Annotated in this window: 39 protein-coding genes, 1 rRNA gene and 1 other RNA gene (1 of these 41 cut by a window edge); 7 read left to right on the top strand and 34 right to left on the bottom strand. The window is 29.9% G+C overall.

Annotated elements, in window-relative coordinates:
* The 8 genes from T483_RS0110480 to T483_RS0110445 all read right to left on the bottom strand — a co-directional run.
* A 16S ribosomal RNA gene (locus tag T483_RS0110480) occupies window positions 1-140 on the bottom strand; the annotation flags it as partial.
* A gap of 491 nt (window positions 141-631) precedes the next feature.
* Entirely contained in the window at window positions 632-1,573 is a 942-nt protein-coding gene (locus T483_RS0110475) for a GNAT family N-acetyltransferase (RefSeq protein ID WP_026886813.1), read from the bottom strand.
* Between the two features lie 612 nt (window positions 1,574-2,185).
* Entirely contained in the window at window positions 2,186-3,007 is an 822-nt protein-coding gene (gene manZ, locus T483_RS0110470; RefSeq protein ID WP_026886812.1) for a PTS mannose transporter subunit IID, read from the bottom strand.
* A 21-nt stretch (window positions 3,008-3,028) separates the two neighbouring features.
* Complete coding sequence (locus T483_RS0110465; RefSeq protein WP_012061062.1) at window positions 3,029-3,820, bottom strand: PTS mannose/fructose/sorbose transporter subunit IIC; 792 nt, start codon at window positions 3,818-3,820, stop codon at window positions 3,029-3,031.
* A 149-nt stretch (window positions 3,821-3,969) separates the two neighbouring features.
* Entirely contained in the window at window positions 3,970-4,461 is a 492-nt protein-coding gene (locus T483_RS0110460) for a mannose/fructose/sorbose PTS transporter subunit IIB (RefSeq protein ID WP_023976850.1), read from the bottom strand.
* A 74-nt stretch (window positions 4,462-4,535) separates the two neighbouring features.
* Window positions 4,536-4,958 carry a mannose/fructose/sorbose PTS transporter subunit IIA gene (locus T483_RS0110455; protein WP_026886811.1) on the bottom strand — a complete coding sequence of 141 codons (423 nt, stop codon included), beginning with the start codon at window positions 4,956-4,958 and terminating at the stop codon, window positions 4,536-4,538.
* Window positions 4,959-5,172: 214 nt separating this feature from the next.
* Window positions 5,173-7,971: a sigma 54-interacting transcriptional regulator gene (locus T483_RS0110450; RefSeq protein ID WP_026886810.1), complete on the bottom strand. Its 2,799-nt coding sequence runs from the start codon at window positions 7,969-7,971 to the stop codon at window positions 5,173-5,175.
* 179 nt (window positions 7,972-8,150) lie between these two features.
* A complete protein-coding gene (locus tag T483_RS0110445; protein WP_012061066.1) occupies window positions 8,151-8,912 on the bottom strand; it encodes a tRNA threonylcarbamoyladenosine dehydratase in 762 nt (253 codons plus the stop codon).
* 430 nt (window positions 8,913-9,342) lie between these two features.
* Here T483_RS0110445 and T483_RS0110440 point away from each other — a divergent pair, with 430 nt between their 5' ends.
* On the top strand, window positions 9,343-10,035 hold the full coding sequence (locus T483_RS0110440) for a 5'-methylthioadenosine/adenosylhomocysteine nucleosidase (RefSeq protein WP_026886809.1): 693 nt from the start codon (window positions 9,343-9,345) through the stop codon (window positions 10,033-10,035).
* A 113-nt stretch (window positions 10,036-10,148) separates the two neighbouring features.
* On the opposite strand, the gene T483_RS0110435 is transcribed toward T483_RS0110440, so the two are convergent.
* The 4 genes from T483_RS0110435 to T483_RS0110420 all read right to left on the bottom strand — a co-directional run bounded on the left by T483_RS0110435 (window position 10,149) and on the right by T483_RS0110420 (window position 15,439).
* Window positions 10,149-12,152 (bottom strand): methyl-accepting chemotaxis protein, encoded by a 2,004-nt coding sequence (locus T483_RS0110435; RefSeq protein WP_026886808.1) that lies wholly within the window; start codon window positions 12,150-12,152, stop codon window positions 10,149-10,151.
* Between the two features lie 244 nt (window positions 12,153-12,396).
* Window positions 12,397-13,218 (bottom strand): nitroreductase family protein, encoded by an 822-nt coding sequence (locus T483_RS0110430; RefSeq protein ID WP_026886807.1) that lies wholly within the window; start codon window positions 13,216-13,218, stop codon window positions 12,397-12,399.
* A gap of 80 nt (window positions 13,219-13,298) precedes the next feature.
* Complete coding sequence (locus T483_RS0110425) at window positions 13,299-13,892, bottom strand: TetR/AcrR family transcriptional regulator (RefSeq protein ID WP_035790090.1); 594 nt, start codon at window positions 13,890-13,892, stop codon at window positions 13,299-13,301.
* A gap of 206 nt (window positions 13,893-14,098) precedes the next feature.
* The gene (locus T483_RS0110420; protein WP_026886805.1) at window positions 14,099-15,439 is read right to left on the bottom strand and encodes a potassium channel family protein; all 1,341 of its coding nucleotides are present in this window, start codon (window positions 15,437-15,439) and stop codon (window positions 14,099-14,101) included.
* Window positions 15,440-15,599: 160 nt separating this feature from the next.
* Here T483_RS0110420 and T483_RS0110415 point away from each other — a divergent pair, with 160 nt between their 5' ends.
* The 3 genes from T483_RS0110415 (at window position 15,600) to T483_RS0110405 (ending at window position 18,943) form a co-directional block, all read left to right on the top strand.
* Window positions 15,600-16,523, top strand: a complete 924-nt coding sequence (locus tag T483_RS0110415; protein ID WP_026886804.1) for a DUF2935 domain-containing protein — start codon at window positions 15,600-15,602, stop codon at window positions 16,521-16,523.
* A gap of 763 nt (window positions 16,524-17,286) precedes the next feature.
* Window positions 17,287-17,718, top strand: a complete 432-nt coding sequence (locus tag T483_RS0110410; RefSeq protein WP_026886803.1) for a MarR family winged helix-turn-helix transcriptional regulator — start codon at window positions 17,287-17,289, stop codon at window positions 17,716-17,718.
* A gap of 19 nt (window positions 17,719-17,737) precedes the next feature.
* Entirely contained in the window at window positions 17,738-18,943 is a 1,206-nt protein-coding gene (locus tag T483_RS0110405; protein WP_026886802.1) for an MFS transporter, read from the top strand.
* Window positions 18,944-19,699: 756 nt separating this feature from the next.
* Here T483_RS0110405 and T483_RS0110400 read toward each other — a convergent pair.
* The 16 genes from T483_RS0110400 to dnaX form a co-directional block, all read right to left on the bottom strand.
* Window positions 19,700-20,956: a DUF1015 domain-containing protein gene (locus tag T483_RS0110400; RefSeq protein ID WP_026886801.1), complete on the bottom strand. Its 1,257-nt coding sequence runs from the start codon at window positions 20,954-20,956 to the stop codon at window positions 19,700-19,702.
* A gap of 17 nt (window positions 20,957-20,973) precedes the next feature.
* Window positions 20,974-21,882: a D-2-hydroxyacid dehydrogenase gene (locus tag T483_RS0110395; RefSeq protein WP_026886800.1), complete on the bottom strand. Its 909-nt coding sequence runs from the start codon at window positions 21,880-21,882 to the stop codon at window positions 20,974-20,976.
* Window positions 21,883-22,592: 710 nt separating this feature from the next.
* Window positions 22,593-24,248: a peptide ABC transporter substrate-binding protein gene (locus tag T483_RS0110390; RefSeq protein WP_026886799.1), complete on the bottom strand. Its 1,656-nt coding sequence runs from the start codon at window positions 24,246-24,248 to the stop codon at window positions 22,593-22,595.
* 156 nt (window positions 24,249-24,404) lie between these two features.
* Window positions 24,405-25,388: an ABC transporter ATP-binding protein gene (locus T483_RS0110385; RefSeq protein ID WP_026886798.1), complete on the bottom strand. Its 984-nt coding sequence runs from the start codon at window positions 25,386-25,388 to the stop codon at window positions 24,405-24,407.
* Window positions 25,388-26,395, bottom strand: a complete 1,008-nt coding sequence (locus T483_RS0110380) for an ABC transporter ATP-binding protein (RefSeq protein WP_026886797.1) — start codon at window positions 26,393-26,395, stop codon at window positions 25,388-25,390. The genes T483_RS0110385 and T483_RS0110380 overlap by 1 nt, the downstream gene beginning before the upstream one ends.
* Before the next feature lie 15 nt (window positions 26,396-26,410).
* Window positions 26,411-27,358 (bottom strand): ABC transporter permease, encoded by a 948-nt coding sequence (locus T483_RS0110375; RefSeq protein ID WP_026886796.1) that lies wholly within the window; start codon window positions 27,356-27,358, stop codon window positions 26,411-26,413.
* 17 nt (window positions 27,359-27,375) lie between these two features.
* Window positions 27,376-28,302: an ABC transporter permease gene (locus T483_RS0110370; RefSeq protein WP_026886795.1), complete on the bottom strand. Its 927-nt coding sequence runs from the start codon at window positions 28,300-28,302 to the stop codon at window positions 27,376-27,378.
* A gap of 752 nt (window positions 28,303-29,054) precedes the next feature.
* Window positions 29,055-29,180 (bottom strand): hypothetical protein, encoded by a 126-nt coding sequence (locus T483_RS32100; protein WP_242841833.1) that lies wholly within the window; start codon window positions 29,178-29,180, stop codon window positions 29,055-29,057.
* Window positions 29,181-29,405: 225 nt separating this feature from the next.
* Complete coding sequence (locus tag T483_RS31575) at window positions 29,406-29,582, bottom strand: hypothetical protein (RefSeq protein WP_012061094.1); 177 nt, start codon at window positions 29,580-29,582, stop codon at window positions 29,406-29,408.
* 260 nt (window positions 29,583-29,842) lie between these two features.
* Window positions 29,843-31,873 carry a M13-type metalloendopeptidase gene (locus tag T483_RS0110360; protein ID WP_026886794.1) on the bottom strand — a complete coding sequence of 677 codons (2,031 nt, stop codon included), beginning with the start codon at window positions 31,871-31,873 and terminating at the stop codon, window positions 29,843-29,845.
* Window positions 31,874-32,016: 143 nt separating this feature from the next.
* On the bottom strand, window positions 32,017-33,303 hold the full coding sequence (locus tag T483_RS0110355) for a CHAP domain-containing protein (RefSeq protein ID WP_026886793.1): 1,287 nt from the start codon (window positions 33,301-33,303) through the stop codon (window positions 32,017-32,019).
* Window positions 33,304-33,645: 342 nt separating this feature from the next.
* Window positions 33,646-33,915 carry a pro-sigmaK processing inhibitor BofA family protein gene (locus T483_RS0110350; protein WP_026886792.1) on the bottom strand — a complete coding sequence of 90 codons (270 nt, stop codon included), beginning with the start codon at window positions 33,913-33,915 and terminating at the stop codon, window positions 33,646-33,648.
* A 20-nt stretch (window positions 33,916-33,935) separates the two neighbouring features.
* On the bottom strand, window positions 33,936-34,214 hold the full coding sequence (locus T483_RS0110345) for a DUF2508 family protein (protein WP_026886791.1): 279 nt from the start codon (window positions 34,212-34,214) through the stop codon (window positions 33,936-33,938).
* A gap of 364 nt (window positions 34,215-34,578) precedes the next feature.
* Window positions 34,579-35,175 carry a recombination mediator RecR gene (gene recR, locus T483_RS0110340; protein ID WP_026886790.1) on the bottom strand — a complete coding sequence of 199 codons (597 nt, stop codon included), beginning with the start codon at window positions 35,173-35,175 and terminating at the stop codon, window positions 34,579-34,581.
* Between the two features lie 108 nt (window positions 35,176-35,283).
* Window positions 35,284-35,625 (bottom strand): YbaB/EbfC family nucleoid-associated protein, encoded by a 342-nt coding sequence (locus tag T483_RS0110335; RefSeq protein WP_026886789.1) that lies wholly within the window; start codon window positions 35,623-35,625, stop codon window positions 35,284-35,286.
* 85 nt (window positions 35,626-35,710) lie between these two features.
* Complete coding sequence (dnaX, locus tag T483_RS0110330; protein ID WP_026886788.1) at window positions 35,711-37,357, bottom strand: DNA polymerase III subunit gamma/tau; 1,647 nt, start codon at window positions 37,355-37,357, stop codon at window positions 35,711-35,713.
* A 300-nt stretch (window positions 37,358-37,657) separates the two neighbouring features.
* Here dnaX and T483_RS0110325 point away from each other — a divergent pair, with 300 nt between their 5' ends.
* The 3 genes from T483_RS0110325 to T483_RS0110315 all read left to right on the top strand — a co-directional run bounded on the left by T483_RS0110325 (window position 37,658) and on the right by T483_RS0110315 (window position 40,007).
* Window positions 37,658-38,449 (top strand): thymidylate synthase, encoded by a 792-nt coding sequence (locus T483_RS0110325; protein WP_026886787.1) that lies wholly within the window; start codon window positions 37,658-37,660, stop codon window positions 38,447-38,449.
* A 55-nt stretch (window positions 38,450-38,504) separates the two neighbouring features.
* Window positions 38,505-38,996, top strand: coding sequence for a dihydrofolate reductase (locus tag T483_RS0110320; RefSeq protein ID WP_026886786.1), 492 nt, complete (start codon window positions 38,505-38,507; stop codon window positions 38,994-38,996).
* A 126-nt stretch (window positions 38,997-39,122) separates the two neighbouring features.
* Window positions 39,123-40,007: a fumarylacetoacetate hydrolase family protein gene (locus T483_RS0110315; protein ID WP_026886785.1), complete on the top strand. Its 885-nt coding sequence runs from the start codon at window positions 39,123-39,125 to the stop codon at window positions 40,005-40,007.
* Between the two features lie 148 nt (window positions 40,008-40,155).
* Here the strand turns inward: T483_RS0110315 and ffs are convergent.
* From ffs to T483_RS0110285, 6 genes are all read right to left on the bottom strand, one after another.
* An RNA gene (gene ffs, locus T483_RS30445) (signal recognition particle sRNA large type) lies at window positions 40,156-40,422 on the bottom strand.
* Between the two features lie 306 nt (window positions 40,423-40,728).
* The gene (locus T483_RS0110305) at window positions 40,729-41,997 is read right to left on the bottom strand and encodes a S41 family peptidase (RefSeq protein WP_026886784.1); all 1,269 of its coding nucleotides are present in this window, start codon (window positions 41,995-41,997) and stop codon (window positions 40,729-40,731) included.
* 87 nt (window positions 41,998-42,084) lie between these two features.
* The gene (locus T483_RS0110300) at window positions 42,085-42,813 is read right to left on the bottom strand and encodes an ABC transporter permease (protein WP_026886783.1); all 729 of its coding nucleotides are present in this window, start codon (window positions 42,811-42,813) and stop codon (window positions 42,085-42,087) included.
* Between the two features lie 16 nt (window positions 42,814-42,829).
* Complete coding sequence (locus T483_RS0110295; RefSeq protein WP_026886782.1) at window positions 42,830-43,591, bottom strand: ABC transporter permease; 762 nt, start codon at window positions 43,589-43,591, stop codon at window positions 42,830-42,832.
* Window positions 43,592-43,660: 69 nt separating this feature from the next.
* A complete protein-coding gene (locus T483_RS0110290) occupies window positions 43,661-44,572 on the bottom strand; it encodes an ABC transporter ATP-binding protein (protein WP_026886781.1) in 912 nt (303 codons plus the stop codon).
* Window positions 44,573-44,978: 406 nt separating this feature from the next.
* Window positions 44,979-45,302, bottom strand: partial view of a ferritin family protein gene (locus T483_RS0110285; protein ID WP_026886780.1) — the 3' portion only. Its footprint extends 228 nt past the window's final position; 324 of the gene's 552 nt are visible here — the last part of the coding sequence; its start codon lies off the right edge, out of view; its stop codon occupies window positions 44,979-44,981.

The following is a 45,302-nucleotide window of genomic DNA, read 5'->3' as shown; positions in this document are numbered from 1 at the left end:
CCCCTCTATGAGGCAGGTTACCCACGTGTTACTCACCCGTCCGCCGCTAATCCGTTCCCGAAGGAACTTCATCGCTCGACTTGCATGTGTTAAGCACGCCGCCAGCGTTCGTCCTGAGCCAGGATCAAACTCTCAATTAAAAGTTTAATCTTAGCTTACTCAAATAAAAATTGCTGGTTTACTTAAATGTATTTATATCATTCTGTTCAATTTTCAAAGACCAATTTTCTTTCTTACAACTACTGTTGTAATGTTTTGTTGTTATCTGTCGTTTCTGACAGATAACTCAGTATATCATCGCTTTCGAAGCTTGTCAATAACTTTTTTTCAAACTTTCTGAACTTCATTTTAGACAATTCTATCAGTTTATTAAGTTACTAATTATGCATCTCTTAGCGAGGATCTTTATCATACCATCACCATTCGACATTGTCAACAACTTTTCTAGAAAATCTTTTCCCTTTTTAAGTTGTTTTGTTTATGTCTTTTAGCGACGTCTTTCATCTTAACACATACGTTTGTAGATATTCTATCCAAAAACATGATTTATATAACTTAATATGGTAAACTCTTTGACTATCTTCATTTTCATCTCATATTCTACTATTGATACGCTAGGTATAGTTAACAATTATCTAAAGTATTCTTCCAAGATATAATAAGTCTCATGATCTTCCCACTTTCCATTAATTAATAGGTATTTTTCATTTACTCCAATTAGCTTGAATCCACATTTGGCTAATACATTTTTAGATTTCTTATTATTCATTAACGCTGACGCTTCTATTCTATGAAGTCCACATTCTCTAAAAGCATAATTAAGTAAAAGCTTGACACTTTCTTGCATATACCCATTCCCCTGTTCATTTTCATCCATTGAATAACCTAATACACCATTCTTTAAAGATCCATATATAATTCGTGAAAGTTTTATCTTCCCAATCAATTTTTCTTCTTTAAAAATGCCTAAATCTATACTTGTTCCATTCAAAAATTCTTTATAACTCTTACTTAGCAGTTTTCTTTGCGTGTCCACTGTGTAGAAATCGCTATCTCTGGTTGGTTCAAAAGGAGCCAAATGATTTTTATTTCTTTTATAATACTCTAACATCTCTTGAGCATTGCTGGGAGTTAGATTTCTAAGAATTATATCTTTGCCTTTTAATTCTACTAATGAATACCTACACATTTGACTATATTCAATTCTAGTTATACCAAATGACAGTTCATCAAGATATTCACCTTGGAAATATTCATTCTCATTAAATATTCCTTCTAGAGTAAAACCTAGATCTAAAAATGCAGTTAAGTCTATTTTCTCAAAAACTTTTACATTAATTTTATAAATATTCAAATCTTTAAATATACCTTTTAATATAAGAGATAATGTATCACTTAATAATTCATAATTGTATTCTCTATAAAACTTAAGATTAATATTACACGTTTTACTTCTACCAGTTAATTCATCAGTACAAAATCTACCAATGATGATATCATCCATATCTTTTATTAAATACTCTGTTTTACTCGATCTATTTCCTTGTATTTTCACTTTCATATTTGATTGCATATAATTCCCCTCTATAATTGTAAAAATGTATCTTCTTGATTTTTAATTCATTATTCATTATTTATTATTTTCAATTTAGCTATCAACACTCCTCTATAATCATTCAACATTTATTTTAATTTTCCTTTTTGCTGTTATCTGAGTTGTTTTTATTAATCATACTCTTCTAAAATTATACCTAAAACATTATTATTAGTTAAATATAATGCCACCTCATACAATTAATCTCCAATATTGTCTCAAAACTGCTAATTAACAAAATGATAGAATTATAATCTGCTTTACATAAATCAACTTTTCTTTTAAAAATAACAATGATTATCTAATTCATATCTTATAGTGAGATATATGCTAAAATTGAATTTCTAAATTTGACCTTAATTTCAAACTTATATTATTCAGATATTAAATACAAATTTATTATTGTAGCCATATATTACCGCTAAGATATAAATATTATCCACAAAAATTAGATTTCACATATACTTATACACAAAACCCACAATATATTGTTGATATTTCTACATACCATACTAATATATTGCGGGTTCTATTTTTAAGGAAGTTTACTACATTATCTAATTTAACCGTTTATTTATTTAATATCTATATCTACTGTAATATTCCACAAGCTACACCCAAAATACCTACAGCAAATAATCCAAAGATTATTATTAATGGATTCACGTTCTTCTTTAATAGATACATACATAAAAATGTTAGTAAAAGTGGAACTAATCCTGGCATTAAGCTGTCTAGTACACTTTGAATAGTTGTAACTACTTCTTTTCCATCAGCTTGTGTATATTTAGATAGAACAAAAGGTATATTTATAGTTGTCCATTTTGAAACAAGACCACCTATAACAAGTAATCCAAGTACTGAAGCACCTTCTGTAAGATATCTAAGTTTATTTCCTCCCATATCAGCAACTAATTGAGTTCCTTTTTCATATCCATAGAACATTCCATACCAGTTTGTTGCAAGTCTTATTGCATTGAATCCTATGAAGAAAATTAATGGTCCAATTATACTTCCTGTAAGTGCAAGTCCTGCCCCTAATGCTGCAAGCACAGGTCTTATTGTTCCCCAGAATATTGGGTCTCCAACTCCTGCAAGTGGACCCATAAGACCAATTTTAACACCACTTATTGATCCCTCATCTATATCTGCCCCATTTGCCTTTTGTTCTTCCATGGCTGCTGTTATTCCCATGATTGGCGTTGCCATAAATGGTTGTGTATTAAAGAATTCTAAATGTCTTTTAAGTGCTGCACTTAATTCGTCACCTTTATATAATTTCTTCAAAGCTGGAATTAATGTAACACAAAAACCTATTGCTTGCATTCTTTCAAAATTAAATGATCCCAATAAGAAATTTGAACGGATAAACATTTTTACTATATCACTTTTATTTAATTTCTTTTCACTCATTATTTTATCTCCTTTCTGTACTTACATTAACTCTGAATCATCAATATCATCAATACTTCCAGTTCCAGCTACTGCTACTTTACCTTCATTAGCTATTGATTTTATATGGAATATTGCTGCAATAACACCTACAGCACCAAAACCAATTAAATTGAAGTTCGTAAATGCTGCTAGTAGGAATCCAATGAAGAAGAATGGTAGTAATGATTTACTATTCATCATATTCATTACCATTGCATAACCAACAACTACTATAAATCCACCTGACACTTGAAGTCCTCTTGTAATAACTTGTGGTATAGCTGCAAGTGCTGCATTTACTGCATCTGTTCCTGCAAGTACTCCTACTATGGCTGCTGGTATCGCTACACGTATTGCTTGAAGTGATAACCCTAGTATATGACACATTTCTATTCCTCTTGTGTTACCCTTTTCAGCATATTTATCAGCTAAGTGTTGGAAAAACACTGTTATTGTTCTCACAAATATAGTAAGAACTTGTCCAGCTGCTGCAATTGGCACCGCTACCGCTATACCTGCTCCAATTGATTGTTTACCGATTATAACAAGTATTGCTGAAATTACACTTGCAAGCGCCGCATCTGGTGCCATGGCTGCACCAACATTCATCCATCCTAATGCTAACATTTCAAGTGTTCCACCTAGTATAATTCCTGTTTTAATATCCCCTAGTACAAGTCCAACCAATGTACATGCAATTATTGGTCTATGAAATTGTGCCTCATCAAGTACACTTGCCATACCAGTAATTGCTGCAACTATTACTAATAAAATTAATTGTAAAGTGCTCATTTGTAAATTCCCCTCTTTCTTTTAATTTATATATAAAAACTTTTTTAAATTTTATATATCTAATCTTTTAACAGGATTTATTATTCCTTCTATCAAAATCTAAGAGTTTTTAAAGGATCTTATCTTTAGTTGTTAGGTAAAGTTTATGTCTATATAAGTTGTAATTCTTTAAATTTGTCCATCAAATTTACTTTAGGATCTTTTGCTAGTTTCCTCACCTCTAATTCGATGCCTTTTTCATTAAGCTTTTTAAACGCCTCAATATCGACATCATTCATGCACAATGCATTTGTAACCTGTTTATCTCCAGCTTTATAGCACATTCCTCCAACGTTTACAGATTTAATAGGAACTCCACCTTCAACCATTCTTAATACATCTGTAGGGTTTGTAAATAAGAATAAAGTTTTAAAACTGTCAAATTTAGGATTATTATATGCTTCAATTGCCTTTGCTATTGGAAGCACATATGCTTTTATCCCTGGAGGAGCTACTTGAATTACTAATTGTTTTCTTAAGTCATCTGCTGCAACTTCATCACTGCAGGCAAATATTCTATTGCATCCACTATACTTTGTCCAAACTGTTGCAACTTGTCCATGTATTAATCTGTCATCTATTCTTACAAAACTAATTTCCATCTTTATATCTCACCTTTCAAATTTCATATTATAATTAAATTCATGTAATTCTTATATTAATTAATCATAGTTTGCTATATTATCTCATCATCTAAATCTTCTTCAATATTTTTAGATAAAGTTCTTATAGCCTCCTTTCCTGAATTCTCTGCAATTGATAAGAGTTCTGACACACTTGAAAAATCTCTACTTCCTAGAACCTCTAATATCATTGGGAGATTAACACCTGTCACAATTTCCATATTCTCATGTTTCATTGCAATTATGCTGGCTGCATTAAATGGACTTCCTCCAAAAAGGTCTACCATAAACAATACGCCATCTGTCGAATTCATTTTTTCTATAAGTGAATTATATTTTTCAACTAAAGCATCTATCCCCTCGCCTGGCTGAAAAGTAACACTTCCCACATTTTCTTGGACTCCAAAAATCATTTCAGCTGATTTCAAGATTTCTTCCGAGAATATACCATGAGTACCTACGATTACTGCTATCATTATTTCATCATCCTTTCCTGCTACATATATTATTTCTATACCAATATACTTAGCAATTCCTATGCCAAAAAAAGTGTGTCAACAAATACTTTTCTCCAAACATGAATTCTAAACGCATACAATGCGAATAAGTTTTCACTTTGACACTCTAAAGTATTATTTGACACACTTTTAATTGTATTTTGACACATTATTTTTCCTATATAAACTAAATTTAACACACATCTATAACATCAATCATATAGTATAGCTCATCATCCGTCAGCTCTATTGATAAAGCTTCTTTAAATATTAAATTTGCTCTTCTTAACACTTCCAGATATCTTGGATTTAATTCTGAATCAGACGAATCATATACCAGTCCATTATTTAAAAGCATCCTTTCTAGTGCACATGCAACATGAAACATAATTCTTAGTTTAGTTGGATTCTCATAATGTACATTCAGAGATTTTTCAATAGATTTTATAAAATCATCTAATAACGAATATATCTTTTCAGGATTAAGAAAGGTTAAAATCTCTGTTAAAGTTTGCTTACAAAGATTTTTTAAAACAATCTGATTTTCTCCTTTTATAACCGGATTAATGTCCTTTCCTTCAATTATATTTCTTAAAATATTTTCTCCAGATCCATCAATTAGTTCTTCAATCGATATAAAGGGAATTCCCATATTAGGATTTGCTATTCCCACAAGTGCTAAAATTTTATTTTTTCGCGAAATCTGTTTTATTGACTCATTTAAATTGTTTAATCCTACTGGGATTATTCTAACATTATCGTTAATTGAGATATTCTTTGCTACAGCTTCAACTAGCTCCTTGAGTTTAATCGCAGCGCCCTTACCTGTGGAGCAAATTGTAATTATAGCATTCTCTTCTCCCATTTTACCTTCTGTCATCATATTATTAGTATATCCTCTAAAATCAGTAATTAAATATGAATATACTGAATTTAGATCAGCATCAAAAATTGAGCATTTTCTGACTGCTTCTAGTACTAGAGCCGTTGATACCATATCAATACTCTTAATATTTATCTTGGTCTTTTTCGTTATAGTTTCACCAAAACTATTTAAAGATCCCATATCTACTAAAAGTAATACACCTTTCCCTTCATCTACTTGCTTAACTTTTTCAATAACACTATCTATAATATCAGAAGGTTTTCTTTCAAGCGGCATATCAACTGCTGCAATATTATCTGAATCAAAAAGTTTTTTAGCCACCGCCACCATGCTTGTAGCAGTGCTTGTACCATGAGATGCAACTACTATTCCAACTCTTTCTTGATGAGATAATTCTTGTATTGAGCTTAGAAGTAAAGCTAAATATTCTATTTCAACTTCTGGAATTATTAAGTTATATCTATCCTCTATTAACTTATGGATCTCTTTCGCTACTCCATATTCTTTACTATTAGATGATAATGTTAACTCAATATTTGTTGAAAATGATACTGTGTTTTTCTTTATACGATTAAATAACGCGCTGAAATGTAGGCTTATAGCATATATAAATCTATCACTTAACTTTCTGCTCAATCTATTTTCAGCTAACATTTTTATTTCTTCAGCAAAATCAACAATATCTTTATCAACAATTTTTAATAAGCCTTCCCTACGATACGCATCATTCTTGAATCTCGCGTAAAATTGCTTTAAATGAACATTTATATCTGTTGTTATATAATTTTTAATATCCTGGTCACTCATGCCTTCTTCTTGTAAAACAAACGCCTTGTCCTCTATAATATTGTAAATATTAAATGGTGGCTCATAAGCGTCAGTCTCTAGAAAAGTTTTGTTACCATCAGGTTTAACCACCAATGTGCTAGGAACCCTTCCCCAAAAATTGGAGTCGTCTTTTATTTTACTTTCAAAATTAAGTATCCCATTTCTTATGCTTTCTGGTAGTAAATCTAAATTTATCTCAATACATTTATCTGTATTCATGCAATTTAGAAATCCTGTGGCACAAACTAGCTGTATATTTGACTTTAATTGACCCACATTTCCATATGTTGTACTTCCAATTAATGCTTTTATTGATTCCGATGAAATTTTAATAGTCTTGTTTACCCGTTGAGCTTCCTTAGAAAGCAAGTAGTGTATAAGTTCCAATTTATCTTGTAAGGATCTCTCTTCAAAGTTAGGAATAACTATGGTTATAGGAATTCTTCTAATAAAAGTATTTAGTAATGTAGAATTAGGATCTTCTGTTGTAGCACCTATTAACAATACGTTAGCTTTGCGCTGCCTATCTGTTTCTCCAAGCTTATTATAGGTTCCTGTATCCATAAAATAGAAAATCATTTCTTGCCCTTCTGGTGGTAATCTATGTATCTCATCTAAGAATAATATTCCTCCATCAGCCTTTTCAACAATTCCCTCTTTTTCCTTATCAGCCCCTGTAAAAGCACCCTTAATATGTCCAAAAATATACGATAAAAGTAATTGTGGATTATTAGCATAATCCGCACAATTGAAAACAACAAAAGGCGCATCTTCAGGTAATTTTTTTATATATTTTGAATACTGGTACATTATATTAACAAATAAGCTTTTCCCAACTCCTGTACTTCCAATTATCAATGTGTGAAGTCCATTAGGCGGATATAAGAGCGCAGCCTTTGCTTGTTCGATTTGATTTTTTAGGCTAGTATTAGCTCCAATTAAATAGTTAAAAGGAGATTGTTCTTCATCTCTTACCACATCTTCACTTGAGGCAAATTCCATTATATCTGATATCTCTTCCAAATCGTCTGGTAACTTTATAGATAATATTTCCTCAAAGCTTTTTCTATCGAAATAAAGAACGGGTCTATTTTTAATCTTAATAATTTTCGAATCTCTGCAGAGTGCATTAAGTTCTCTCGACACATTACTTCTTAATATTTCAAGATGTTCTCCTATTTCCTGTGCACTAAATCCTTTAACTTCTAAGAGCTTATTCTTTGTAAATTTTTTCGAGTTATTTTCGATATAATTGTAAATTCTATCAATACGCTTCATGATGCTCCCCTTCTTTTAGATTTTTCTATAATTAATAAAAAACTAACTCTTTCAAGTAAATATATAGTATCCTTTTACTAAAAAAAATACAATATACTTAACCAAAAGAGTCAGTTAAAATCAATTATTATAAATTTACTATATACTTGAAGCTTTTAGACCAATACCTGAATCTAGTACTACTTTATTTCTAATATATCTTTTATAACCTCTCCGCCAATTATCATTCCTGCAACCGGAGGAACAAATGATATACTTCCCGGTATTTGTCTTTTTATAGCGCACTTCTTAGTACCACCAGTACAAACACATCCTGTTTTACATGTAACAACATCATCATAGTTAGGTTTTATCGGAACTTCTTCTGAATATACTACCTTTAATTTTTCTATTCCTCTTTTACGTAACTCAGATCTCATAACCTTAGCCAAAGGACAGATTTTTGTCTTAAATATATCTGTAACTTTAAATTGTGTAGGATCTAATTTATTACCAGTTCCCATAGAACTCATTATTCTTATGCCTTTTTTATAACAATATTCTACTAATCCTAATTTAGCTGACACTGTATCTATCGCATCAACTACATAATCTACATCATCAGGAATTATAGACTCTATATTTTCTTGTGTAACAAAAATTTGATGTGTTATAACATTACATGTTCTATTTATAGATAATATTCTTTCTTTCATCACTTCTACTTTAGGTTGACTTATTGTCTTATAGGTAGCATGCACTTGTCTATTTAAATTTGTTAAGCAAACAGTATCATCGTCAACAATGATTAATTCACCTACTCCTGCTCTTGCAAGAGCCTCTATAGTATAGCTTCCAACTCCACCTACTCCAAAAACAATAACTTTACTATTTTTTAATTTATCTAATCCATCTTTACCTATCAAAAGTTCAGTTCTTGATAAAGAATGTTGTGCTGTCATAAATTTTCTCTCCTTATTATCTTATACTTTTAATTGATATTATAACACAAAAACAATCGAAAATTGGCAGTATAATTATTATATATTATAGCCTTAATAATGATTATTTACATATATATGTTAATTAATACCAAAACCTTTCTTTTAATCTAACATTAGTGCACAAATAATTTCACAAATTTATCTATTAAATTGTCAAACTAATGATTATAATATATATTAAGTATCTATATGTTTAACCAAAATATTTATTTTACTATAATTTATTGAATTTAGTATGGATATGATCAAATTTACTGCTTTCATTCATATTAAGAACTTGTTTATTTTTAGTTTCTAGATATTACTCAATAAATTTACATAATAATTAAATATATACATAGGTTATATCATATTTATTAATTAATTGTTTTAGGAGGCTCACTTTTATATGACTATTGGAATAATTGCTGCTATGGCAGAAGAATTAGAACTATTACTAAAGGATTTAACTATTGAAGAAAAAAAAGAAAAAGCTAATATGACTTTCCATAAAGGAAAATTATACGGAAAAAATGTTGTAGGTGTAGTTTGCGGTATTGGTAAAGTTAATTCAGCTATTTGCACTCAAATATTGGCATCTGAATATAGAGTAGATAAGATTATTAATGTAGGCGTTGCTGGTGGAATAGGAAAAGAAATTTATCCTGGTGATATTGTTGTTGCTGAAAATTTAGTTCAACATGACATGGATACTACAGCTTTCGGAGATAAAGTTGGGCAGATTCCAAGACTCGATACATTTGACTTTAAATGTGATAAAGAAATGGTTTCTATAGCTAAGAGTGCATGCGAGAAAATTCCAGAACTAAATAGTTTTACAGGAAGAATCGCTTCTGGTGACCAATTCATAGCAAACATAGAAAAAATTCGTTGGCTTGATCAGGAATTTGGAGCAATATCTTGTGAAATGGAAGGTGCTAGCATAGCTCAAGTCTGCTATCTAAATTCAATTCCATTTGTAGTTATAAGATCCATTTCTGATAACGCAAATAATGGTGCTCATATGGATTATGAAAATTTCGTACCTATTGCAGTTAAAAATTCTACTAAAATAATAAAGCAAATGCTAGAAATGATGTAATACAACTACTATATTACATATAAAAAGCCATCCTTTGACGGTGCGTAACCATATTATTATGCACTTACAAAAGATGGCTTTTTCTATATTAATCTTGTCCTATTGCAATACTATTATACAGTGAACTTTTTTAATTCTTCTTGCAATTTATACGATATTTGTTGTAAGTTACCAGCATATTCTGTTAATTCTGCCATTGTCGCATTTACTTCCTGAGCTGATGCTGTAACCTCTTCAGATATTGATGCCGATTCCTCTGAAACCGCTGCTATATTTTCAATTTGTGTCTTAACTTCCTCTTTATTTAAATTCATTTTTTCATTTAGGGCTTTAATATTCTCTATTGCTCCTGTTAAAGGATTTATAGAATCAACTATTTTATTAAATATACCTTCTGTTTCCTTTATTGCTTCTCCTTGTTTCTGTGACATTTCTCTACTTTCTTTCATAGCTATTTTAGCAGAATCACTCTTATTATTTATTTCCGAAACAATTGTTTTTATTTCATCTGTAGATTTTTTTGATTCTTCTGCTAGTTTTCTGATTTCTTCTGCAACCACCGCAAAGCCTTTACCCGCTTCTCCAGCTCTCGCAGCTTCTATACTTGCATTTAAAGCTAGAAGATTAGTTTGTTCAGTTATTTCTGCTATTGCATCTGATATGTAATTTATTTTATTTATACTTTCTCCCATCTCACGGACCATACTACCAGATTTAATTGCATTTTCTTTAGACTTTTCAGCTTTATATATCAAGTCATTAAGTATAGTCAGTCCTTGAGTACCTAATTTCTCAGTTTCACTAGCTAACTCATTAATATGGTTTGTCTCTCCATCAACTTCATCTATCCTATTTGATAATTCTTCAGTACTTGTTGCAACCTCTGTTGCTGATTGTGCTTGATTTGTAGCTCCATTTGCAACTTCTTGTATCGCATTCGAAACTTCTGATACTGATGCACTTGTTTCCTCCGACATACTGGATATATTTCCTGATGCTTCTAACAAATCAGATGATGTATTTTGGATTCCTTTCAATAATTTCGAAACATTCTCTACCATAAAATTAAAGTTATCTCCAAGTTCAGCAAACTCATCTTTAGCCGTTACAATTATTCTTTTTGTGAAGTCTCCTTCAGCTACTTTACTAAACGCTTCTTTTAACTTATGTATTTCTTTCACAATATAAGATGCTGAAATCATTGATATAATTATACCTACAATTACACATAATAAATTAGTAGTAATAACTGTTACCTTCATTGTTAGAACATTATCCGTCACTTCTTTGCTATCAATTATACCTACCATTTTCCACCCTGTTAAAGTATCTGTTTCTTGGCAAGCATAAAACTCTTTCCCATTATATTTCCAATTATATACTCCTCTTTCTTCATTCTTAGCTGATCCCCAGAATGGTAATTTGCTAATATTATCGTCTATTTCTTTATTATTATTGTTATTTGCTACGACATCTCCATCGTTATCAACTAGTAATATAAATCCTGTATTCAATAGTTTTATATTACTAATATATTCTTGCATCGAATCTAAAGACATATCTATTACTATTACCCCATTGATTTGTCCATTATTATCTTTAACAGCTTGAGCAACTGTCATTACTTGCTTTCCTGTTACACTATCTTTATAAGGTTTTATGTATACAGTCTTTCCATCAGCTTCCTTAGCCTTTTTGTACCATTCTCTTTCTTTATAATTGAAATCATTAATATTCATCGTTCCACTATCTAATACAAGCTCTCCATATTCAGTTGCATATCCTGCATTAATAATTCCGTTTATTGAATCCTTAGTATCCTTAAATATACCTTGTACATTTTTAGATGTTAGCGCATGATCTACTTGTGGATTTGATATATCTTTGATATTAATATTCTTCGATATTACTCTCAATTGAGTATTTAAAATTTCTAGATATTGCGAAAAACCTTTATCAACTTCTCTAATAGTTTGTACACTTGTCATCTTCAAATTATTCTCCAAGACAACATTGGACTTAAAAATTGCTACCAGTCCAACAGTTATCGTTGGAAGCAGAAGCATAATGACAATTCCAATCACTATCTTTCTAAACAGCTTACTATTCTTATTCATCTCATTAACACTCCTATAAATTTTATCACTTTCTAAAATAAGTTACATTATCAAATATATTATTACAAATAATATATTTAAATTATTTGTAATAATATGTCTTAATAGGGCAAATATAATATTTTCATGATAACATTGTATTTTCCTATATTCAAGTAGTCGAAAAGAAACTAATAAAATAAAGCCATCTTATACTGGAAGCCCAATCTAAGATAGCTCTATTTTCACTATATAATATTAATTCTTATTTCCACGAGATACTTGCATCTCTTCTTGGAACAGTTCTAACATATTTCACATTAGGATATCCAATAACCATACATGTTACAATTTCTTCCTTGTCTTTTAAACCTAGTAAATTTCTAATTTCATCATTTCCTTGCGCTGCCATTGTGAAGAATCCACTAAAAAATGTTCCAAGACCTAAAGCATTAGTCATAAGTTCCATGTTAGATGACGCTAAAGAAGCATTTACAGTCGAGTCTGAAACTGCAAGAATCAACGCAGGTGCATTAAAAAATAATTTATCATTCTTCTTAGAATCCTCTTTATAATCATTATACATTTTAATCCACATTTGTGCATATCTCTTGAAAGGTAAAGTTTGTGGATTTAGATTTTTAAGTATTTCTTCCCCTCTAGTTTTTAAGTTTTTTAAAGCCATTTCCTTCAATAATTCAATATTATCTTCTACAACTACATATGAAACATTTTGACTATTAGTTCCAGTTTGTGTAAACCTACCAGCTTCAATAATTTTTAATATCTTTTCTTTTTCTACTTCTTTATCTTTAAATTGTCTTGTAGTTCTCCTAAATTTAATAAAATTAAGAAGTTTCTCCGATTCTATCTTAAACTCAGACTCATTATAATCTTTTACATCTTCCATATTGTATTCATCTGTAGATACTGCTCCCTTAGGACAAACTGCAATACAATGTCCACACTTCATACACCTAACATTTTTAATCTCTGCTTTATTTTCGTTTATTTCAATGTCATTGGGAAAACAATCTTTAACACAAAGTCCACATCCCACACACTTTTCTTTATCTACAATCATCATAGTATAATTACTCCTTTTATATTAAATTTATCTATTATTATTTTTAAGTATTTACAATATATTTATATAAATTTGCCTGGCTATTTCATCTTAGACATATTACAATTGACTAACTCATTAACTAAATTCTCAATTGCTTTTTCTCTATCCTCTTTTTTATAGAAATCAAATCCCATTTCATTCTTTATATTTTCTGCCTTTAAAAATATGTAATTTAAATATCCTGCAATTAAGTAGTTCTTAACCCAAAATTTATGCGTGTCATCTCCATAAAGTTCCCTAAGGCACTTATTATATTCCTCTTCTGACCCTAGTAAATGTGCTGTCATCTGATTATTCTCTAAGTCATCTAAAATCGCAATCTTAGAAATTTCAGAATTATCTGCAATAAAGTTTGCAACTTCTTTTAATATGAAGGTGAGTCTATAAATTGATGATTCATTACTCTTTGATTTCATTTTCTCACTTAAAGATCTCGTTGCACAACTCATAACCTTTTTTACTGCTAGACGAATTAAATTATCTTTACTCTGAAAATGATAATTTACCATACCATTACCAAGTCCTGCTTTCTCAGTAATATCTTTTACGGTAATTTCACTAGGCTTTTTACCTTCACATATCATATGTATAGTAACATCTATCAACTTTTCTTTAGCATCATTTTCTCCCATATTTTCACCTCCTGTTTCTGTAAAATCTATATATTGAATGATATACTGTATAACATACAGTATACTATTCAACACTTATTTGTCAAGCCAATGAATTTTGATAAATAAAAATCACCGCAAAATGCAGTGATTCTCTTATTCTTATTTATAAATTCTCAAGAGTTGATTTTAAAACTTTAAATTTAAAATTAACTTATTTACTTTCATTACATAAATCTTCTTGATAGAGATACCACAAAGCTTGATGTAAAAAATACCCCCAAAAATGATTCTAAACCAACAACCATCTTCATCCAATTTAGTGGAATTATATCACCATATCCAACCGTCGTAAATGTTATTATGGTAAAATATAATGTATTACCAAACTTACTAATTAAAAAATTAATATCAAAATTTGAAGTCTTAAACATTTCAAATGCTGTTATGAATAGATTTTTTGAATTCAATTGAGCATCTTTACACATCAGAAGATTTGGAAAGAAACAGTATAATAGAAAAAATGCTGCAATCACCACTATCATAGATAATAGTGTTCTCTCCCAACTTGTATAATACTTCGTAGTTATTCCAATTAAATAATACAATAAATTAAAATTACCTTTATTTTTACTTTTCCTTTCTAATCTCTCATACTTCTTAAAATAATAAAGAGTTTCTAGATATTGATCTATCCTTCCGCTCGATTTATATATATCTGATACAATCAAAAAATTCCATTTTGTTTTCTTAAAGTCATTCTCAAAAATTAAAGGCTTGTACTTTTTATTTTCCAACAACTCGTACTCAAGATAGCACTTATCTGAGAAATTAGTCTTGTACAAACTAAACTTACCTTTAATGTCATCAAAATTAATTTCTGATTTTTTATAAAAAGAACATTGTAAAAAACTTAATTCTCTATTTATATCCAACTCCAACTTGCTTAATCCTTCGAATCTACAATCAACAAAACATAGTTCTTTTTCCCCTTTAATTTTATCCAAAATAAAATCATTTAGTATATTAACTTCTTGAAAAAGTAAATTTTCTTTAAATATAGATGCATTTCCATAGAACTTTCCAAACTCAGAATTCTCCACTACTATACTCTCTTTAACTATAGTCTCACTTATTCTTAACTTATCACAGTTTATGAACCTTATAAACATACTGTTTCTTATTATACAATTATTAATTTTTATTCTTTTATAATCTCCGCCTAATAATTCTATATCCTCAACAAATTCACAATTATTAAGTATCAACCGCAAAGAACTATCCATTTCAGCATTAGAATAGCTATCAAATCTAAATTTCTTCAAAAATATAGTATTATAAAATTCTCCTAAAATATTATTACATTCAAACGTCACTAATAGGCCCACTTTATCTTCTGTATAACCTTTATGATTCCCATAATACTCTAATAACTCTTGTTCTGTAGAAATGATTCTATATTCCATTATAACACCATCTTTATTTAGCAATATAAAATCATCTGTTTCTTTAATATCTATTCCTATCTCTAATTCCTTAAAGTCTTTTGTTAATACTTCTTTATTCATTATCTACCCCATCCTAAAGTATATATAACTTTTATTTTATTATATATTATTTACTACTATGCTTCTATAATAATGCGAACTGATGAAAATTAATATATCACTTAATTTATACTCTTGAATATATTAATAAAGATATAACGAATATATTCAGGAGTAAAAAATGCTATCAAAACAAGAGTTTATTAACCAATCCTTAGAATTAAATTTATTCTTCCTAAGAATTATGAGGGAACACTCGATATTTATCGAAGCAGCCCTGCCACCAAAGAACAAAGATTTGATCAATCAAGCTGACGCTTTTAAAAATGAATTTACAACCTTACTCTCTCGTGCCATATTACTATCAGATGGAGTTATTCCCTTTGAAACATTAGATTCCAATGAAATAATTACAAAATATACAATGGCTGCTGAAAAAGCCACTCAATTTGCTACTGGAATTTTTATAGACTCTAATATAACCTCTATGGAACAGTCATTAACATCCGGCATGAGAAATAGTGATACATCTATGCTAACTGATAATGTATATATGCTTAACCATCAATCTATAGCTGCAACTAATATGATTATTAAATTCAAAACAAAACTTAGAAACGATGTCTTATCTTGCAAAGTATTTACGAATTTATATCCGGCAGTTCTAAACCATGTTCTTAGTGAGGCAATGATATTCTCAGAGCTTCTAACAAGATTACAAAATGGCACTGGAATTGGTACGAAGAGAGATGTACTCATACTTGAAAATTTTTGGAATGATAAATTAGCAGAACACTCCTTTACTATTAGAGGAATGCTAGATCCTACTGAAGTAGAATTATTCAATATCGCTAATAACTTTGGAAAAGAATTTGAAGCATTGAGAGACGAGGCTTCTGATATGGATAAATCAGCAGAAGATTTAGCTGATCTTACTGAGAATACCTTAGACGAAGCTACTAATCTTAGAAATTTCAAGGCTCAGACCACTGAGGGAATTTTAGCCTGTAAAATAAAATCAATAATTCTACCACTCTTTGCTGATCATGTCCTCAGAGAATCAAATCATTATATAAACTTGTTAAAATCCTTTAATAATATTTAAATTCATTTACTTTAACCTAATCTAAAACTTAAAATAACCTAGGGAACTTGACTTGTTACTATCATGCATAGAATATGTTCCTTTAATATACTAATTTTGATTTCTGAATTCAAGCAATATAATCTATAAAAATACGCTTCATAATTATTCCTTTCACTAAATTAATTCTGCCCAAATATATCTATCTATTGATTAATAGAACATATATTTATGAATCAAATATAAAAAGAACATAAATATTAAATGCAAAATCTTAGTAAACTATATATTTGCATTTGATATTTCTATGTTCTTTTCCTATTATTCTTTATGCAAATCTATTTAAATAGTTATTCGATTTCCACCCAACCTCTTTTCATATTAATATTGGCTTTGAACTAAGAATTAATAACACCTTCATGTAAGTTAGTTAACTCTAATGAAAAATAATTATTTTTCATTGATATCTTATACTATAATTATATTTTCACATTGACAATAACAATATATTATTAAGTAAATGTTTATCTATTTTCTCTTAACAATTTTAAATATTTATGCTATTGTTCACCATTATAAACATAGTTATCAACAGAATCTGTTGATAACTATGTTTATAATGTGGATTCTTTTATTATTAATAGCTTTACTTTTTCATTATAATTTCTATTTTTTAGTAAAATAAGTCTTGAAAAATTTTCAAATGCGCCTATAATTAATTGTTGTAGCAAATATTTGTGCAACAATTATATTTACAACAATCTTATTTAATGGAGGTTATTATATGTTTGAATCTTATGATCAAGATATTGGAATGTTAACAAATAAAATTTCTAAGAAATTAACAACCTATCTGAATGGTAAGTTAGAAAAATTTAATATTACTACTGAGCAGTGGACTGTATTATTAAAACTTTCTAAGCAGAATAAAATAAGTCAGAAACTTTTAGCGGAAGTTTCAGGTAAAGATCAATCTACTTTAGCTAGAATACTTGATATACTTGAAAGAAAGGCTTTCATCGAAAGACATCCAAGCAAAGAGGACAGACGTTCCTTTGTAATCCATATAACAGATAGTGGTTTAAATATTGTTGGAGAAGTTTCTCCTTTTTTAGAGAATTTATTTAGTAGTTTACTTAAAGATATCTCCCCCAAAGAACTAGAAATATATAATGCGGTTCTTTTAAAGATTGATGAAAACATAAACAATTTATAATACAAAAGGAGAAATTTATATGGAAATAAAAAAGCATTTCGACTCGCCTAAACTTTGGACTAAAAATTATATATTCATGCTACTTTCGAATCTATTTATATACTTAGCATTTTATATGTTAACACCAACTCTTCCTGCATATGCAAAACTATGCGGTGGCAATAATTTAGAAGCAAGCCTAGTTGTAAGCACATTTTCAATAACTTCTTTACTTGTTAGATTATTCATAGGCAACATTATGGATAAAATTGAAATTAAACCTTTGCTGCTTTTAGGCGCTCTAATACTTGCTGGAAGTACATTATCATATACCTGGCTTCCAATAGATGCAATTATATTGGTTCGCGTAATTCAAGGAATAGGCTGGGGACTTGCTTCTACAGGTGCTGCTGCAATTTTTTCTAATATTGTGCCAAAAGAAAAACGTGGTGAAGGCATGGGATACTATTCCCTTTCAATGATAATATCAATGGCCTTATCCCCTATGGTTGCAATAGTAATAATGAATTTATACAGTTTTAAAAACATTATTCTTCTTTCGATAACTTTAGTAGTTGTTGGAATTATATTTCTCAGTCAAGTTAAATTACCTGTAAAAACTTCTACAAAATCGAATTTAATTCGAAGGTGCTCATTAAAAGATTCATTTGAGAAAAAAGCAGCATTACCGTCTTTATTATGTTTTTTTCTTGTAATCACATTATGTGGAATTATGAGTTATATAATGTTATATGGACAAGAGTTGAAAATATCTTCCATTTGGATTTATTTCATTGGATTTGTCGCAATGATTCTAATAACAAGACCTCTTGTTGGAAAAATCTTTGATGAAAGAGGACACGCTGTAGTAATAATACCAGGTTCAATTTGCTTAATCATAGGCCTTATAACACTCTCCTATGCAAACTCTATTTTAATGCTTATACTCTCCTCATTATTTTACGGACTCGGATACGGTGCTGTTCAGCCTTCCCTGCAGGCTTGGGCTGTAAATCGCTCTCCTTCTAATAGACAAGGAGCTGCTAACGGAACATTCTTATCTTCCATGGATTTATCTTATACACTTGGATCGGTTCTTCTAAGTTCCATTGCTGAACATAAAAGTTATGCAATTATGTATAGATTTTCTGCTATTTTTATAGTTTTACTTTTATTGATATACTCTTATTATCTTTTTATAGATAATTCTAATGAATCGGAAATTATAGAAGAAAAACTTTCTTAGACAAAAGGTTGTTGCATTAGTGGAATTCCACTTTGCCAACACCTCTCAGTTCCTTCATCAATGTCACTTTTCTATTAATTAAATTCTTAACCTTTTTACCTTATTTGAAATCTGTATAAAATTATCCACAATGTTACCTTTTTCCCCTTTAATATATCCACATTAATCACAGTTTTCTTATAATAGAGTTTGCAGAAAACTGAACAGAAAAAAGGACATGAGAAAATGGATAAGCTCTATCAACATCTTATTCCACTACTCTCTCAAGCCTTGAAAATCAATACTTTAATCTTATCCCTCTAATTTTTTTCTATTTAAATTTCAATATAAAAATCAATATTCTTAACTCTTTTTTCTTGTCCTTTTGCCTTAAAATCTTCAATCTTTTTTATTACGTAAGCAATCTTTTTTATGATGTCGTTAAAGATTTTTATTGGAGGACAATTATTGTTCCTGTAAAAAAAAGATTGCATAAAGCAAGAAACTGGCAATAAAACTCTGAATGCTTACTATTACTACGACGAAGGCAGTAACCAGGAAGGAGCCGTAAAAAAAAGTATGACTATATATAATGAAGGAAAATTGAATAAAAACTAAAAAGAGCATAAATTCGAATTAAGAAAACCGACCCGAAGGCTCTTCTCTTCTCGCTTTTATGCTCTCTCTTTTATTCTCTTTTAGGTTCTGTTTTTTTACTGCTCCGCCCCGTAGTCAATCTTTTTTATTTCTTGGTTAATCTTTTTTTGACGGGGACAATTATTTTAACTCATGAATAAATAATCCACTTCTTAATTTAGGCTCAAACCATGTTGATTTTGGCGGCATTACCTCTCCAATATCAGCAACATCCATAATATCATGAACCTCTGTTGGATACATTGAAAAAGCAATCCTCATATCTGAATTAACTCTCTTTTCAAGTTCTTTAATTCCTCTGATACCACCTATAAAGTCAATTCTATCTGATGTTCTTACATCTTCAATCCCTAAGATTGGTGTTAGCACATTGCTCTGAAGAATTGCAACATCAAGTTGGGATATAGGATTATTTTCATCAAATGTTCCTTCTTTTGCCTCTAATAAATACCATTCCCCTTCAACATCCATCCCAAATGTATGCTTCTTGACAGGCTTTACAGGCACATTATTTTCAGATTTAGTTACAATAAAGTTTTTTTCTAATTTTGCAATCAATTCATCTTTAGTCATTCCATTTAAATCTTTAACCACTCTGTTATAATCCATAACCATTAAATCATTATCAGGGAATGCAACTGCTAAGAAATAGTTAAACTCTTCCTCACCAGTATAATTGGGATTTTCAGCTCTTCTCTTAAGCCCAACTTTTACAGCCGATGCTGATCTATGATGTCCATCTGCAATATATAAGTAATCTATTTCCTTAAATAAATCAATTATTTCATTTATAATAATTTCGTTATCTACAACCCATACAATATGAGCTATACCATCTTCAGCTACAAAGTTATAGACTGGTTTTCTTTTACTTTCATTCTGAATCCAAGCATCTATTATTTCTGATGCAATTTGATCTTCCTTGTATGTCAAAAAAATTGGACCAGTATTTGCATCACAATAATCAACATGATTAATTCTATCTTGTTCCTTATCTGCCCTCGTAAACTCATGTTTTTTGATTATATTATTCATATAATCATCTATGGATGCACAGAATACAATACCTGTTTGAGACCTTCCATTCATTATTTGCCTATATATGTATAAACAAGGTTCCTCATCTTGAACAAATTTTCCATCTCTTATCATTCTATCAAGATTTTCTTTAGCCTTTGCATATACTCTAGGATCATGTACATCTATTTCTGGATCCAAATCTATTTCTGGTCTATCAATATGGAGAAATGAGTGTGGATTTCCCACTACCATTTCTCTTGCTTCATCACTATTCATTACATCATATGGTAAAGCTGCTATTTTTGAAGCTAATTCATCAATTGGTCTAATTCCTCTAAAAGCTTTAACTATCGCCATCAAAAATTCCTCCTAAATTATAGATTAAAGAATTCCTTTATTACTGAAACTACTTCTTCACCTATTCTTGTTTGAGCTTCTTTAGTTGCAGCTCCAATATGTGGTGTAGCACTAACTTTTGGATGGTTAATTAATTCTTCATTCTTAGTTGGTTCCTCTTCAAATACATCAATACCAGCTCCAGCAATTTCACCTTTATTAAGTGCTTCTATTAATGCTGCTTCATCAACAACCTTACCTCTAGCACAATTAATAAGATATGCTGTATCCTTCATTAACTCCAGTTCTTTTTTCCCTATTAATGAACCAGCTACTTTATCATATGGTACATGAAGTGAAATAAAATCCGAAACCTTTAATACCTCTTCTAAAGATACAAAATCATAATCCAAATCATCATGTTTTCCTTCAATTGTATAATATACAACCTTTATCCCTAAAGCAGTTGCCTTTTTAGCTAAAGATTGACCTATTCTTCCCATTCCAACGATTCCAAGTGTTTTACCAGCAATTTCAGTTCCTTCATATTTCTTTTTATTCCATTCACCATTTCTCATTGTATAGTTAGATATCGCAATAAATCTTGCAAGTGCAAACATATGACCAATTGCAAGTTCTGCAACTGAATCCGAGCTTGCTGATGGAGTATTTCTTACTGTTACTCCTGTTCCCTCTGCAGCAGGAATATCTATGTTATCTATTCCAACACCAGCTCTAATAGCTAATTTTAAACTTCCACCAGCTTCTACTTCAAAGACATCAGCTGTAAGCTTAGTAGCTGATCTGATAACAACTGCATCAAACTCCTTTAATTTAGCCCCCAATACATCTTGGTTGAAGTGTTCATTAACAACTTCTACCCCTAATCCGTTCAATGCCTCAATTGATGCATTTTCTAATCCGTCGTTTGTTAGTACTCTAATCATGTTTAAAATCCCCCTTAATTTAAATACGCTTATTGCTAATATTTCTAATAAAATTTATAAACTTCAAACAATAATTAATTGTTATACATAGTGATTAACTATAAAAAAATATATATTATACCGATATTATTATCAGATAAATTATTCACTTTTTCATAATAGCTAACATACATTCACATAATTAATTATTATCTTACTGATAAAGTGCTATAAACAATATCCATTTTTCATATCCTATTAAACTTATCTGAATTGTAAAGCTAAAAAAATTGCATAGACTTAAATTTCTTATATTTCTATATAATTCTAAGCTTCTGCACTATATAAATCGCTCTATAATAAACTTCAAGTTTCATATTTGGATTTGGAATATTTATTTCACTTCTTAAATCCTATCTGTTTTATTCTACTACTTATTTGGCTTTAATTCAATACTTTATGACTCAAATTATGATTTTAATATTGATAATTCTATGCTCTCAAATCCATGTAAATATATCTTGAAAATTGCTTAATAAGAATTTTTAAGAATATATTTAAATAATAAACTTTCTCTGAAAATTTCAGTAAGCGAGTACTTAATTGAGATAAAACATAGAAACTGGATTGTTGTAACATATATATTAAATAGTTTTCTTTATAAGAAAAAACTAGTATAAAATATAAGTATATTTTATACTAGTTCTTTTAACTTATTTAACTAAACCTTACTATTTTTTACCTTCTATATATGCACCATTAAAGTATATATAGCCAAGCGGAGATACTCTTACACCTTTAACATAATCCTTTATTCCAAATGTCTTAGTATCGTGATATAAAGGAATAATAGGCATCTCTTCCATTAGAAGATCTTCTGCTTGATGTAATATATCGAATCTCTTGTTAGCATCTGTTTCATTCTTTGCCGCATTAACTAATTGATCGTATTTTGGATTATTGTATCCAACTTCATTATTAGGAGAAGTTGATATAAACATGTCTACAAAAGTCATAGGATCAGAATAATCTCCAGTCCATGCACCTCTTGCCATTTCATAGTTCTTAGCATCTCTAGTTGCTTGGAATACTTTCCATTCTTGAGTTTGAAGTTCAACATTTACACCAATCTTCTTCCACATATCTTGGATTGCTTGATATAATTCACCATTACCATTTTCAGGGTTGTATAATACTACGAGTGGTGGTAATCCTTGACCATCTGGATATCCAGCTTCAGCTAATAGCTTCTTAGCCTTTTCTATATCACCATTTTCTTCAAAGTACTTTTTACTTGCAAAGTCTTTTCCATCTGGACCAGTGATTCCAGGAGCTACAAAGCTATGTGCAGGTGTTTGACCACTCTTAAGTACTTTTTCAACAATTGTTGTTCTGTCTATAGCGTTAGCTAATGCTTCTCTAAACTTCGCATTACTCAATACTTTTGCAGCATTTGGATCTATTTCTTTAGCTTTTTCAGAAACATTAACATCAACATATTGAGTTCCTAACATCTTAAATGTAGTAGCAGTCTTATCTTTTATCGCTTGCTCAATTTCTGATGATGGAACAGAGTATACCATATCGAATTGACCTGTCTTATAACTTGCCCATGCTGATGTATTTTCAGTAACCATCTTCATTGTAATTTTATCAAGTTTAATTTTATCTTTATCTGGATAATTCTCATTTTTTTCTAATACTATTTGATCTTTAATCTTATAATCTGTAAATTTGAAAGGACCATTTGAAATTAAAGTTTTAGCATCTTTTGCCCAATCTTTATTGCCTTCAACAATCTTTTGATCTACAGGCATATATGTTGTAGATGATGTTAATTCTAAGAAGTATGGACATGGTGCCGCAAGAGTAACTACTAATGTACTATCATCAGTTGCTTTCACTCCAACTTGATCTGCAGTTCCTTTTCCTGTATTATATTCTTCTCCACCCTTAAGATATAGTAATTGGAATGAATATATAGAGGCTGTTTCAGGATTTAACACTCTTTTCCATGCATATTCAAAATCACTAGCCTTAACTGGATCCCCATTTGACCATTTTAGATCTTTCTTTAAATGAAAAGTATATGTTAACTTATCATCAGATACTTCCCATTTTTCAGCTTGGCCTGGAATTGCCTTACCATTCTCATCTAATTTACATAGTCCTTCAAAAGCATTTGCATCTACTATAGACCCATCAACCGCTTGGTTTAACCCTGGATCTAAAGTCTTTGGATCAGCTGCTAAATTGAAAACTAACTCTTGTTTTCCTGAAGTCGCTGCTTTATCAGTTTTCTTAGAACCACAACCAGCTAAAACTGTAAGTCCAAGTGTTGCTGCTAAAGCTACTGCGCATAATTGTTTTACTTTGCTTTTTTTCATTTATATTCCCCCTTAATTTATCATTTATTATTTATTTTATTTATATCTGTTTAAATCATTTTTTCCAAAATTCTTTAACAGTATACTAAATATCTAATTAATTTCTATTTCTTGTTTAGCATTATAAATTTAATTAATCACTTTTCTTACTGAAAATTAATTATCATACAAGTGACATGCCACAAAATGACCTGGCCTTACTTCCTTTAACTCTGGATCAACTTCTGAACAAATTGGTTTTGCATGTCTACATCTACCTTTAAACCTACATCCTGGCGGCGGATCTATCGGTGATGGAATATCACCTTCTAAAACTATTCTTTTATTATTTTTAGCTACATCTGGATCTGGTATTGGCACTGCTGAAAGTAATGCTTGTGTATATGGGTGTAATCCTTCTGAATATACTTTATTACTTTCTCCCTTTTCAACCATTCTTCCAAGATACATAACTCCTATATGAGTTGATATATGTTTAACCATTGAAAGGTCATGAGCTATAAACAAATAAGTTAATCCTAATTCTTCCTGGAGTTCTTCAAGCATGTTTATAACCTGAGCTTGAATAGAAACATCAAGTGCTGATATTGGCTCATCGCAGACTATTAGCGATGGCTCAACAGCTAATGCTCTTGCTATACCTATTCTTTGTCTTTGTCCACCTGAGAATTCATGTGGATATCTATTTATATGATCACTAGCAAGTCCAACTTTTGATAACAAACTTCTTATTCTTTCTGTTCTAGCTTCACCTGTTAGTAATTTATGAACATCAATAGCTTCCCCAATTATATCTCCAACAGTCATTCTTGGATCTAAAGATGCATACGGATCTTGGAATATCATCTGCATTTCCTTTCTCAAAGGAACCATCTCTTGTTTTGAATACTTTGTTATATCTTTTCCGTTAAAAATTATTTGGCCTTCTGTCGGTTCATAAAGCTTTAATATAGTTCTACCTGTAGTTGTCTTTCCACAACCCGATTCACCTACAAGTCCTAAAGTTTCTCCTCTCTTTAGTGAAAATGAAACTCTATCTACTGCTTTAACGTAACTTTTACCTTTAAATAAGCCCTTATTTGCAGGGAAGTACTTACATAAATCTTTAACTTCTAAAATTACATCTTTATTAGCTTCCACTACTCCATCCTCCTTATAGGTGATTCAACTTTTGGTGCATCCTCGTGACATAACCAACATGCTGTACGATGCTTATCTCCTATTTCAAATAAAGGAGGCTGCTTTTGAATACAAATCTTCATTGCATAATCACATCTAGCTGCAAATGGACAACCAACTGGTGGCTTTAATAAATCTGGTGGCTGTCCTTCAATTGGAATAAGCTTTTCTTTAACATCTTCCTTGGGATTTGGTACACTTCTTAAAAGCCCCCAAGTATAAGGATGTTTTCCTCTGTAGAATATATCTTCTGCAGTTCCAGTCTCCACTATTATTCCACCATACATTACATTTATTCTACTACATACATCTGCAACAACACCTAAATCATGAGTTATTAATATAATTGCAGTATCAAGTTTCTGTTTTAATTCTTTCATCAAATCTAAGATTTGAGCTTGAATTGTAACATCTAAAGCTGTTGTTGGTTCATCTGCAATAATCAGCTTTGGTTCGCATATTAAGCTCATAGCTATCATTGCTCTTTGTCTCATACCACCTGAAAATTCATGAGGATACTGTTTCATTCTCTTTTCAGGACTTGGTATTCCAACTAGCCCAAGCATTTTTATAGCTTCTTTTCTCGCCTCTGCTTTACTGATTTTTTTATGTTTTAATAATGGCTCCATTAATTGATCGCCTATTGTATACACTGGATTTAATGATGTCATAGGATCTTGAAATATCATTCCTATATCATTTCCCCTTATAGATTCCATTTCAATTTCTCTTACATTCGAAATATTTTTTCCATTAAATAATATTTCTCCGCCCACAAGTCTTCCATTGTCTGCTAGTAATCTCATGATTGACATCATAGTAACACTTTTTCCACATCCTGATTCTCCAACTATACCTAGAGCTTCTCCCTTTTCCAAGTGAAAAGACACCCCTCTTACTGCATGTACTTCACCAGCACTAGTTTTAAAGGAAGTTTTTAAATCTTTTACGTCTAGTAATCTTTCCATTTTTCATTCTTCCTCCTATCTCTTGTTTTTTGGATCTAATGCTTGACTTAATCCATCACCAAAAAGGTTAAAGCATAATATTATTATACAAATCATTGCAGCTGGGAAAAATAATTGATATGGGTATGTGTATATACCTTGCATCGCTTCGTTAGCCAATGTTCCAAGAGATGCTCTTGGAGCTGCAATCCCAAGACCAATAAAGCTTAAAAATGCTTCTGTAAATACGGCTTCTGGAATTAATAATGTTAATGTAACCATTATTGATCCTATACAATTTGGAATTAAATGTCTTATTAATATTCTTGAATTTGTCGCACCCAATGACTTTGCAGCAAGAACAAATTCTTGTTGTTTTAATTGAAGTACATCTCCTCTTACTATTCTAGCCATTCCAATCCAATAAGTTATAGAAAGCCCCAATACTATAGTAAGAAGACCACTTCCACCTGCTGCTCCTGGTTTATTTAAAATAGCCATAAATATTACTACATATATAGTCATTGGAATTGAAGATAGAACATCTACTATTCTCATTAATATGCTATCTACTATTCCTCCAAAATAACCAGCGATTCCACCATATAACACTCCAATAACTAGATTTATAAATGCTGCAAGTACAGCAATAATTAATGAATATCTAGCCCCATAAAAATTTCTAACAAACAAGTCTCTTCCAAGGTTATCCGTTCCAAACCAATGCTCAGCAGACGGCTTTAAATATGTTTGTGATAAATCATTAGCCGCATAATCATATTTAGATAATATTGGAACCAAAATAGCAGCCGCAACTACAAGTATTATCACCACTAATGATACTATTGCCATTTTGTCCTTCTTTAATCTCCTCCATGCATCCTGCCAATATCCAACACTTGGTCTAACTACTGCATCGATTTTCTTTTCTTCTGCACTTAGAGGAGTAAACAATTCTTTTTCAATTTTTAATCCATTTTCCATTTTCTCTTTTCCTCCCCCTAGACTTCCGCATCTTGTAATTTTATTCTCGGATCAATTAATATATATAATAAATCTACAAAGAATGTAAAGAATATTAACATTGTGCAATAAAATACTGTTACCCCAAGCAACATAGAATAATCTCTGTTTGTAACCGATTGTACAAATTCGTTACCAAGCCCAGGAATAGCAAAAATCTTTTCTGTTACAAATCCGCCCGTTAATATAGAAGCCGTTAATGGCCCAATATATGTGACTATTGGAATCAATGAATTTCTTAAAGCATGTTTAAATATGATTGTACTCTTGCTTAATCCCTTCGCTTTTGCGGTTCTTATGTAATCAGATTTTAATACGTCTATTAATTTACTTCTTGTAAGTCTTGTGATAAATGATAACGATGATGCTGATAGTGCTATACAAGGCATTATATCATTTTTCCATTCACCAAAACCTGTTGGAGGTAGTAGTTGAAGTTCAACACCTAATATATAAATTAAAACTGCACCAATTACAAAACTTGGTATTGTAATACAAAGCGTTGCAATAAATACAACCACTCTATCCGGCCACTTTCCATTTTTTAATGCTGCAAGTGTTCCTAGAAGTATTCCTCCAATTAATGACATAATTACAGCTATTATACCTAATTCAGCAGATGCCGGGAATGATTTACTTATAGTATCTGCTACTCCTCTTCCTTCAAAAACCATTGATTCACCAAAATCTCCATGAACCAAATTATTTAAATACATTGTGTACTGGTCAAATAAAGGTTTATCTGTTCCATATTTTGCTGCCATATTTGCCTTAACCTGAGGTGTTAGCTTGTCCCCATCAAAAGGTCCTCCTGGCATAAGTCTCATTAGAAAAAATGTAACTGTTATTACAACCAATATTGTTAACAGACTTACTAAAAATCTTTTTCCAATATATTTTAACATGCATTTCTCTCCTTCTTTTTTATTTTATATAATATAATTTTTTAATACTTGGAAATTCTGTATTAATATTTAAAATTTTTAATGAAATTTTAAATATTTTCTGTTTTCTTGGAAGCGCTTCCACATTCGCTTAAAAATTTCAATATATTATGGCAATGGAGTCATTAAACAAAACTAAAATGTCTAATAACTCCGTTGTTATCTATTTATCAATATTTAATTTTTACTCCATAAAATTTAAGTTATTCTCAATATAATACTATAATAATAATCTTATTCTCTAAAAATGTCAATATTATATTTGAAATAGATAATATCAACTTTATATAAATTTCATAAAATATTACTATCATAATTAACTAAATATATGAATTATAAATCTAGATATTCGTGATTTTAACTAGTTTTTAGACGTTAATATAATAATCTTTTAAATATAAAGTTATAACTTATTTTTATATTATAATTAACTATAAATTTTTTCCCCATTCAAAAGATATAGATCACTTTTTTCTTAAATTCTATATCTTTTGTTTCTTTACTTAGTTAATTCCTCCTCACTAAGAAACCTTTTATTAGTGAGTTTGCATAATAAATTTTCTATTTGTTCGTAAACTTTACTAATATTACATTCTAATGAATTAGCTAAAAGTCCATTCAATACTTTAATTTCTCTATTTCATAAGCTCTCAGCTTTTCCATAAACGTCATATAAATAACTTTTCCGTACGTAGCCATATTATGTTTTTGGCTTAGCTTATGAATAATTCCGTTATCATAATGGCACTATCAGAATATAATTCATCTGTAGCAATGCTCATTTTCATAGCATTTTCTTTTAATTCTAATACGGAAACATTAGTTACTTCACTTCCAATACCAAGTCTAGTTGGAACTAATACTAATTCCTTTTCCTAAATAATATAAAACAAGAGGCATATGTAATTCTCTTAATGAGATATTTACATATGCCTCTCTGCACATATCAATTTATTTATACATTATTTTACTCTTTCACTATTCGCCTTTCAACATTATCATTTGATTATTTTTTATACTAAATATACTCCTTTAGGAGTACATTTAAAGTAATTACAATTCTTTTAATTTTCTTCATCAAAATATAATACTGACTCAGTTTCTCTACAATATTTAACACACATACACTGTGCTAACTTTCTTGGACATTTATAACATAAACAAGTCAGATCCTTTCCATTACATCTTCCTTGCTTTAGTTCTCCACAATCTCCACAATTTACTCCATTTCCTGCTGGCATAATAGTATCACTACTCCTTTAACTTTATACTTACATTATTATTAACTCAAAATTAATGAATGTCAAATTATAAGCCATTACCAAATAAAATATTCTTACGCTAATGCAACTAATATATAATAGAAAAAAGATGACCTATAAAATTGCATATATATTAGAAAACTCATTAACTATACGTTTATAAAGTATATCATAAGTAAATAGATAGCTTTTTTGAAAAGCTATCTATTTATCACTTAAAACATAATATAAGATCTCATTTACCAAATCCCTATTCTATCCCCCGGCTTAACATACATACCATCTTTTTCAGTAATTCCATATGTGTCATAAAACTTTTGAAATTGTGGTAGAACCGCATTTACTCTAACCTTATTAGGCGAGTGAACATCTATAACTAATGCATATGTTGCATATTCTTTTGTTGTTATCTGCCTCCAAGTAACTGCATAACTTTCAAAAAATGCTTTATAATTTGCATTGCTCATTTCACCTAATATATCTAGAAGACATGATACTCCGCCTATATCTGCAATATTTTCTCCCACTGTAATATTACCATCTAACTTTTCACCAGGCATTGCTTCAATCTGGCTATAAAAATTTGCAACCTTTTGAGTTTTTTGCATAAATTCTTTATAATCCTCTTCGGTCCACCAATTATTAAGATTACCATCAGAATCATATTGGGCCCCAGTATTATCAAAGGCATGACTAATTTCATGGCCAATAATAACTCCAATTCCACCTAAATTAGCTTCCTTAGCTGCATTTACGTCATAAAAATGGCCTTGAATTATTCCTCCTGGTATAATAATTGAATTTTCTGTTGCACTATAAAAAGCATTAACTGTTTGAGGTTTAAACTGATCTTCATCTTTATCCATTAATTTGTTTATTTTATTAAACATCTTATCACGTTCAAATATTCTAAGTGTCATTGCATTTTGGAAAAGTGATCCACCTTCTTCGTATGACTTAATATCTAATTTTGAATAATCATCCCAACTATCAGGATATGCTATCTTTATCTTTAATTTATCTAGCTTATCAATGGCATTTTTCTTAGTTTGGCTACTCATCCAATCAAGATTATTAATTCGCTTTTTATAAACTTCTATAATATCCTTTGTTATGGCCTCTACATCTTTTTTAGTCTTTTCAGGAACATACTTTTCAGAATAAAGTCTTCCAATAGCCATTCCCATCATAGAATTTACATTGTCAACGGCCTCTTCCTGTCTTGATACATTACCAGTTATACCCAACATATTACTTGCATATTCTTTATTGGCATTTTCAAAATCTTTACTCAAATAATTTGATGCATATAGCAAATTAACTATTTCAATATAGTTTTTGATGAGAGGTAAATTTTCTTGATTATATAATTTATTAAATGCTTTCAACCATTCTGGATCTTCTAAAATAATCTTATTAGCTTTGTCTATTCCCATATAATTCATAATTTCCGGTAAATTTAAATTGGGAGCTAAATTATTTAAGTCTGTTACTGTATATACATTATATTCTTCATCAATCAAATTTTTAGTTGTAGCCTTTTCTTGCTTTCCTTTAATACACGGAGCTACCATCTCTTCAAACTTAAACATATCATCAACTTTTTTCTGAGCTTCCTGTTGCGTATATCCACTTAACATCAATATTTTATTATAATAATTCTCCGTTAACTTACGCTCTTTTTGGGTATTCTCTGTTGGGTTGGTATATTCATCTGAATTTCCTAAACTAAGCGCTGTAGGACTTATATAAAGTATATTTGTTTTCACATCTTTTATATCTTTTTCTACAGAAAACTTTATTGTTGAGTTTAATATTCTCTTATCCTTCCAGAGCTTAGTAATATCATCTATTGTTCTAATTGATTTAATTTCATCTAAACTTTCTTTCACAGGTTTTATTCCGTCTCTATTTCTAGCCTCTATATTTAAAGTATTATTATAAATATTTATTATTTTCTTCTCATCACTATTTTCTTTATATATATCCTTATTAATCAGCAGATTATTAATTATATCTTTGATTTGCTCTGTCACTTTATTCTCAACATCATCAAAAGTAGAAGCAGTAGATTTTCCATCTTCAATTTTAGCATTTTTAATCCAATCACTATTTACTGCATCATAAAAGTCATCATTCAATCTTACACCTTGGCCATCGTTTGTGATCGATGACTCCTCTGCCATTGCAATATTATGTGATCCATTAGACACGATCAGTATAAATGCTACTATACTTGCTATGATACTTAATTTTTTAATTTTTTTCATTGCTACACCTCTCTTTCAGGATAGTTTTTTATAATTAGCGTTTATAACTTACTAGTAATCTCTGTTTATATTACATGTTTAGTAATATTTATTATGTTTCACTAATAAAAACTATTCCCTAGCCCCCTTAGCTTATAAAATTCTTAGTGGTTTGGCTTGTCCAGATATATATATCCATATAAATAATTAGTATCATATATTTCTCTATACCTAAAAGTTACACCATTCCAAGTTGATTCTGATATATAAATTTTACCACTATCTATTTTTTCAACTATTGCTACGTGTCCATCACCCCCAGAATTAGGCATGTTAGATTTCCAGACCGCAATAGCTCCTACTCTAGGTTGAGAACCATACTGATATTTACCACTTTTTTGATTTGCCCCCCACCATTCATAAGCATTTCCTATAAATCCTGCATCACTTGGCTTCACTCCTGTAATTTCCCAAGCGCGTCCCCAAGCATACCATGTACAATTTCCCTTAATCGGTTTTCCTCCACTATAAAATGGTGGTGAAAGTTTAACTTTATAAAAAAGATTATCATCAGAGTAGTAATACTTATTATCTGTACTTGGCTGCGTATTCCTTATATCACTAAGTGAACCACTGATAGCATTAGAATTTTTATTATCTACCGATGAAGTATCTACACTGGAGCCAGATATATTAGAACTGCTTGTACTATTGGATGTATCAGTATCATCTTCAGGTTTGTTAAAAGTAACCCATTTGGAGCTTATCCATCCCTTTTTCCCATTTATTATTATAGGATAGAATCCATTCTTTTCACTATCAACAATTTTGATCTGTGCACCTTTATATATCGTATCAATTATATCTGATGAAGTCGATGCATCTGATCGAACATTTAATGAATCATTATTGGTTGAAACATATGCTACACGAGAACTTGTGTCATCCTTTACACCATTTACATTCTCTGATCCACTTTCTATTTGTTCAGTATTAGTATTACCATTTAACATTTTGCCGCTGTCAGAGAAAGTATAAACTTTTCCATCAATCCCCAATGTCCCCGTTTCCATTTCTCCACTAAAATTAGCAAAATACCAAGTGCCATTGTCATTTATCCAGCCTATGCTCATTGATCCATCATTATCAAAGTGATACCATTTCTTATCAATATTCTTCCAACCTATATTCATTTCTCCACTACTAGATAAGTTGTACCACTTTCCACTATCATTAAGCCACCCTGTTTTCATTATTCCATCTTGATTAAAATAATACCACCTTTTATCAATTTCTTTCCAACCAGTGGCTTTAATATCTCCATCTGACCAGCTCCAATTATTGCTCGTATCACTAATCCATTTAGCTGATACTGATACATAACACATATTCGTTACTATTAGAGTTGTCATTCCCGTTATTATAATCTTTTTAAGAAATTCTTTGTTCACTTGCTTTTCCCCTTCATAAATTATTTCTTATACGTAACTCATAATATACTCTTTTATTGTTTATACACAAAAAATTACTACCTTAGTTTCAATATAAAACTAATCTCAATAAGTTAAAAAAGTCTACCCTGGAAAATAAATAATACTTTACAATATTTAATCCTTATACATTAAATATTAACTCAAAACCATTGAATTAACAAACATAATTATAATTAAAAATAACAAAATCTGTATTTAGAAATATAATGAACTTTTTATATTTCTAAATACAGACAATCTTTAAACAATTATTAAATTTTGTAATGTCAGAATCCTCTAAATGAAAATTCTAAAACTCAATTAAAGAAATAACCTTATTATAATCAAAACAATAACACCAGGAACTCCAAAAAAACCTGCTATCAAAGCAGTAATTGGATTAATCGCCAGCGAAAAGTTAACATTTATGCCAACTAAGCTGAGATTTGCAATTATAAAATTGGCTAAATATAATATTACAACGCCTATAATCCCATTTATAAGTATTTTTATCGGCCATTTTAGCAATTTTATCATTAAAAATAACAATATTATTCCTGCTAATCCGTATATTAAGTATTGTCCCTCCATGTTCAGCTCCCCCACTTTATTTATTCAACAATTCGTACATTAGTTTCTACTACATAACTATGTTCTACCCTTATCCCCTTTTCTCTTGCTATTGATAATAAATAATCATATCTCTTTCTTGCAACATTCTCTGAATAAATTGCTACTTCTATTAATTTGTCATCGTTAACATTGTTAAACATGCTACGAGCTACATTTATTTCCATTTTTGCAATTTCCATATCCCGTATTAACTTTGCATACACGCTTGAGTTGTTAGTCTTGTTCATCAGGTACTCTACAATATTTTTTTTATTCATGTAAATCCCTCCAAAAAACTTCTTACTACCATTTTATCCATTCAATGGTAGAAATATACATAATTTGATTTCATATTTTATTTTAATCCTGTAACACTTTTTCAAATTTATATATATATTATACTTAAGAAGCTTTTCACTCATGCAGATAGAAACTTCTAACTCCCATCTATGTAACACTTTTTAGGAACCTAAATTTCTTTAGGTTCCTTTATTTTATCAGATAGCTGTCATCCGTAATAAACTCTCTACCTTTATTCGGAGATAACGTAATCTAGAATCACACTCTTTTAGAAACTGTACCTTTTAGCATGAATTCAATTAAATTTATCAAAAATTAAAACTCTGCCTAAAACATTTCACTTTATAACTCTGTCCTTCCTTCTAATGCTTTAGATAATGTAATTTCATCTGCATAATCTAAATCACCGCCAACAGGTATACCTGAAGCAATCCTAGTAACTTTAACATCAAGCGGTTTAAGTATTTTAGATATGTACATTGCAGTTGCCTCTCCTTCTATATTAGGATTAGTTGCTAATATTACTTCCTTTACATCTTCATTCATTCTGGACACAAGTTCTCTGATTCTTATATCTTGAGGACCTCTTCCTTGCATTGGAGATATATTTCCATGCAATACATGATATATTCCATTATATTCTTTAACCTTTTCCATTGTCATAATATCCTTTGGTTGCTCAACAACGCATATTGTCCCCTTATCTCTATTAGGATTGCCACATAATGAACAAGGATCTTTATCTGTAAAGTTTCCACATACTGAACAATACTTAATCGTTCCTTTTGCCTTAACTAGCGCATCCGCAAATTCCTTAACTTCATCATCTGGAAGATTTAAGATATGCAATGTTAATCTTTGCGCCGTTTTTTGTCCAATACTTGGTAACTTCGCAAATTCTTCTATCAACTTTTCTATGGCTACTGGATAAAACTCCATCATAATTTATAATTCTCCTTCATCTATACTTTTAACATATTATAAAAAGCATACAGGCTGAAGTTTCTTCTACACTCCTGTATGCTAATATTATAACTATTGAAATTCTTAGAATAATCCACCTGGCATTCCGCCTGTTAGCTTACCCATTTTGCTTGAAGTTTCTTCTTCTGCTTTTCTTAGTGCTTCATTAATAGCACTCATTACTAGGTCCTCAAGCATTTCAACATCATCTGCATCTACAACTTCTGGCTTTATATTAATTGATGACACTTCTTTTTTACCAGTTACTTTTACAACTACAGCACCGCCACCTGCTGATGCTTCAAATTCTTTTGTCTCAAGCTCTTTTTGCATATCTTCCATTTGCTTTTGAAGCTTTTGTGCTTGCTTCATAAGGTTATTCATATTCCCGCCACCAAAGCCTCCTGGAAATCCACCTTTTGCCATAAAAAATCCTCCTCTTTCTTGAATCTCATTCATTAATTATAAAACATCTTTTACTAATACTCAAGTTTAATGAATAACTAACTTGTTATTCATCATATATTTCAAATGGTATTCCTTCTATTGTTTCTTTCAATAGTTCTTCTTGATCTTTTACCTCATTATCACTTTTCACTATATAATCCACAATTATTTTTTCCTTTAATACTTCTGAAAATACACTATTTACAATTTCTCTATATTCTGCTTTCTGCAATCTTTCTTTATTAAATGCATACATTGAATCATATTCTAGTGTAACTATTCCATTCTTTAGGCTATATGGTTTTGCTGTAACGATTGAAGCATAAACAATCATTGCTCTCTTTGACTTAAACTTTTCTAGTACTTCAGTCCATACTCTCCCAACATCATCAATAGTTAATGATGAGTTTGGATTAGCTTCTAAATTAACATTACCACTATTGCTACTACCTTTATTTATAGAGCTTCTGCTTTGATTGCTATTTAAATTATTTCCTATATTATTATGCACAGATTTTACTTCTTCATTAGTCCTTTCTGATTGAACCATTTGAATCTTACCATTTCTTAATGATTCCTCTAACTGGTTTATTCTTGATAAAATAACCTCGCTTGAAGTATCATACTCTATTTTACACATCTTTATAATAGCAAGCTCTAAATATAATCTACTTTGCTTGCTAGCCTTTGAATTTATTTCCGCATCCTGAAGTATTCTAATAGCTCTCATTATCTCTTCTACTCTAATCTTTCTTCCCTGCTCTTTAATTAAATGAATATTTTCAAGAGACATATCTAGAACTTCTTCTGGATTATTTGTAACCTTTACCATAAGTAAATTTCTAAAATGTGCTATTAAATCCTTAATGAATAATTGCATATCCTTCCCAGAATAAACAAGCTTATCAATTATAATCATTGATTTTTCAATACTTCTATCTATGATAGCATAAGCTATATCAAACAAATATTCATTAGTCACAAGTCCTAATATACTAACTAAATCATCGTAGTTAATTTTATCTTCACCCATAGCAATAGCTTGATCTAGTATACTTAATGCATCTCTCATCGCACCATCACAGACTCTTGAAATTAAATCCAAACTTTTTTGCTCATAATTTATTCCCTGGAAATCTGTTATCTTTTTAAGCCTGTTAGATATTTCTTTTTGATTTATTCTCTTAAAATCAAATCTTTGACATCTAGATAGAATCGTTATAGGTAACTTTTGTGGATCCGTTGTAGCTAATATGAATATTACTCTCTTAGGAGGCTCTTCTAAAGTTTTTAAAAACGCATTAACTGCCCCCACTGAAAGCATATGGACCTCATCCATTATATATATTTTATACCTAGCTTCCTGTGGTGGATATTTTGTATCGTCTATAATATCTCTAATTTTATCTATACCATTATTAGAAGCGGCATCAAGTTCTGTTACATCAATTGCTAATCCCTCATTTATTTTTCTGCACATCTCACACTCATTACATGGCTCTCCATTTTTGGGATCTAGACAATTTAATGCCTTTGCCATTACTTTCGCAGTTGATGTTTTTCCTGTCCCTCTAGTTCCACAAAAAAGATAAGCATGTGCAATTCTATCATTTAAAATTTCATTTTTTAGCGTTGTAGTTATATGTTCCTGTCCAACAACGTCTTCAAAAGTTCTTGGTCTCCACTCTCTATATAGTGCCGTATAACCCACGGGATACCACCTCGCCATTTCTCTTAAATATAACATTATTATACACTATTGCTTGTGCAATGCAAATTACACAATTAGTATTAAATGTAATATAATTGAATAATAATTTTTAATATAAAAATTTCCAAAAATAATTAGTAAGAGTTTCTTCAATACATACTCCTCCTAAATGGCGCATGCTTTTAATATCTCTTCATATTAAAATATATTGGATGACTTGTGAAATAGTTTAGGTTAAAATGTATATTGAATAATTTTTTTACAAAAATAATTTTTGGAATATAAGGAGGCATATATATAATGAGTTTATATGATAATAAATACCTATCCATTGCTAATGATATACTAGAAAATGGATACTTCGATAATAATAGAACTGGAGTTAAGACCTATAAACTACCTCATCAAATTATGCAATTTAATTTAGAAAAAGAATTTCCAATATTAACAACAAAATTTGTAGCATTTAAAACTGCTGTTAAAGAACTTCTTTGGATATTTAAAGATCAATCAAATAGCGTAAAAGAACTTCAAGCTCAAAACGTAAAAATATGGGATGAATGGATGATGGATGATGGAACCATAGGCACTTCTTATGGTTGGATAGTAAAAAAGTTCGATCAAATTGATAAATTAATCGATGCGCTAAAAAATAATCCTCAAGATAGAAGGATGATGATTAATTTATGGCAAATTCCATATTTAGATAGTGCTCCATTATATCCTTGTTGCTTTCTTACAATGTGGGATGTAACAGATGGAAAACTCAACTGCATGCTTGTTCAAAGAAGTGGGGATTGGGGCCTTGGGGTTCCTTTTAATACATCTCAGTATGCCGTATTAATTCATTTGTTAGCTCAAGTTACTGGACTTAAACCAGGATTATTTACTCATGTAATAAATAATGCTCATATATACGAAAATCAAGTAGATGGTTTAAAGCTTCAACTTACAAGAAAAAATGATGCATATGATGCTCCAAAACTTTGGATCAATCCAGAAATTACAAATTTCTATGATTTTACTCCTGATGACATAAAATTAGAAGATTATAAGCATCATGAATCTATAAAAATGGACGTATCAGTATAATTAAATTTAAGGCATATGAAAGAAAATAATAGACCAAAGATAGGTGGGATAATAAATGATTTCAATAATTGTTGCTATTGCTAAAGATAATGTAATCGGAAAAGATAACAAATTATTGTGGCATATTTCAGAGGATTTGAAAAGATTTAAAAAAATAACTACAGGTAAAAAAATGATTATGGGACGAAAAACTTTTGAGTCATTACCTGGAATTTTACCAAATAGAGAACACATAGTTTTAACTAGAGATAATAATTTTAATGTAGATTCAGATATGGTGACAATAGAACACAATTTTAATTCATTACTTCAAAAATATTTGGAATGTGAAGATGAAATCTTTGTAATTGGTGGTGCCGAAATTTATAAACAATTTCTCCCTTATGCAAAGAAATTATATTTAACAAAAATAGATGAAGAATTCGAAGGCGATACATATTTCCCTGGAATTAATTATTCCAATTATCATACGGAATATACATCAGAGGAATTTATTGATGAAAAAAATGGACTACATTATACTTTTGTAAATTTAATAAAAGCCTAGATATACAGTGACATCAAGTTTAAATTCATATTATTCTATTATAATTACAAAGAATAAAATTTCATCTTAAAAATGGGCTAAAATTCAACTTTAAAATAAAATTTTTTCAGAATTGGGGAATGTATTATGAAATTTATAACTTTTAAGCATGAAGGCATAGATGGGGTAGGAATATTAACTCTCAATGAGGAAGGAGTTTATCCTATAAAATCTCTTGGCCTTAATTACAATAGCATGATCAATTTAATAGAAAATATGACAGATCATGAGATGGACCTTCTACAAACATCATTAAATAATAACGATAAGGAATGTATCTCTATAGGTGATATTTCCAAAATGCCTCCAATACCCAATCCTAAGCAAGATATTATTTGTTTAGGTATCAACTATATGGAACATGCAGTTGAATCTGCAAGATATAAAAATGAAGCCTTTGGTGGAGATAGACCATATGCAGTATATTTTTCTAAAAGAGTGAATACTGCAACCGCTGATGGTGACTATATCCCTAGTTATCCTCAAATAGTTGATAGTCTAGATTATGAAGCTGAATTAGCAGTAATCATTGGAAAAGATGCTAAAGATGTACCTAAAGAAAAAGCTTTTGATTATGTTTTTGGCTATACTATAATAAATGATGTCAGCGCAAGAAACCTTCAGACAAGGCATAAACAATGGTATTTTGGCAAAAGTTTGGATGGTTTTACTCCAATGGGACCTTGTATTGTCACTAAAGATGAATTTGTTAATCCTCCAGTATTAAGGATATGCTCTAGAGTTAACGGAGAACTAAGGCAAAATAGTACTACTGATCTTATGATTACTTCAATACAAGATGTAATCCATGAATTATCCCAGGGAATCACTTTAAAGACTGGAACTATTATTGCAATGGGAACTCCAGCTGGCGTAGGTATGGGATTCATACCACCTAAATTTCTTAAACCTGGTGATATAGTTGAATGCGAAATTGAAGGTATAGGATGCCTTAAAAATATTGTAAAGTAAAATAAATAATAAATAGGATAAGAAAATGAGGGTATTTCATTACTGAAATGCCCTCACTTTCTTATCCTATTGTGTCCTATGTTAATCCTATTGAAGAATAACCTAATTAATTTTTCATTTCCATGCTATAATTAAACATTAAAATAAACCATGCACCTCGCTTCGTTATTAGTTTTCTATACGTTACTAATGCAGTTAGCTCAGACCAGATTGATCCACGGCACATGAAAGGAACCACTTATCGCTGCTTCCTTCCAGATCTGACGAGGTTCATGGGCTTCCATTGCGTGGGACCCAGTCATCAACACCACTTACAAAAGTCAGACTATAAATCGCTAATACCTAAGCGAGGAATTCAATCCTGCTATAGCGGATTGCAGGTTACAGGGCACCGCTAACTCCCCATCTAGCATGGCAATGGTGGAATGCTAAGGGTTTGCACCTTAATATTTCTCCTATTGAGAAAATCGTCTCTTCTCAGACGTCAAACCATATAAAAGCCTTGCAATCTAACTTATCATTTAGATACTCACTTATGATACCATATATACTTTTTAAATTCAAGGATATTCTATCAGGTATTTATATTAAATTAATCCACCATTAGTATAATTTCATATAACATAGCATTTTATGCACATAAAATAAAATAACAACTCCAAAACTACCATGATTATTTTTCATCAGACAATCTAATTACGTAGCATCATGTAAAATATATTCAGCGGATGGACTTGTTATTTTTTCTAATATAATCTAAGACAGGATCATTTTTATTAACATAATCATCAATTGATATTTCAATTGTCTTATCAGGCATAAATGAATTATTTTCATCATCACATATCTCAACGTAACTTGTAGAATAACTTACATTAAGCTTTGAATTAGGAAGCGTAAACCTTTTTATTTCTCCATAATGATTTGGTTTTCCACTTGTTGGCTGACCTATAAATGTAGCATTGGTTTCTTTTCTCCAATTAACAGCATCAACTATTGAAGCTGAAAATGTTGCTCTTCCAACTATAACATAAAAGTTATCTTTGGTATTTAATTTGCTGTTCTTTATTCCTTCTATAATATCCTGGAGCTTACTGGCGTTTCCACCAGAATTATCTCTCATATCAATCACCAATTTATTCACATCATTATTATTTATAAAACTTAAGACCTCATTATTAAAGTCACTTAGTTTTCCTGATTTATTATTCTCTTCACATAAATTATATTTAAGATATAAAACCTTATCTTTCTCTAAATATTGATACCAATAATTCAAATCTCGTTTTTGCATATATAATGGATATGATTGATCAAATGTATTATTTATGATAAATGTTGAACTATTATTAGCATCACTGTTGAGAGGTTTCACATTTACATCAAATATCTTTCCTTGTTTATCTTGAAAAGTAAAAATAATATCTTCATCTATATTATCTATAATATTTACTCCATGAAGAATTTCTGGTCTGGATAAATATGTAGGTACAACCTTTTTTATTGTTTCTTCATTCTCTTGTGCTGCTAAAGGCGACAATTTATTTTCAATTTCTTTAATATCTTGTCCATTTATTTTTATTAACTTGCAATCTAAGGCATCCTTATATTCATCTATTGTGTCAATAGCACATATTCCATCCTTAAAATAATAAAATTGGAACGGATATGCCTTCGAAAACTTTCTTGTAATTTTTGTATGTCCATCCCCTACAGCTGCAACAATTTTGTATATTCTATCTATTATCTCGTCATCATTTAGGTTATCAACTGAGTCTTTCAGATCATCTATTTCTTTATTAAATTGCTCTTCACTAACTTTAAAGAATAAATTTGCATGTTTATTTGGTAAAGCTTCTTGTAAATAACTTAAATCCTTCTTCCATTTTTCGTTTCTATCCCCACCCAAATACTGAGTCTCACAGCCAGTAGTAAGTAAAACCATAAATATTAAAAGAAAGCATATAACTATATTTATAAACTTTTTCATTTTTAACTCCTTAATATAAAATATTATTTAAATACGTGATAATAAATAATAGATAAACATATTGTTCTATTATTTTTTGATTACTCCTTAAGCAATATCATGTTTATTATAATGATACATACAAATAAACATTGATATAACGAAACAGCATATTCCACTAATTACACTATAATTTAAATCAATCAAGTTTGGCTCGTATATCTTTTTGATAAAATTGAAAGGTATTGAAAAAGGAAGGTACTCACCAAATACAAAACTATCGTGAACTCCTGATATTACAATTCCCACCGCACCATATACTACTGGAAGCATTATGTTCCTGCTTAGATTCCCAATTAGTATTGGTATTGGTATTATTAGAAACTGAAAAAATAAAGAGTATAAATAAAATTTTATATGATTACTTACAAATGTAAACTCCGGATGTTCATGATATAAAATGTAATAACCTAAGTATATAGATACAAACTCTACTAAATAGACTAAAGAAATTAATATGCAAATGGTTATTAGTTTACCAATAAAAATTTTAATCTTGCTCATTGGATATGTATATACTATACTTGAAGTTTTATCGGCAAATTCTCTGGAAAATACATATGCTGATATTAAAGAAAATAAAATAGTATAAAATATAACAAAATTAAGTTGTTCTACATTAGATGCATAGCTCTCAAAACTTCTTTGTTTTTCAGAACTTACTACTAATACTGCTAAGTTCATTAATATTGTTGAAAAAACTCCACCAATTATAATCAATAACATTATATAAGATTTTTTCAACTTTAAGAGCTCACAATATATTAAATTTAACAAATAAATCACTCCAATCTTAATTCACATCTGAATTTTTGCTGTGATAAATACATAGAAACATAGATATACCAAAAGTAATCACAGCACTTCCCACAACTGCAATGTAATCAATAGGATCTCCTCTGTGATAATGATAAAATGGTAATGCTGGTAACACCAACGGACAAATCTGACCATATATACTGCCACTCATCAATATCGTCATAACTCCTAACCCAATAATTCCTCCTAAAGCTCCATACACAATCGGTATTATAATATTTTTAGTAATATTAGCAATTAACACTGGTATTGGTATTAATATTAGCTGCAGTAGTACAGAATATATATTTACTTTTATATCCTTAATAATAAACTCTGCTGGAGGCAGTACTCTAAATTCAATATATACAACTAAGTATGATATAAAAAATTGAATTAAATACGTAATCATAATTAGTATCCCTACTGTTATAAACTTCCCAATAAATATTTTAATTCTACTACTTGGATAGGTATATAAAATATTCGCTGTTTTATCTGTGAATTCTCGTGTAAAAACATACCCTATAACTAAAGAAAAAACTATAATAAATAGAAATTGAAATGATAGTGCTTCTACATTTATCATTTGATTCTTTATACAATGTTGTATTTCTACTTGTGACAAATTACTAAAATCATTTGTTATGGCATCAGAAAAATAAATCCCTGGCAATAAACATCCACTAATAAAAACTATAATTAAAATATATGACTTTTTAAGTTTTGCAAATTCTGAATATATTATATTAAACATTAACGTTCCTCCAAACATAATCTAGTCCCTAATTGCTATTGTAAAAAATTGTATTAATGTGATATTACGCTATTGCTTTCCAGTGATCTTTAAGAAATAATCTTCCAAACTATCTGCCTTTACACAAAGCTCATCTACACGTAAATCATTTGAAACTAAAATCTTATTTATGTCTGAGGCTTGTTCTAAATTTTCATATACTCTTAAATTATTCTTTTCCCATATAACATAATCGTTTATGTTGAGTTTTTGCTCTAATATAATAGAAGCTTTCTTATCATCATTGACCTTTAAATTAATATAATGTCTATTTCTTCTTTGAAGTTCATCATACTCTATCTCTTCAAGCAATTCCCCTTTATGAATTATTCCTATTTTAGTTGCCATTTGCTGAATTTCACTTAATATGTGACTTGAAATTAAAAATGTAATTCCTTGAGTATTGCATAAATCTAAGATTAATTCCCTAATTTCTTTTATTCCACTTGGATCAAGGCCATTAGTTGGCTCATCAAGTATTAAAAATTCCGGATGATGCAAGATAGCTCTTGCTATTCCAAGTCTTTGCTTCATTCCAAGGGAAAATTCTTTTACCTTTTTGTTTTTTACATCTTGTATTCCAGTTATTTTCAAGGCATTTATTATACTCTCTTTATCTTGAATCCCCATCATTCTTCTATGTATATCTAAGTTTTCACCCGCTGTTAAATTAGGGTAAAATCCTGGATACTCTATCATAGAACCAATTCTTTGAAATAAATTTCTATTTTGTTTTGTGATTCCTTGAGAAAATAATTCTATTTCCCCAGCTGTTGGTCTTATTAGTCCCATAATCATTCTTATAGCAGTTGTTTTTCCCGCACCATTTTCCCCAAGAAAACCATAAATTTCTCCTTGTTTAATATTCATATTTAAATTCTTAATCGCTGAAAAATTCTTAAATTTTTTATTTAAGTTATGAGTTCTTAAAATATAATCCATTTCTATTCCTCCATAAATTTCTTAAATATCACTTTTGCTTTATAACATATAACATCCCTAAAAAAGCATCTATTTTAAATATCTACTATGTTTTATTTTCCTTATAAGGCACATGAAAATAAACAACAAGTCCAAAGTTGCTATGAATATTTTTCATCAGGCAAGGAGACAAGTTGCCCTCATAGCGGGCCTATTAGGTCAATTTGCCGACACAGAATGATGGAAAATATACTAGCAAATGGACTTGTTATTTATTTGATTGTGCCTAAAAAAGACTATGTTATAAATATACAACATAGTCCTTACACCAAATTTAATAGGTTCTTACATATTTCTTAACTTTAAATCAAAAGGTCTAAATAGTAATTACCATAAATAAGATACTTAATAAAAATATCTTTAATAATTACTCTTTAACGAGAATAATATGTTCTTTTTCTACATCCGCTAAAGCCTTAAATATTTCAAATAACTTGTGATCATTGACTTCATTCTTATACTTTTCATAATAGCTTACAGCATGCTCTTCTTTTTGCTTAGCCAACTCTAAAAGGGCACTATCGCTATTATATTTATCGTAATTTACTTTATTTAAGTTAGGTGTTTTCGTAAATCCTCCTAACTTCTGATGCAATCTTGAATGAAACTTTTCTATATTTGCTAATGCTTCAAATACCTTTTTAACCTCACTGTTCTTTGCCATACTTGCTGCAGTAGTATAAAAGTCACC

The organism is Clostridium beijerinckii HUN142 (assembly GCF_000621745.1).
GTDB classification, from domain to species: Bacteria; Bacillota; Clostridia; order Clostridiales; family Clostridiaceae; genus Clostridium; species Clostridium beijerinckii_A.
The sequence above is the reverse complement of the archived record's forward strand: the minus strand, read 5'-3'. Positions and strand labels throughout refer to the sequence as shown.

Excerpts from the sequence above, each read along its gene's own strand:
- T483_RS0110475 (WP_026886813.1), bottom strand. The coding sequence starts at position 1,573 with ATGCAATCAAATATGAAAGTGAAAATACAAGGAAATAGATCGAGTAAA.
- manZ (WP_026886812.1), bottom strand. The coding sequence starts at position 3,007 with ATGAGTGAAAAGAAATTAAATAAAAGTGATATAGTAAAAATGTTTATC.
- T483_RS0110465 (WP_012061062.1), bottom strand. The coding sequence starts at position 3,820 with ATGAGCACTTTACAATTAATTTTATTAGTAATAGTTGCAGCAATTACT.
- T483_RS0110460 (WP_023976850.1), bottom strand. The coding sequence starts at position 4,461 with ATGGAAATTAGTTTTGTAAGAATAGATGACAGATTAATACATGGACAA.
- T483_RS0110455 (WP_026886811.1), bottom strand. The coding sequence starts at position 4,958 with ATGATAGCAGTAATCGTAGGTACTCATGGTATATTCTCGGAAGAAATC.
- T483_RS0110450 (WP_026886810.1), bottom strand. The coding sequence starts at position 7,971 with ATGAAGCGTATTGATAGAATTTACAATTATATCGAAAATAACTCGAAA.
- T483_RS0110445 (WP_012061066.1), bottom strand. The coding sequence starts at position 8,912 with ATGACAGCACAACATTCTTTATCAAGAACTGAACTTTTGATAGGTAAA.
- T483_RS0110440 (WP_026886809.1), top strand. The coding sequence starts at position 9,343 with ATGACTATTGGAATAATTGCTGCTATGGCAGAAGAATTAGAACTATTA.
- T483_RS0110435 (WP_026886808.1), bottom strand. The coding sequence starts at position 12,152 with ATGAATAAGAATAGTAAGCTGTTTAGAAAGATAGTGATTGGAATTGTC.
- T483_RS0110430 (WP_026886807.1), bottom strand. The coding sequence starts at position 13,218 with ATGATGATTGTAGATAAAGAAAAGTGTGTGGGATGTGGACTTTGTGTT.
- T483_RS0110425 (WP_035790090.1), bottom strand. The coding sequence starts at position 13,892 with ATGGGAGAAAATGATGCTAAAGAAAAGTTGATAGATGTTACTATACAT.
- T483_RS0110420 (WP_026886805.1), bottom strand. The coding sequence starts at position 15,439 with ATGAATAAAGAAGTATTAACAAAAGACTTTAAGGAATTAGAGATAGGA.
- T483_RS0110415 (WP_026886804.1), top strand. The coding sequence starts at position 15,600 with ATGCTATCAAAACAAGAGTTTATTAACCAATCCTTAGAATTAAATTTA.
- T483_RS0110410 (WP_026886803.1), top strand. The coding sequence starts at position 17,287 with ATGTTTGAATCTTATGATCAAGATATTGGAATGTTAACAAATAAAATT.
- T483_RS0110405 (WP_026886802.1), top strand. The coding sequence starts at position 17,738 with ATGGAAATAAAAAAGCATTTCGACTCGCCTAAACTTTGGACTAAAAAT.
- T483_RS0110400 (WP_026886801.1), bottom strand. The coding sequence starts at position 20,956 with ATGGCGATAGTTAAAGCTTTTAGAGGAATTAGACCAATTGATGAATTA.
- T483_RS0110395 (WP_026886800.1), bottom strand. The coding sequence starts at position 21,882 with ATGATTAGAGTACTAACAAACGACGGATTAGAAAATGCATCAATTGAG.
- T483_RS0110390 (WP_026886799.1), bottom strand. The coding sequence starts at position 24,248 with ATGAAAAAAAGCAAAGTAAAACAATTATGCGCAGTAGCTTTAGCAGCA.
- T483_RS0110380 (WP_026886797.1), bottom strand. The coding sequence starts at position 26,395 with ATGGAAAGATTACTAGACGTAAAAGATTTAAAAACTTCCTTTAAAACT.
- T483_RS0110375 (WP_026886796.1), bottom strand. The coding sequence starts at position 27,358 with ATGGAAAATGGATTAAAAATTGAAAAAGAATTGTTTACTCCTCTAAGT.
- T483_RS0110370 (WP_026886795.1), bottom strand. The coding sequence starts at position 28,302 with ATGTTAAAATATATTGGAAAAAGATTTTTAGTAAGTCTGTTAACAATA.
- T483_RS31575 (WP_012061094.1), bottom strand. The coding sequence starts at position 29,582 with ATGCCAGCAGGAAATGGAGTAAATTGTGGAGATTGTGGAGAACTAAAG.
- T483_RS0110360 (WP_026886794.1), bottom strand. The coding sequence starts at position 31,873 with ATGAAAAAAATTAAAAAATTAAGTATCATAGCAAGTATAGTAGCATTT.
- T483_RS0110350 (WP_026886792.1), bottom strand. The coding sequence starts at position 33,915 with ATGGAGGGACAATACTTAATATACGGATTAGCAGGAATAATATTGTTA.
- T483_RS0110345 (WP_026886791.1), bottom strand. The coding sequence starts at position 34,214 with ATGAATAAAAAAAATATTGTAGAGTACCTGATGAACAAGACTAACAAC.
- recR (WP_026886790.1), bottom strand. The coding sequence starts at position 35,175 with ATGGAGTTTTATCCAGTAGCCATAGAAAAGTTGATAGAAGAATTTGCG.
- T483_RS0110335 (WP_026886789.1), bottom strand. The coding sequence starts at position 35,625 with ATGGCAAAAGGTGGATTTCCAGGAGGCTTTGGTGGCGGGAATATGAAT.
- T483_RS0110325 (WP_026886787.1), top strand. The coding sequence starts at position 37,658 with ATGAGTTTATATGATAATAAATACCTATCCATTGCTAATGATATACTA.
- T483_RS0110320 (WP_026886786.1), top strand. The coding sequence starts at position 38,505 with ATGATTTCAATAATTGTTGCTATTGCTAAAGATAATGTAATCGGAAAA.
- T483_RS0110315 (WP_026886785.1), top strand. The coding sequence starts at position 39,123 with ATGAAATTTATAACTTTTAAGCATGAAGGCATAGATGGGGTAGGAATA.
- T483_RS0110305 (WP_026886784.1), bottom strand. The coding sequence starts at position 41,997 with ATGAAAAAGTTTATAAATATAGTTATATGCTTTCTTTTAATATTTATG.
- T483_RS0110295 (WP_026886782.1), bottom strand. The coding sequence starts at position 43,591 with ATGTTTAATATAATATATTCAGAATTTGCAAAACTTAAAAAGTCATAT.
- T483_RS0110290 (WP_026886781.1), bottom strand. The coding sequence starts at position 44,572 with ATGGATTATATTTTAAGAACTCATAACTTAAATAAAAAATTTAAGAAT.